Below are 57,671 nucleotides of genomic sequence, written 5' to 3' on the forward strand. Positions count from 1 at the left end.
GTCGCACGATGCAAATCACTTTGTAGCAACGAGTAAAACATTCAGAACCTTGGCTCGAATTACTGCAAACTGGTACGGAGATAATCCTAAATTCCTCGAAAAGGATTCACTGGAAAAAGCAATACCTCGTTTAGCTGAAATGACAGATAAGGGTCGTGCGGACTTACCGGGTGTTTCAACAAGCCGTGCACGTCAAATAGTTGCTGGCGCAGTTGTTGCGTTTTCAGTAATGGATTACTTAGATGTCAGCGAAGTAGAGATTTGCCCATGGGCATTGCGTGAAGGCATTGTGTTACGCCGCCTAGATTGGCTCAGCAACTAAACAGTAGGCGCAGAAATCCAGTCAATTGCAACGATTTCTCCATCTCGGTGATGGAGCACCCAGGATTCACCCGGCAACAAATCATGATCGAGTTCCTTGAAATTCTTCTTGCCGATCAGCTTCTTAACAATTTCGGGAATCACTGGATTGTGACTACATACCAATGTGCTTGAATCATTTTCCAATATTTCCTTGATCAAAGGGCTCCACGATTTCTTATCTTTGTTGTAAGCGTATTCGCTTAACGTTGGAGAGAAAATCGGATTCAGAGACAAAGACCGAGCAATTGGTTCGATACTTTCATAGCAACGAACCGCATCAGATGTGTAAATTTCAGAGATAGCGAATGGAAGTAGTTGTGAAAGAAAGCGCTTAGCTTGCATCTGGCCGATATGGGCAAGTGGGCGATCACCATCATCTGATTCCCATTCCTCGCGAGCAATAGCTTTTGCGTGCCTCAAGAGAACGAGTGGATGGGTATCAGCACCAAAGTTTTCGAAATTCTTTAGGATTTTCTTATCGCTATCTAAAGTTAATTTCTTTTTTGCATCATCTAGAGTGACCCAAATTAATTGATCTACTTCATTCTGATCCATGATATTTGATGGATTACCGATCGCTTGCGCGGACCAGTATTTAACTTTCTTTGTAACGCCTTCAACTTCATACTTAATGTCACCAAGTTCGGGGCCGAATAAAGTTTCATATCCGGTCTCTTCTAACACTTCGCGATACGCACAACTAATATCAGATTCGCCTTCTTCAGCTTTACCTTTGGGAAAAGACCAATCGTCATATCTTGGTCGATGAATCAAAGCGATTTGTAGCAGCTCATCACTTAAACGACGCCACAAAACTGCTCCTGCTGCACGAATTACTTCTTGTTCCAATTAACGATCCTTTGAGTATTTGTTAGCCAACTCTGAATGTAAATCCTTGAGATTCTTGCCGCTCTTGCCCCACTGAGTACCTTTTAAGTGCCAGCTAGAAACCTCATCGGAAAGACCTAAATCTAAGAGGTCTTGTAGGCGAATTTGATGTTCCTTTTTATCCACTCGCACTAACGCCTCGACTCGGCGATCAAGATTTCTCGCCATTAAGTCTGCGCTGCCAATCCAATACTCATTCTTACCGCCATTTACAAAATGCAAGATTCTTGAGTGTTCAAGGAATCGACCAAGTACTGATCGCACATGAATATTCTCTGATACGCCTTTAATGCCTGGTTGAACGGCGCAAATTCCTCGAATTAATAAATCAACCTGTACTCCGGCTTTTGAAGCCTCATACAGTTTTTCGACAAAGGTTTCATCCAAAATTGAATTTAGCTTAAATTGAATTCCAGAAGGTTTGCCAGCTTTGGCATTTTCAATTTCGCGATCGATGCGCTCCATGATTCCTGGACGTAAAGTCTTGGGGGCAACCAACAAGCGCGAGTATGTGCTTTGAGGGGCGAATCCAGATAATTGATTGAAGAGTTTTGTTAAATCATCCGTAAGTTCGCTATCAGCGCTCAGGATTCCAAGATCTTCATACATACGTGCAGTCTTTGGATTGTAATTTCCAGTTCCAATATGACAGTAGCTTCGAATCCCATTTGGTTCATCTCGGATAACAAGTGAAAGTTTTGCGTGAGTCTTTAGGCCCATCAAGCCATAAACAACATGGACTCCCGCTGCTTCCAACTTTCTTGCCCACCGCACATTTGCCTGCTCATCAAATCGTGCTCGAATTTCAACAACAGCCAACACTTGTTTACCAGCTTCTGCTGCCTCGATCAACGCTTCAATGATTGGTGAATCACCGGATGTGCGATACAAAGTTTGCTTAATTGCCAGAACTGACGGGTCCTGAGCAGCATTTTCAAGAAACTTTACGACAGAAGAGGTAAAGGATTCATATGGATGGTGAAGCAAAATTTCACCTTGGCGTATCGCCGAGAAAAATAGATCAGGCTCCTCAGAATCTACTTCGGCTAATGCTTTTGCGGTCCGTGATCTAAAGGCAGGGTATTTGAGCGCTGGAAAATCTAGATCAGCGATCTTATGGAAAGCTGTTAGATCTAAGGGCGATGGAACTTTAATAACTGTTTCTGAATCAATTCCTAATTCATCTGCCAGGACTTCAATCAGTTTTTCGTCCACACCTTCTTCAATTTCAAGGCGAACTGGAGGCCCAAATTTACGTCGTAATAATTCTTGCTCAAGGCTATACAGCAAATCTTCAGTTTCTTCTTCATCTAAATCAAGATCTTGATTTCTGGTTACTCGAAATGTGTAGTGGTCTTCAATAACCATGCCCGGAAATAGCTCTTGTAGGTGAATAGCAATTAAATCTTCTAACAATAGGAATCGCGTAGAGCCAAGTTTTGCTGTTGCAATAAAACGTGGAAGGTTAGAGGGAACTTTTACACGCGCGAAAAACTCATCATTGGTATTTGGGTTGCGAACAATCACAGCAAGATTTAGGGACAAACCTGAAATGTACGGAAATGGGTGAGATGGGTCTACTGCCAGCGGTGTAAGAACAGGAAAAATACGATCTTCAAATAATTTGGAGGCGTACAGACGTTCTGATTTATCTAAATCATCCCAGCTAACAAAAGTAATTCCCTCTTTGTTCAGCGCTGGCAAAATGTCATTTTGCAAAACATCTGATTGGCGCTCAACTAAGCGCTCGGTTTCATCAAAGACAAGTTTCAGCAACTCTTTTGGCGTATGACCGGCTGCGTTAACTGTTGAGATATTGTTTTCGATCTTGCTTAGTAATGATGCGACTCGCACCATGTAAAACTCATCGAGGTTAGAAGAAAAGATTGCCAGAAAACGGACTCTTTCTAAAAGAGGAAGAGTCTTGTCTTCGGCTAGTTCAAGAACTCTTTGATCAAAGGAGAGCCAACTAATCTCTCGATCGGTGATCTGTAAGGCTTTCATGCCCCTATTGTCACGAGTAAATGTGAACAACAAGTAGCCAGCAGACGACTTCCACCTGAATGGGGGTCGGTCTCAACTATGAATTGAGCGTGGTTTCCTGAGAGACTTCCCCTCGTGATTAACAACTATTGGATGAGCCCTGAGACCACCTCCATCAACCGTTTGCCGATGCTCAACATTGAGCACTTTGAGCAGATTTCATTGGATGGAACATGGCGCTTCCAGCTGTTGCATTCGCCAACTGAAAAGTTAGGCAAGCGTTGGGCTTCAATCCCTGTTCCAGGTTTGTGGACGATGCAGGAACCATCCGATGTTTTCTTTGATAAACCGATTTATACAAATACGCAGATGCCTTTTGAGCAGCAACCTCCCTTTGTTCCAGCGGAAAATCCAACAGGAATTTATGAGCGCGACTTTGAAGTTCCGAAAAGTTGGAATGGCAAGCGAATTGTTTTGCAGGTGGGCGGATATGAATCTGTTGCACTTGTGCACATCAACGGCCAAGAGGTTGGACTTACAAAGGATTCACGTCTTGCAGCTGAGTTTGATGTAACTCAATTTGTTCGTAGCGGAAACAATGTTGTGCGAATTGATGTCATCAAGTGGTCTGATGCAACCTTTATTGAGGACCAAGACCAATGGTGGCACGGTGGAATTACCCGCTCAATCAAGTTGTATGCAACTAATAAGGTCTTTATCGAACGCTTCAAAACAATTTCAGGTTTAGAAAAAGATGGAACTACTGGAACGCTTTCGATTGAAGCCGATCTTGGTTCACTTGATGATCTTTCAACTGATGGCTACACCTTACGTGCGTCCATCACAGAGCTTCCGAAGGTAAAGGCTGCAAACCTTTCTCAAACAATCAAGAATTTCACATCACCAAAGTGGACTGAGCGCGATGCAAATCTAAAGAAGCGCAGTGATGATTACTTCCACGGTAAGTATTGGCATGGAAATCTTCCAGCTGATGCGAAGGCTGCCATCATGGAAAATGAGCCTTGGCCACATGGAAAGGTCCAGCTAAACACTCGAATTCCTAAGGTGCAGCCTTGGTCTGCGGAAGAGCCAAACCTGTACACATTGCACATTGAATTAGTAGATCCAAATGGTTCTGTTATTGAGGTTTCACAGCAGCGCATTGGATTCCGTTCCATTGTTATCAAGGGTCAAGATTTCCTTGTTAATGGTCAGCCAGTAATCTTCTACGGAATTAACCGTCACGACTTCAATCGCTTTACCGGTCGCGCATTAACCCGCGATGACATGCGTCAAGATTTGCTTGAACTTAAGCGTTGGAACTTCAACGCTGTTCGAACATCTCATTATCCAAATGATGCTGCCTTCTTGGATTTATGCGATGAACTCGGTTTCTATGTAATAGGTGAAGCAAACATCGAATCACACGCATTTATTTCATCTATCTGTAATGACACTAAATACTTAACAGCATTTGTTGATCGTGTTGGTCGCATGGTTCAGCGCGATATTCACCATCCATCAGTTGTTATGTGGTCACTCGGAAATGAATCTGGTGCCGGAACAAATCATGAAGCAGCTGCTGCATATGCTCGTAACTTTGATCCAACACGTCCATTGCATTACGAGGGTGGAATCCGCGGAAACTGGATGGGAAGTCATTCATTAACAGATGTGATTGCACCGATGTATCCAACGATCAACGCCATCAAGGAGTATGCAAAGTCTGCAAAGGCTGATCGTCCATTAATCATGTGCGAGTACTCGCATGCAATGGGTAACAGCAACGGAACACTTGCCGAGTATTGGGAAGTAATTGAATCAACTCGTGGCTTGCAAGGTGGATTTATCTGGGAGATGTGGGATCACGGTCCTGTTCAAACATTGCCAGATGGTTCAAAGCGCAACGCATACGGTGGCGATTACGGCGAAACAAAGCATGATGGCAACTTCTGCTGCGATGGAATGGTCTTTCCGGATCGAACAGCTAAGCCTGCAATGCATGAATTTAAGGCACTTGCGGCCCCTGCGGTAGTGACTGGGGTTAAGCCGGCAACAGGTCAGTTCGCAATCTTTAATAAGAACTTCTTCACCGACCTAAGTCAGTATCAACTGCAATGGTCAATCACCTGCGATGGTGTGATCCAAGATGGTGGCGTTGTAAAGCTTCCTAAGGTTGCACCTCGCAAAAAGGTTAACTTCAAGGTTTCATCAAAGAAGCTAGCTAAGGGAACAGCTCGTGGTGAGCGCTTTATTACCTTCACCCTTGTTCGCGTTGCAAGTACTCCATGGGCGTTACCAATGTCAGAAATTGGTTGGAGCCAGATCGCTCTTCCTTCAACGGCGTTAACTGCGCCAAAGAAGGTTAAAGAAATTGGCGATGTCGTTGATGAGCACGGACAAATAATTTTGCCGTACGGAATCGTTGCACCATCTGTTTCATTGTGGCGCGCGCCAACTGATAATGATCGCATCGGACATATCGCTGCAAAGTGGGAGCGTTACGGAGTTCGTGAAATCTCACGCACCGATTGCGTAGTCACACAGTCTCCAACATCAATCAAGGTAGTAAATAACTGGGAGACAAGTACTGGTATTTCATTTAAGCACACGCAACTGATCACACCTGTTGCTGATGGATTTACAGTTAAGGAATCTGTAACTGTTCCAAAGGCATTTGATGATCTTGCACGAGTTGGAACTGTGTTTGAACTCGATGGATCGCTAAATGAACTTACATACTTTGGTACTGGTGCACACGAGTCATACCCTGATCGCAAGATTGGACGTATCGGTCGTTACATTTCAACTGTTGCTGCTCAGTACATTCCATATGTACGACCACAAGAAAATGGTGGACATGCAGCGGTTCGTTGGTTTGAGGTAACAAACGCTGCTGGAAGCGGTCTTCGCTTTGCGATGAGCAGGCCCGCACAGGTGTCTGTAACCCCTAACAGAGCTGGGGATTTAGCTGATGCGACCCACGATGTTGAGGTAACAGCATGTGGAAACACAGTTGTTCATATCGATACCGCACATCGCGGAGTTGGTACAGCATCGTGTGGCCCAGATACTTTAGATAAGTACATTATTAAAACTGGTGTACATACCTGGGAGTGGACAGTTACTTCCCTTTAATCTAAATGTGAGAGCGGCCAAGTAATTGCAATTGGATATTTGCAGGTACGGCCATCTCCTGAAGATTTTCCACGTGCACGTCGCCACATCCATGGCAGTGCAAATGTTGCAAACCAAACTGTTGTGATCGCTGCACGAACAAACTTAGGTGTTGGTTCGGCAGGTGCAAGTGGTCGACGCCATGATGGATCAAAGGGAAGACCAAGGGTTTCTTGCACTGCTTGAGCAACACGGTCATGGCCCATTGGATTTAAATGCAGACGATCAAAAGCTAAGAAGCGTGGATCTTTAAAGGATTTCTCTTCATTGGCATCACACAAAATTGCGCCGACTTCTTCGGCAATCGCACGAACATTGTTGTTGAAATCTGCGAAGCGAACCTTCCATGATTCGGCAAGGCGTCCTTCACTTCCGCTATCTTCCAAAACTGTAAACAACATGACAGTTGCACCGGATGCAGCGATTCTGCGAACCGCTTCGGCGTACAAAGGCAACACCAAATTTGGGTTGTACTTAGGGCGAATCACATCATTTGCACCAGCGTGAAAAGAAATCAATGTGTCTTTGCCGGTTACTTGTGCAAGTGCCGGTTCGATTTGTTCATCGATAACCTGCTTTAACAGCTTTCCACGGATTGAAAGGTTTGCATACTTAAAATCTGGATAGTTCTGCGCCATGACATCGGCAACACGATCAGCCCAACCGCGGTACTGACCGTACTTTTTCTCATCGCACATACCTTCGGTGAATGAGTCACCAAGTGCGATAAAACGGCTGAATTTCACTGCTTTTCCTTACTTGCTGCGGCGCTGCTGATCTACGTGGAAGAGTGCGATTGAGGTCGCAACGCTTGCGTTAAGTGATTCAGTTGTTGCACTGATTGGAATTGAAACAACGAGGTCACACTTTTCTTTTGTAAGACGTGCAAGTCCCTTACCTTCGGAACCAACAATGATCATCAAAGGCTCAGTTGCAACCTTCATGCTGCTGATGTCATCTTCAGACTCTCCATCAAGACCAACAACAAACATGCCAGCTTTTTTAGCTGCATCAATTGTGCGAGCAAGGTTTGTAATCTGTGCGATTGGAAGACGTGCTGCTGCACCTGCAGATGATTTCCAAGCAGATGCTGTCATTGTTGCTGCGCGACGTTCGGTCATGATCACACCTGCTGCACCAAATGCTGCTGCAGAACGAATGATTGCACCCAAGTTACGTGGATCTGTAACACCATCTAGTGCCACGATCAATGATGGGTACTTTGCACGTTCCATAATCTCTTCAAAACTTGAATACTGGAATGGCTTAATAGCAAGAATAATTCCTTGGCTATTTGGTGAGATGCCTTCTACTTCAGCACGGTGTGCTTCGCGGATTGGAAGTCCGTGGTGTAGTGCAAGCTTTAAGCTTTCGGCAACGCGATCATCAACATCGATACTGCGCGCAACTAATAACTCTGTCGATGGAACATTCTCGCGAAGTGCTTCCAAAACTGCGTTACGTCCTGCAACGATTTCGCCACGGGGACGATCGCCCTTTGGCATACGTGGAGAACGAGTCTCGCGCTTTTCTGCAGCCTTCTTACGCTTTGCAGCTGCGTGATACGGACGATCCTCAGCCTTTGGAGTTGGCCCTTTACCCTCAAGACGACGCTTGTTATTTCCACCAGTACCGGCAGATGGTCCCTTTTTTGATTGGCGAATAGCGCCTTTACGGGATGAATTGCCAGCCATTGTCAGTCTCGTTTCAGTAATTAATTAATAGACCAGCGAGGCCCTTGAGCAGTGTCCTCAATTGTAATTCCTAAAGCAGCAAGCCCATCACGGATGGCATCTGATGCAGCGAAATCCTTACGCTCACGAGCAGATGCGCGCTCTGCAAGAGCTAATTTAATGACGCCATCGAGCGCTTCCGTTAGATCTGAGCCACCAGATGAAGCAAATGCAGCATCAAATGGGTCGCAACCCAATACTTCAAGAGCTCCACGGATTTCATTAGCGTTCTTTGAAATCGCTGCCTTGTCATTATCGGTAATCGCTTGATTTCCTAAGCGAAGGTTTTCGCTAATAGTTGCAAGCGCCGCAGGCACCGCAAGATCATCATTCATTGCAACTGTAAATTCTGCGCTGATTGTTGAAGTTGGTTGTGCGCCAATAAGTTCAGTTGCACGAGTTAAGAAGTTTTCGATGCGGCGGAAGTTTGTTGCCGCTTCTTGCAACGCTTCACGTGAGTATTCCAACATCGAACGGTAATGCGCACCGCCTAAGTACCAACGCAATTCAATTCCACGGAAATCTTTTAGGATTTCCTGAACCTGCAAAGTGTTTCCAAGTGATTTGGACATTTTTTCGCCAGATTGTGTAACCCATGCATTGTGTAACCAACGCTTTGCAAATCCATAACCAGCAGCTTCGGATTGTGCGATTTCATTTTCGTGGTGAGGGAAAACTAAATCTAATCCGCCGCCATGAATATCAAATGTTTCTCCAAGGTATGCATGCGCCATCGCAGAACATTCCAAGTGCCATCCTGGACGTCCAGCACCCCAAGGTGTCGGCCATGATGGTTCTCCGGGCTTTGCAGCTTTCCATAATGCAAAGTCGCGAACATCTTTCTTGTACGTTTCATCGGCATCTGCGGCTGGTTGTAAATCATCCAAGTGCTGACGTGACAAAGTTAGGTAACGATCTAGTTTGCGAACTTCGAGGTACACATCGCCGTTGCCTGGTGCATAAGCAGCTCCCTTTTCAATCAGCAGTTCCATTAAATCAATCATCTGCGTTACGTGACCTGTTGCGCGAGGCTCGTAAGTTGGTTGCATCACATTAAGAGATGTGTACGCAGCGGCAAAAGCACGCTCGTACTTCATCGCTAGCGCCCACCACGGCATATCTTCTACAACAGCCTTTTGCAGGATTTTGTCATCAATATCAGTGACATTGCGGATCAAAGTGACCTTGTAGCCGCTCTTTAATAACCAACGCCGCAAAATATCAAAGTTAACTCCGCTGCGAACATGGCCAATGTGTGGTGCTGCTTGCACAGTTGCACCACACACATAGATAGAAACTTCACCATCAACTAGTGGCTTGAACTCGCTGATTTCGCGAGTTGCTGTGTCGTAAAGATTTAATGTCATGGGGCAACAACCAATGCATTTGCAATTACATAAATACCTTCACCGCGACCGGTAAATCCCATTTGATCAGATGTTGTTGCTGCAACTGAAACTGGCGCACCAAGTGCCGCACTCAAAACGCTTTGTGCTTCTTCGCGACGTGGTGTGATCTTTGGTTGGTTGCCGACAATTTGTAATGCAACATTGTTAATGACAAAACCTTTGCCAGTTACAAAATCACGCAGCTTTTCAATCATTGCAACGCCAGATGCGCCAGCCATTTCGGGCTTATCGACACCAAAGAAAGTTCCAACATCACCAAGTTGGCAGGCAGATAACACCGCATCGCACAACGCGTGCACTGCAGCATCGCCATCTGAATGACCAACTAAACGTGGAGCGTTATCCCATGACAAACCTGCGAGCGCACATGGTCCGCTATCGCCAAATTGATGGGCATCGACTCCAACGCCGGTGCGTAATTTAGAAATCAATGATCGTTGCTTTCTACGATCTCCTGAAGCTTCGCGATTGTTTCTTCCTCGGTATCGCCTTCAACAGTTACAACAACTTCATCGCCGCACTTGACTCCAAGAGTCATAACGCGAAGCACGCTTGCACCATCAACAGCGGCGGTTGCCTGACCATCAACGATCTTTGCTAAGCGAACTGTGCTTCCAGAGCCCTTTGCAGTTGATGCAAAAAGTGCTGCTGGACGGGCATGCAGGCCAACGGCAGATGCGACTACTGAGCGAAATTCCTTCATACCCCGTAGCGTAACGGCACTCACAGTAGTGTTTAATATGAACATCCATTCAAGCCGCTGCACAAATGTGAAAGTTGGAATATGAGCGTCAATCCCCTGCTTATGGGTCATCCATTGTCATCGACCGAGCATGCCCGTCACGCACTTCTGTATATGTGGCGCATTCGCAAATTTGAAGAGGCTGTTGAAGATCTCTTCGGTCGCGGAATGATGCACGGCACTATGCACCTGTCGATCGGACAGGAAGCATCTCCAACTGGAATGTGTATGGCGATGACATTGCAGGACCAAATCACATCTACACACCGTGGACATGGTCACTGCATTGCAAAGGGTGCGGATTTAACTCGCATGATCGCAGAATTACTTGGAAAGAAGATTGGTTACTGCGGTGGTCGCGGTGGTTCAATGCACATTGCAGATGTTGAAACTGGAAATCTTGGCGCAAATGGTGTTGTTGGTGGTGGATTGCCAATCGCAGCTGGCGCAGCACTTGCTTCAAAGATGATGAACCGCGGAACTGTTGCTGTTTCCTTCTTTGGTGATGGTGCAATGAATGAAGGTGCATTCCACGAAGCAGCAAACATGGCGGCAATCTGGAAGCTGCCAATGATCTTGTTCTGTGAAAACAATGGCTACGGAATGTCTTCATCTACTGCAAAGGCATTTGCAATTGATAACTTGGCAGATCGCGGCAAGGGATATGGAATCCCAGGAGTCAACGTTGATGGCAATGATGTTGTTGCAGTGTATGAAGTTGCTCAAGCTGCTGTAGATCGCGCAAAAGCTGGCGAAGGTCCAACGCTAATCATCGCTGAGACTTACCGCTGGAAGGGTCACTCACGTTCTGACAAGAATTTGTATCGTACAAAGGAAGAGATTGAGGAATGGCGCACTAAAGATCCAATTCCACGTTTCATTTCTCGTGCGATTGAAGCTGGCTTATTGAGTCAAGAACAATGCGATGCGATTCAAAATGAAGCGATTGAAGCCATTAAAGCCGCTGTAAATGAGGCGGTTAAGGCTGAATCTGCAGAGCCATCAGGGCTATTAGATGCTGTTTTTAAGGCGGTGTCAGCATGAGCGATCGCATGTTAACTATGGCTGAAGCTGTTCGTGAAGCAATGTCTATTGCATTTGATGAACGCCCAGAAGTTTTCTTGTTAGGTGAAGATGTTGGTATTTACGGTGGAGCATTTGGTGTTTCAGGCGATATGTACCACCGCTACGGAGCAGACCGAGTTCTAGATACACCAATTGCAGAACTTGGAATTGTTGGCGCCGCAGTTGGTGCCGCACTTTCTGGTATGCGACCAATTGTTGAAATTCAATTTTCAGATTTCACTGCACAAGCAATGGATCAGATTGCAAACCAAGCAGCAAAGATTCACTTCATGTTAGGTGGCGCTTTGCACGTACCAATGGTTTTGCGTACACCGCAAGGTTCAGGAACCGGTGCTGCTGCGCAGCATTCACAAAATCTTGAACCATGGTTTGCATCGGTTCCGGGATTGAAGGTTGTTGTTCCATCAAACCCAGCAGATGCAAAGGGTTTATTGCTTGCAGCAATTGATGATCCAAACCCAGTTATTTTCTTGGAGCACAAACTGCTGTACAAGATTCCTGGTCGCGATCCTGTTCCAGAAGGTTCAGCGCGTATTCCGCTTGGAGTATCAAAGGTTGTTCGCGAAGGTAAGGATCTAACGATCGTTGCAACCGGCATCATGGTGAATAAGTCTTACGAAGTTGCTGAAAAATTAGCAGCAGAAGGCATTTCAATTACCCTGATTGATCCACGCACAATTTCTCCGCTTGATATGGGCCCTGTATTTGAATCAGTTGAAAAAACTGGTCGACTATTGGTTGTTCAAGAAGGTCCAGCACACGCAGGCTTTATCAATGAGGTAATTGCTCAACTGGCTGGTTCCTCGTCATTTGGCTCATTAATAGCGCCAATTAAGCGCCTTGCAGGTATGAATATTCCGATCCCTTACGCACCACAGCTTGAAAAGGCTGCGGTTCCACAAATTGAGGATATTGAAGCTGCTGCTCGCGAGATTGTTAAGAACTGGCGATGAGTTTCAAATATCCAGTTGTTATGCCGAAGATGAGCATGACTATGGAAACTGGCGAGCTAATCAACTTCCATGTTGCTGTTGGCGACCAGGTTAAAAGTGGCGATGTTCTGTTTGAGGTTATGACAGACAAGATCGACATGGAGGTTGAAGCACCTGCAGATGGCGTTATTGAATCCTTAGTTGCAAACCCAGGCGATGTTGTTGAAATTGGTAAGCCTGTTTTGATCATGCTGACTGAAACAGAAGTTATGGCATTTGATTTTGGTGATGACAACGAGCCAGTTGCAGCGGTTGAAGTTGTGGCACCTACACCTCTTGTAGAAAAACCAGTAGTTGCCGCACCTGCACCAATAATTGTTAACACCAGTGTGAAGGCGGTTCCAAAGGCACGAGTAGAGGCAGCAAACCGCGGAATCGATCTGCGCACTGTGCATCCGACAGGACCTGATCGAACAATCACGATGCAAGACGTGAACGGCGCGCAATTAGATCCTGCAATCATCAAGCGCCAAGAAGCAAACAAGGCTTTGATTGCCAAGGGCATCGAGATGACCCGCGGTATTGCCCAAGCTTCATTTACTCGCAGCGTTAACGCTAACTTTGATCATGCAACATTTATCGCTGCCTGGGCGAAGGTTTTGCGTGGTCGTCCAGATTTAGCAGCACATGAACATATTGGTGTTGCTCTGATTATCGAATCGAAGTACGGCAGCGCATTGCCAGTATTTAGAGATCCAGATCAATCATCGATCGCTGATTTAGCTGCATTAGTAGCGTCAACAACAGATGCTGCAAAGAACGGAAAGGTGCCTGTAGCAATGCTTTCAGGGGCCACAACCACTGTTTTTGATCTAACTTCATATTCGATGAGCTCTGCAACACCACTGCTGTTTCCAAATCAAGTTACATCGGTGACGATTGGATATGAAAGCGCAACAACAAAGATTGTTTCCTTGACTATTGATCTTAACTTCTGCGACTTTTATGATGGTGCACTACTTCTAGACGCTCTCGTCGCTTCTTTGTAGAAGCACCTAACTAAAGGACAATCGGTGACAACACTTACTGGCATACCTGCAAGTTCAGGCGCTGCTGTTGGTCCCTTCTTTGTTCTTAATACAAATATTCCAGTTGCAACCGGTCAACCGTCAGATAAAGGTTTTGAAGCTGAAGGCCATGCCCTCAATCTTGCAATCAAAACCGTTGGCGCAGATTTAGAAGCACGCGCATCCCGAACAACGGGCGAGCTACAAGAGATTTTGTTAGCCACTGCCGAGATTGCAACAGATCCTGCAATTGCTGAAGAGGCTGCAGGTTTTATTGCAAGTGGTCACACCGCAAGTTATGCCATGGTGAAGGCAGCAGAAGTTTTCCAAGAGCTACTGGCCGCATCTGGTGGTTACTTGGCAGAGCGCGTAAGCGATGTTGCAAATATTCGTGATCGAGTGTTGTGTGAAATTGCTGGCATTGCATACCCTGAAATTCCAAAGTTTGAAGTTCCAACAGTTTTGATTGCTCAGGATCTTTCACCTGCAGATACCGCGGATTTAGAAACTGACAAGATCCTTGCAATCGTCACAGTAGGTGGTGGACCAACAAGTCACACAGCGATCATTGCTCGATCAAATGGAATTGCTGCGATCGTTGCCTGCCCAGGAGTTGTAGATGCTGCAACCGTTAATACTGGTGGCACCGTTGCAGTTGATGCAACAAAGGGTCAGGTCACTTTCAACCCAGATTTAGCATTAAAGGCCGAGATTGCCAGCACTATCGAGAAGATAAAGCAGCGTAAATCAAGGGTTATTGCACGTTCTGCCGAAGGTTATGTAACAACAGATGGCAAGGTAGTTCCGATTTATGCAAACATCGGTCGCGTAGAAGACACAGTTGCAGCAGTTGCTGCTGGTGCCGATGGCGTTGGTTTATTGCGCACAGAACTTTTGTACTTAGATCGCAACGATGCTCCAACGTTGCAAGAACAAACCGCAATCTATACCGAACTTTTCACACCGTTTAATGGCAAGAAGGTTGTAATTCGCACATTAGATGCTGGCGCAGACAAGCCAATGGCATTTATTAATTTTGATCACGAACCAAACCCAGCACTTGGCGTTCGTGGATATCGCACTATTGGTGGACATGAAGATTTATTGCGCACACAGCTGCAAGCAATCGCAAATGCTGCCAAAGCAACAACAGCTGAGGTTTGGGTTATGGCACCGATGGTGACTTTGCCGGGTGAGGCAGCAGCATTTGTTTCGATGGCACGGGAATATGGTTTAAATAAAGCTGGTGTAATGATTGAAGTTCCAGCTGCGATTTTCCATGCCGATGAAATTACAAAGGTGTGTGACTTTGTTTCAATTGGTACAAATGATCTAGGACAGTACTTACATGCCGCAGATCGTGAATCTGCGCCACTGGCAGGATTTAACGATCCTTGGCAGCCAGCGCTGTTGCGCGCAGTGCATCTGGTCGCACAAGCCGGTATCAAGAACAACTGTCCTGTAGGTGTGTGCGGTGAAGCCGCATCAGATGCAGCGTTGGGATCGGTATTAGTTGGTTTGGGAGTATCTTCACTTTCGTGCAGCGTTGCCACACTTACAGATGTTGCGCAAGCAGTAACCGCACATTCTTTACAACAATTAGTACTGGCCGGTAATGTCGCAATTGCCGCAAACACAGCGCAGGACGCTAAGAATTCGGCCCGCGCACAACTATCTGAACTGGTAAATCTCGGCCTTTAATCGTTATAAATAAATTCACAAATGTCCTTGATTTATGGGTAGTGAAAACAGCACACTTATGCAAATGTTCAACGACTGAACGGATGTGATGATTGTGAAGCAGCGCGAGACGGAGCTAATCCTTCGCGCAGCACGCCTGTATTACGAGGGCCACTATTCGCAAGATCAGGTCGCATCAAAATTAAATACATCTCGATCAAATGTTTCGCGCATGTTGTCTGATGCAAAGCGCATGGGTTATGTCGAAATTAAAATCGTTTCGCCCACGCATAAGCACGAAGCATTGTCAGCACAGCTTTCAGAGTTATTAAAGATTAAAGATGTTCAGGTAATTGCTAGCGAATCAAATGATTTAACACTTAACACCGTAGGCCGTGCAGCTGCGAGCGCATTGTTAAAGCACCTACGAGATAACCAAACTATTGCAATCTCTTGGGGCCGTGGCCTTGAAGCAACTGTTGTAAATACTCATAGCGAAACCTTGTCAGGTCTAAAGGTCACACAGGTCATGGGTTCGCTTTCATCAGTTAACACATCGGTTAGCGCCGAAGAGGTTGGCCGAAACTTAGCTAAGAACTTAAACGCTCAATTTGTTCCATTCCTATCCCCTGTTGTTGTGAGCAACGCCAAGGTTCGCGATTCATTATTGGAAGAGGACAGCATCGCTAAGACACTTCAGTTGGCACGTGGTGCCCACGTTGCCCTAGTAGGAATCGGCTCTGCCGGTTCATCCTCATCTGAGATGGTGTTCAGCGAGTTCAAGACCACCAAGGCAGAGCGCGATGAGCTGGCCAAGGATTACGCCGGAGATATCGCAGCCCGCTTCTATAAGAAGGATGGCACCCCACTATCGGCCAAGTTGGATAACAGAGTCATCGGATTGACCCTCGAAGAGATCAAAAATATCCCGCGTGTAATCGGGGTTGCCTCAGGTGCTGAGAAGGTTTTGGGCGTGGTTGGGGCCGCTAAAGCAGGCTTAATAGATACCCTAATAGTGGATTTAGCGTGTGCTAACTCCGTAGTTAAGTCACTTCAACCAACGGCGGTGAAGAGCGCATGAGCAATCTAGCGAAGCTATTTATTCTCATTGGCATTATGTGGCTCTTCCAATTGTGGTTCGCCTATAAGCAAGCAAAAATTTTCCAAGAAGATATCCGCGGCCTGCGCAAGCAAGGCACCATGGCAATTGGCATGGGTGGACGTCGATACCGCGGTGGTCGCGCTTTTGTTGCGCTGACATGCGATGACAGTGGAATCGTTAAAGATGGAATGGTCCTTAAGGGCTTCACCATCTTTGCTAAATCAAAGCCACTGAGCTCATACACAGGATTCTCCATCGAAGAGATCGCTTCGGGAAACCGAATCGCTGAAGGTGAAAAGAAGAAGGTGCAAGAGGCTGCACAAAGCAGCGCTCAGCACATCATCGAACACTTTGAGCGGATCAAAGCTGGTGGAGAGTAATGACCAAACAATCCGTACGGGTGGTCATTTAACGGTTGTACAACCAACCCAAAAACACTTAGGAGGTGTGCATTGAACCTACATTCACTGATTCTTTTGTCAGCAGATGTAACGGTTGATAAGCCAGAGGGCTTTCTCGGCTCTCTAGCAACAGCAGCAGAAGACTTTATTAAAGTCTTCAATAAGGGTGGCGAAGTTCTTCTCTCACTTATGGGCGGAATTCTTCCAACACTTATCGTTCTGCTAACCGCAGTAAACGCACTAGTTCGTTTGATTGGTGCAGAGAAGATCGAAAATCTAGGTAAGGCAGCTGCACGTCCAGGGCTACAGTGGTACCCAGTTCGTTACATCGTCCTTCCATTCGTATCTGTTTTCGTGTTAACAAACCCAATGGCATACACAATGGGACGCTTTTTACCAGAACGCTTCAAGCCAGCGTTCTATGACTCAGCGGTTTCATTTGTTCACCCAATCTTGGGAATTTTCCCTCACGCAAACCCAGGCGAGCTCTTCGTATACGTAGGTATCGCAACAGGTATCCAGCAACTCGGTTACGGTCTTGGTGACCTAGCTGTTCGTTACATGCTTGTCGGTCTAGTCGTTATCTTCATTCGCGGAATTGTTACTGAAGCAATTACTGCTCGAATGATGAAGAAGGGTGCATAACATGAGCGCAATCAATAACCTCATCGTTAAGGTCGGTCGTTCTGTTGGTGGAGTAGTAGGAACTCTCTATCAGGCAGGTCGCGATTCTGTAGATACAGTAATTCGCAACGTGATCCCATTTATGGCGTTCATCTCATTCATTATCGGTTTGATTCTTACAACTGGTATTGGTGACTGGATCGCTAAGGGACTTAAGGGATCTGCATCAACTCTTCCAGGGTTGCTACTTATCTCAGTTGTTTGTGCAATTCCACTTATCTCTCCATTGCTTGGACCAGGAGCGGTAATTGCACAGATCGTTGGAACACTTCTTGGTGTAGAGATTGGTAAGGGAAACATCCCTGCTCAATACTCACTTCCAGCGCTATTCGCTATCAACCCACAGGTTGGTTGCGACTTTATCCCTGTAGGTCTCGCACTTGGTGAAGCAGAGCCAGAGACTGTAGAAGTTGGTGTACCAGCGGTTCTATTTAGCCGTCTAGTAACCGGTCCTCTATCAGTTGTAATCGCTTACTTCGCAAGCTTCGGCCTTTACAGCAGCAAGTAGTAGTGAATTTAAACCCCAAGGTGTGGGTAACTGCACCTTGGGGTTTAATACTCTAAGTAAAAGAAGTAAATTTCAGAATTATCAAAAGGAGAAGAAAATGGGCGAATACAAGTCAGTAGTAATTGCAGCAGGCAAAGGTGGTTGGGGCGGACCTTTAACAATCACACCTACAGATGATCGCCCATACATTTACTCAGTTACTGGCGGTGGAATTCACCCGGTAGCAGCTCGCATTGCAGAGCTAACAGGCGGAACACCATTTGATGGTTTCAAGAGCAGCGTTCCCTTCGACAAGATCGCAGTTGCAGTTATCGACTGTGGTGGAACAGCGCGCGTTGGTGTGTACCCAATGAAGAAGGTATTAACAGTTGATATTCACGCAACAAGCCCAGCAGGCCCACTTGCGATGTTCATTACCCCTGAACTATTTGTTTCTGGCGTAAAAGCTGACGACATCAAGCCAAAGTAATGTCAGAAATCGTTTACTCAACAACGGTTACAGCCGTTGGTGAGCTAGTTCCTGATTTTGCCGAACAAGGAGTCCTTGTATTTTTCGGCGAGAATGCACCAGCTGAGCTGCATGAGTTTTCAATTATTCATACGCCAGATGTGCAGGTTCGAGCACCACAAGTGGGAGACACGATCACACTTGCAGATAACACTTACAACGTTTTAGCCGTTGGCTCAGTTGCCAGCGACAACCTTTTAAATCTTGGCCATCTAGATCTCAAGGCAAATGGGTTAACAGAACCTGAAATGCCTGGCGATGTAAATGTTGAAGCAGTGTCGCTTCCAGTTGTAAAAATCGGAGATCGCTTAATCGTGATCTCACAACCTTAGAAAAGAGCTCACGGTGTCTTACTCAACTCGTTTACGAGAGCACGCACAGAAGATTGGTCGCGATACCCGCATCGCACTTGTTGGCGCAGGCCAGATGGGTCGCGGATTCGGTAATCAACTAGGTCACATGGATGGCATCGCGCTATCTGTTGTGATTGATATTGATCCAGAGCGCATCAAGATTGTGTATGCGGATTTGGGTATTACCGACATCGTATTTAGCGATGATAAGGATGTACTGTCAAAGGCGATCCTTGAAGGAAAGCACACGGGAACCTCTAATTCTGAAATCGTTTCAGAGCTTCCAGTTGATGTTGTTGTAGAAGGCACTGGAATTCCAGATATTGGCGCTCGAATTACTCACTCTTCCTTGCTTGCAAAGAAGGATGTAGCTGTTTTGAACGTTGAAATGGATGTCACTATCGGGCCTCTGCTTCACAAGATCGCTCAGGACAACGGCGTTGTGTACGCGGTCTGCCACGGTGATGAGCCTGTTGAGGCCAAGGTGTTAGTTGATTACGCACGTGATTTGAACTTTGAAATCGTTGCTGCAGGTAAGGGCAAGAACAACCCATTTGAGCCTTTGAGTAACCCTGATTCAGTTCGTGAACGCGCAACAGCAAAGAAGATGAATCCAAAGATGCTGTGCTCATTTACAGATGGTTCAAAGACAATGACTGAAATGGTTGCACTTGCAAACACAACTGGATTGCAGCTTTCAAAGCGTGGAATGTACGGACCTGCATCAACCATTAAGACATTGCAGGACACCTTCGCACTGCAGGCAGATGGTGGAGTTTTGGATCGCCCAGGTGTTGTTGATTACTGCACAGGCGATGTTGCACCTGGTGTATTCGTTGTAGTTCGTCACAACGATCCTTACATCGCACACGAAATGAGCTACCTATCAATGGGGCCTGGACCGTACTTTGCTTTGTACCGTCCGTACCACTTGGCATCTGTTGAAGCGCCAATCACCGTGTACCGCGCAATCTTGGATCGTGAATCATCTTTGTTCGCACCACACCTAAACGCTGAAGTTGTATGTATGACTAAGAAGGATCTTGCAGCTGGCGATTTAATTGACGGAATCGGTGGCTACACAGTTCGTGGTTATGCAGATAATGCACTTGATGCAAAGCGCGACAACCTAGTTCCAATTGGATTAGTTGCTGGCGCAAAGATCATCAAGCCAATCGGTGTTGGTGAACTTCTTACCTATGATCACGTTGAACTAAAGGAAGATTCATTAATCGTAAAGCTTCGTCGTGAACAAGATGCGCTGGGACTTACCTACGCTTCTTGATTTTTATCCTTAGGGTTTAGCCCTAGCTCTTCCAAAAGCGCCCGCTGACGTTTTGTTAGCGGGTCTTTTGTTTTCTCCGCCCGCACCTCTTTGGGATCTGGCTTTAAGGTGGGATGCAGCCCTAATTGGCGACGCTTTTCTTCCTGCAATTCTGTGAACAATCCGCTATTGCGATCACGTTTTGCGTGGTGTTTAGCAATGATTTCAGCCGCTTTTTCAACGTGATCCTTCTTTTTGCGGCGACCCAACATGTGGGCAAGCATGACACAATTACCGCTATGAAGTCAGGAATCAAAGCGGCGCTAGTAGTGCTAGCTGCTGGTTCTGGAACTCGTTTCGGCCACACGACTAACAAGGTGTGGTTGCCTCTAAGTGGTCGTCGCATTATTTCTAGATCCCTTGCTAACGCCTCAAAGAACTTTAAGCATGGCCGCACCATCTTGGTGATTAACCCTGATGATGAAGCGCTGGCACGCGCAACCCTTGAACGCGAGGTACGCGGCTTTGATGTTGAGATTGTTTACGGTGGTGCCACACGCCATGAAAGCGAGTACAACGCGTTGCAGCACCTGGCTCCTGCCATTGCAGCGGGCGAGATCGAAGTTGTACTGATTCACGATGGTGCTCGCCCTCTTGCAACTCCTGCGCTGTTTGTTGAGATCGCAGAGGCTGCACATCGTCACGGAGGTGCAATTCCAACAATCGCCGTTGATCCACGCGAGATGGACACAGCTCGCAGCGATACAGTTGTACGAGTACAAACACCGCAAGGATTTGTTGCACAACAATTACTAGAGGCCTATAACTCGGCAGCTATCGATGGTTTTGCAGGAACAGACACCGCGGCTTGTATGGAAAAGTATTTTCCGAACATTAAAACGATGTCGATTACGGCAGATGTTTCAAATGTGAAGATTACTTATCCGCAGGACTTAGCGATTGCCGAACATGTTCTAGCGCGAAGGGGGTACAAAGATTGAGTAAAGAAGTTTTAGAAGCTGAACTTAACTGTGCTCACTGCCGTAAAGAAACTGTGCACGAGCTTGTCTATGCGGGTCGCTTACTTGTTTCGACGACCTGTTCTGTCTGCAATACCCGCGTTGAACACGAAAGCAATGACCTGTGGGATAACTACATCAAGGATCTGCCACACCGCATTGCAACTAAGCCCATTAGATTGTGGAAGCGCTTCTGGCATTCACCCACCAAATCAATGTGGGCTATTCCAAAAGCTACATTTGGCAAGCCTTTTAAGATGCTGAAAGAGTATAAAAACTTGAAGAAGGATAATTAACGGGCGATTGTTTGTTGCCAGTGAACAAACGATTCCATCAAGGCAATTTCAGCAGCGGAATTAACCCGCAGGCTTTCAGGATCAGCATCAACGACAGCGGTCTTCGCGTCGGTCTTTAATGGAACAAACCAGGTTGATCCCGCGCCACCGAAATCAATTGCGCTGTAACGAATCATTTCAGGGGTTGAGATACGAAGCATCGATGTGCGATCAATTGTCTTTTCAATCATTTCATCAGGTGTGACAGCCTTGAGCGTTTCAGTAAAGGCTGCAGCTGGACGAACCGCATCAACATCACCAATCATCGCTTCTACGGTGCGATGGAATTGATTAGTTCGAGTAAGCGGGCGCTGAGAATCATGAATAGAAACCAGATCAAAGGCCTTGGAATCCTTTAACGCTGCTGCCAACGATGCAGGTGAATTGGGTTCACAGATCAATATTTCGCAGCCAAAGTCTGCAACGCGATGAGCATCGCCTTCGGTTACGGCGATTGCTAAATGGGTATTGATTGATGTTTCCATTGAAAATGCGCGAGCAACACCAAAGGTGGTGTGAACAATGGAGTTTTTGTTAAGTAATTCGAAAGCGATTGGCGATGTAATCGCCACAACAACCTTCAGAGAAGGTGTGCTCATGAAATTAAGAAGCTAGAACCTCGTCAAGGATTACTGCAGCCTTTTCTTCATCAGTGCGCTCTGCAAGAGCTAGCTCTGACACAAGGATCTGCTTCGCCTTGGCGAGCATACGCTTTTCACCAGCTGATAGGCCACGATCTAGATCGCGACGGTAAAGATCGCGAACAACTTCGGCAACCTTAATAACATCACCTGATGCAAGCTTTTCAAGATTAGCTTTGTAGCGACGAGACCAGTTTGTTGGCTCTTCTGTGTATGGCTGACGCAATACGCTGAATACGCGATCTAGGCCAGCTGAATCAACAACATCACGAACGCCCACTAGATCAACATTGTCTGCAGGAACGCGGACAGTTAGATCTCCTTGAGCAACCTTCAACACTAGGTAGGTCTTTTCTTCACCCTTGATCACACGAGTTTCAATAGCTTCGATTAATGCAGCCCCGTGGTGAGGATAAACAACGGTTTCGCCGACCTTAAATGTCATGTGATGCCCTTCGCTAGAGGGTCAATTCTACCAGCATTATTTACTTCAGGAAACCTCGAATAAGTAGCGTCCTACACTGCTAATTTGATGTGAGACAATTACGCCTATGCGTCGCACACTTTCAGCAGTTGTAATTACAGCATTAGCCGTCTCATTAACTGGATGCGGAGCTGGTAACAACGCTTCAACGCGCCAAGTACGACAAGTAACAGATGGTGTTGAAGCGTCAATTACTAAAGATGGCAATGACATCAAGATTGTTAACCTGCTTGTAGTTGCTGCAGGTGGCGGAAACGCAGTTTTAGTCGGAACCGTTGTTAATAACGCCGATAAAGAGGATGCACTACTAGGTGTAGCGATTAATGGAACAACAGCTACCTACACAGGCAACAATGTTTTGCCAAAGAACACACCAATTATTTTTGAAGGCCCAAGCGCAAACGCTAAGGCTGTATTAGGTGGCTTTGGTGCACCTGCTGGCTCACGTGTGAAGGTTGGCTTGTTCTTCGCACATGCTGGTGCTGTAACTGTTGATGCAATTGTTCGCGATACTCGCGACGATTACGCAAACGTTACGCCCTAATTACTTCTTACCCTGATTCGCAACAGCTGCAATAGCTTCCTTTGCTGCCTCTGGATCTAGATACTCGCCACCCTTTACAACTGGCTTAAAGTTTTCATCTAGCTTGTAGTACAGCGGAATTCCTGTAGGAATGTTTAATCCTGCGATATCAGCATCACTAATTCCATCAAGGTGCTTTACCAATGCACGCAATGAGTTTCCGTGAGCTGTTACCAATACACGCTTTCCAGCTTTGAGATCAGGCACGATCGCTTCATCCCAGTAAGGAAGCATGCGGGTGATTACATCCTTCAAGCATTCAGTCTTTGGTGCTGCTGCGCCTAAATCCGCATAGCGTGGGTCTTTTGCCTGGCTAAATTCATCATTGTCATCAATTGCTGGAGGTGGCACATCAAAGCTACGGCGCCATAACTGGAACTGCTCTTCACCGTACTGAGCCAATGTTTGAGCCTTGTCCTTGCCCTGTAACGCGCCGTAATGGCGTTCATTCAGGCGCCATGAACGGTGCACAGGAATCCAGTGACGATCACATGCATCTAAAGCTAACTGCGATGTGTGTATCGCACGACGAAGCAATGAAGTGTGAACTACATCTGGAAGTAATCCGCGCTCGGCCAACATTGAACCACCACGACGGGCTTCTGCTTCTCCCTTGTCAGATAGCCGGACATCCACCCAGCCAGTGAAAAGGTTTTTAGCATTCCATTCAGATTCGCCATGGCGCAGAAGTACGAGTTCGAAGTTAGTCATGGCTGCAGTCTAAACCAAATGTTGCTGGTTACATCAAATGCTTGAAGGCATCTAAATTGGCCAAGGATTCTCCGCGTGAGACTCTCCAGGCCCATTCGCGGCGAATTGCATTTGCAAAGCCAAGTTCAAGAAGTGGGTTAAATGAGTTATCGCTGTACTGCAAGACAGATCCAATAAGACGATCCAGCTCGCGATCTGTGACAGCAAAAAGTGGCAGGCGACCAACTAAGAAAATATCCCCTAATTCATTTGTTGCAAATGCGATTCCGTACATACCGGCATTCTTTGACATGCACCAAGCGTGAACAGCTGCAGCGTTGTCATCGGGTTTGCGAATAACAAAGGCGTTGATGCTTAAAGAATGATCTCCAACAATTAGCGCACAATGTGTTTGTAACTTCTTTTCACCTGGAAGTGATACTAAAAATGTATTGTCATCATTGCGTTCATATTCAAGATCATGTGAATCTAGAAACTCTTCAATTGTGATGCGTGGGTCGATCGCAGCCATTTACGCTTCCATTGACTTGCGTACGGCACCGATCACTTGATCGTAAATATCTAGCGTTCCGCGGGCCGTTGCATCCCAACCGAAGTGCGATGCGTGTTCGATTGCTCCCATTGAAAGCAGTACGCGACGCTGTGGTTCTTGCAGCAGACGTGCAATAACAGATGACCACGCCTTTGGATCATGTCCATCAACTAATACACCTGAAATACCGTCAGCAACCGCTGTACGCAGCCCACCAACAGCAGTTGCTACAACTGGTGTTCCGCAGGCTTGTGCTTCAAGGGCCACTAAACCAAAGCTTTCGCTGTAGCTAGGCACAATAACTAAATCTGCTGCGCGATACCACTGTGGTAATTCAGCACGGGATACAGGTGGTGCAAAGCGCACAACATCATCGATGCCAAGCCAGTTTGTTAACTCTTTCAGGCGATCGACCTCTTCGGTGTTTGCACCTGATGCTCCACCAATTACGTTAACAATTAACTTGTGGCGAAGCAGCGGTGAGTGCTTTACCAATTCGCTAGTTGCACGTATTAAAACTTCTGGACCCTTATGTGGCTGAATGCGACCAACAAAGGAAACAACGATTGCATCGTGTGGCAGACCTACTTCTGCTCGTGATGCGCTGCGGCTTTCTCCTGGTGTGAAGGTGTACAGATCTACACCTGGGCTAACAACATGCACGATATCCGGACATGCGTCATACAGAGATACCAGGCTTGCACCTTCGGCATCAGTATTTGCAATCAAAGCATCTGCAGCAGCCACAACCTGAGTTTCACCTTGAACACGGATCATTGGTTCAGGTGTTTCACCTTCAGCTAAGTTCAAATTCTTAACGCGCGCCATGGTGTGCATGGTGTGCACCAAAGGTATTCCAAGCTCTTTAGCTGCTTGCATCGCAACCTTGCCTGAAATCCAGTAATGCGAATGAATAACATCGTAATTATCTGTTTTTAAAATCCGCAGAAACTCTTTTGAAAGACCAGCGATATGTGCCGGCAGTTGTTCCTTTGTCAGGCTGCCGTGACCACAATCAATATGACGAACTCGAACACCTGGAGAAATTTCAACGATGTCCGCTTGTGATGCATCGGTGCGACGGGTGAAGATGTCTACCTTCACGCCCATTGCGGCCATGCGTTGTGCTGATTCCAAAACATAAATATTCATGCCGCCAGCATCGCCAATACCTGGTTGATCCAGGGGCGAGGTATGCACCATTACAGTTGCAATGCGGCCGTTCATATTGTTAAGGGTACGCGTGATCAGAAGGTTGCGCGAATGGTGCCGATTGGCTGACCTGCACCGAGCGTTACAACAGGTACTTCATGCGCATCTACGCCAAAGTGAGCAAGGGCTGCTGCTGTGATTGCAGGCATTGCGCGTTGATTACCATCGCTGATCTTGATTGCAAGTGTGCGGCCATCAGGCAAAGAAGCAACATTTATTGCCTCTGCCCCATCCTTCATAAATAAACCAGGGATGTTTTGCATCATGCGCGTAGCAAGACGACCAGGACCAGAAACCATTTCAGGAAAGTCACGGCAAGCCTGCGCAACTGATTGATGAACAGGATCTGCGCTAATTGTTAATGCACGAACTGCGCGAGCAAGACCTAATAATGAAAATAGGAACAACGGTGCACCGCATCCATCAACACTTGTTAGCGCAACTTTTTCACCGCTCATATTTTCAACTTCAGCTTTGATTGCAAGCTGCAGAGGATGGGTTGGATCTAAGTAAGAATCTGTTGGCCAGCCATTAATTACGCAGGTTGCAAGCATTCCTGCATGCTTTCCACTGCAGTTCATCGCAAGTCGTGTTGGTTCAGATGTGCGACGAAGTTCCTCATCCAATGGACGATCAAGAATGCACTTTAAGGAATGTTCATCTAAACCAGCTTTAGCCAGAATCGCCTGTGCGCCTTGCTGATGCATCGGAGTACCTGCATGTGAAGCACAAACCAAGGCCAACAATCGTGGCTCGATCTCTAGTCCAGCTCGCACCATTGCAGCTGCCTGAATTGATTTAAGAGATGAGCGTGAATAAATATTTAAAGTCGGATCGCCCTTTTGAAAAAGGATTGATCCATCAGCGTTTAGTAGTACTAGGTGACCTGCGTGAACAGATTCAACTTCTTCGCTGCGAGTTACTTCGGCTAATACTTCACCCAACATTTATTCAGACTGACGTTCTAGTGAAGACCAGATGTGCGCCTGAAGTTCATGTCCATTTGTTGCCATGTCGTAGGCGTAGAAAAGTTCGCCTTCAACAAGTCCGTATAAACGCACACCAGCTGTAACCACCTTTGCAGATGGTGCTGAATACCCTTGATCCAAAACTAATTGGATCTTTGGACCATCAAACTGACCAACCCAGCCTTCAGAAATACCGGTGTTGTGAGAAATCAAAACTTCCAAAACATTGTTTGGCTTAATGCGCCAAAAACCAGCTTCGGATGCTGCTGGGCGAATGATTTCGCCTTCGGCATCGATGATCCAAGAACGTGAAAAGTAATTAAGGAAGTTACGACCATCATGGTTAAAGACAACTTCGCTAGCGAATTCAAATGGCTCGATGCCTGGATACTCGCCGCGACCTTTTCCACGCCATGTTCCAACGATCCACGCCAATGGATTCAAGTCTGGATGCAAACCTTCAGGGATTGTAAAAGCCATTAGCGACGCTGCCTCCAGTTAGTAATACGTCGCGCTTGTGATTGGCGACCTTTAAACGCATAAATAATTAGCGCTACACCTAAAGCTATGGCAACAAGGCCAAGGATTATCGAGGTGAACAGCTCCATGGGCTAAGAATAGCGGTTAAACGATTACCTCTTGATTTGCTGGAATTCCATCGACCTTTAAGGTCGCATCAGTTGGAGTATTGCGCTTAACAATTGCCAGCGCGATTGTTCCTAATTCATGGTGACGGGCCACTGTGCCAACAAAGCCCACAACAACGCCATCATTTTCAATCTTTGTACCCGCTACTGGAAAACCAACATCGCTGCCATCAAGGTGCAGCATTACTAAACGACGTGGTGGATTTCCTAAGTTAAAGATCTTTGCCACTGTTTCTTGGCCGCGGTAGCAACCCTTTTTCATATGTACCGCAGTGTTTAAAACACCTAATTCATTAGGGATTGATTTGTGGTCTGTTTCAAAGCCAATACGTGGGCGGCCTGCAGCAACGCGTTCTGCATCTAGCGCCCAGGTGCCAACTTGTGTTGCTACTCCACCAAAAGTTTGCTTCATCTGATCAACTTCATCGCGCGGTACCAAAGCAAATGGTCCACCGATTGAATCTGCTGCTCCTGGTGCACGAAGCACAACAAACTCGCTGCTTGCATCGCGAACATCGACGCGCAGCATGAACTTCATTTTTGTTAAATACTCAACAAGTTTTTCAACGTAGCCAGGATCTAAAACCAAATATGTGGTTGTGCCATCATCAACTAAGTTAAATTGAAATTCCACATGTCCTTGCGCATCCAAAATCAGCGAAGGCATCCATGCACCAGGTTGAAGATCGCTAACAAACTGAGTTGTTAAATCATGCAGCCATTGCAAACGATCAGCGCCAGATACGGCAACGATATTCAAGTGTGAAAGATCGGCCCACGCAGTTCCTGCTTCTAGTGCGCGTTGTTCTTTGGTTGGTTCGCCGAAATGCCACACAGCACCCTTATCGGGACCATCTTCAACTAGAACGGCGCTCATGCGCCCAATCTACTACTAGGGCTTAACGCATGCAGCGCAGGTGCCATAGATCGCAAAGTGCGTGACATCTGTTTTAAAGCCGTAATCATCAGCCAATGTATTAACAAAGTTAGCTGCAACCTCGATAGGTGCATCGCCTACTGATCCACATGTTCCGCAGACCAAGTGCAGATGAGTTAACTCTTCAGCTGCGTGATATGTCGCACCACCATGACCCAAGTGTGTGTGCTGAACTAAGCCAACATTTTCAAGGGTTTCAAGGTTGCGGTACACAGTTGAAAGGTTGATTCCAGGATGTGTTTCGCGGACCTTTTCTGCAACCTCTTCGGGTGTTGCATGTCCAAGTGCGCGCACTGCAGACAGCACTAATTCGCGCTGTGGTGTTAAGCGCAATCCCTTTTCATGTAATTCATGCTTGTTAGCCATAAGAGAACTGTACCGCCTTAGTTCTTACGAGCGCGAAGTAGAAGTAGGTAAATCTCGCATCCAAGGCAGAAGTTAAAGGCTGCGTTCAGGAACGCTGCGCCTAGCGCAAAGGCAACCGCGATTGTGAAGAGAAGATCCACGCCAGTTGTAGCTCCTGCGATTGCAACCAATGCAAAGAGCAAGCCAACACTCTGCGCGAATTGTGGTGGACGAACATCCTCTGCAGGAACTTCGCCCTTAAGACGTGGCTTCACAAAAGTTTTGTAGATGAATGCCTGAGGTGTGAACTGAGGACCTTTGAATGCACCGATCGCAAATGCAATTGCTTGCGCAACGATGAACCACACATTGTTAGTTGCAAGTGCAGCAGCTAGAACAAAGGTTGTGATGACCGCACCAAAACGTGGGCCGCGTGCATCAATGATTGTTGTGAATTTCTTTGCATCAATTACCTGAGTCATGTGAGAACTCTAAAGTTGTTACAGCAGATAAGCGAGTTGCGAGTTATTCGCACTTACTATCTGATTGCAGAGATAGCAGCTAATACTTGATCGCGCTTTGGTGCACCAACAGCACGGCCCACTTCGTTGCCAGCGGCGTTAATAAACAAAGTTGTTGGGGTGCTGCGGATATCTAACTGACGTACCAATTCCAAATGGCTTTCCGCATCTAGTTCGACATGTGCCACATCGCCCATATCTGCCGTGACATCTTCAATCAGCAAACGAGTAGCCCGGCATGGGCCGCAGAAGGCTGATGAGAACTGCAGCAGAGTGGCTCGTGAGCCCAGATCCGCCCCGATCATCGCTGGAGTAATTAATCCCTTGTCTGATTTCACGACAACCTTGCCTCGGGTGTTCTTATGCCAGAAGCCGTATCCACTGGCTAAGACCAGCACGATCACAATTGGAAGCAGAGATTTCACAGGGGTAGTCTGTACCAATGGCGAGAGTTCTTCTACTTACGAACACTCTTGGCGCTAGCGCAGAGGTGCTTCCTGCACTTGGTTTGCTGCAGCATCAAGTTCGCATCTTGCCTGCCGAAGCTAGCGTTCTAGTTGATGCTCCTGAGTTAGATCTTCTGATGATTGATGCACGTCGCGATCTACCTGCTGCGAAATCATTAACAAAACTTTTAACCTCTACAGGTGTTGGTTGCCCAATCATTGCAATCACAACTGAAGGTGGATTAACCGCAGTAAACGCCGACTGGGGAATTGATGATGTCATTCTCGATACAGCAGGTCCTGCAGAAGTTGATGCACGTATTCGCATTGCACTTGGAAAGCATGCAATTGAAATGGTTGCATCAGATCCACATGCAGGAGAAATTCGCACCGGTGAAGTTGTTATTGATGAAACCACTTACACCGCTCGCCTAAAGGGCAATGTTCTTGATTTAACTTTTAAAGAGTTTGAATTACTGAAGTATTTAGCTCAGCATCCTGGTCGCGTATTTACTCGTGCTCAACTGCTTCAAGAGATCTGGGGCTACGACTACTTCGGTGGAACTCGCACAGTAGATGTTCACATTCGTCGCCTTCGCTCAAAGCTTGGTCCTGAGTTTGAAGCGATCATCGGCACCGTCCGAAATGTTGGATACCGCTTTACCGTTGACGCTTAACAATGCGCCACATACTTAAACTGCATCGCGATTTAGATACTAATTCGCTTCCACAAGCAGACCACGATTACACAATCGAAACCTTTGATCCTGCTCTTCACAAACAACAATGGCTTGATTTAAACAATCACGTCTTTGCTCATCACCCAGATCAAGGTAATTGGGCAATGGAAGACTTAGATAACCGCATGGCAGAACCCTGGTTTGATCCAAAGGGTTTCTTTTTGGCCACAGAAAACGGCGTTATTGAAGGCTTTGTGTGGACCAAGATCCACCAGGACCTGATTCACCATGATCCAGTGGGCGAGCTATATGTTGTTGGAACCCACCCAGATCACGCTGGAAAAGGCATTGCCCGAGCCCTATCTGTGGCAGCGATCAATTACCTTGTAAATAAAGGACTTAAGCACGCGATTTTGTATGTCGATGCCGACAATGACAAGGGTTTGAAGCTGTATGACTCGTTAGGGTTTAACTAAGAAGTTTCTCTAGAAATAGCTTTCGCAATTAATTTAACGCCCTCTTCCCATGACACGCCAAAGACCTTTTCAAAGGCTTGTTTGTAGCTCAATCCGCTTGCTACAAGTTTGAATTGTTCAAGAAGAGATTCCGGTCCTGCCACGGCAACCATCATCTCAGACACAAGCATTCCGATGTCGTAGACCCTTTGCAGTGGATATGAATCCCATGAACTCCAATTTGTTCCAAGCGATGGCGCATCTAAAAACTTAATTAGATCTTCTTCCCGGAAACTCTTTTGATATTGGAGTTGCGTAAGAAGGCTTCCCTTAGCGCCAAGATACTTAGTGAAATCATTTGAATAGACAGAGGCCATTTCAACGAATGAAGCAGATCCTTCAACGAGCCAGCGAGGCATCATCGCGTTACTTCTTCCGTTACCCGTGAATTGCGCGTTCTGATAGCCATGGAAAAATTCATGCGCTTCCATAGTTCCACTATTAAAATGGCGATCTGACTTCTTGTAATCCGCAGATGTAATGAGCAGAACAGTAGTTCCTGTTACTGAATTCGTTACAGCTGATGCGCTCTCACAGAGACTTGCGCTCTGACAATGTTTCTTTACTTCTCCACTTGTGTCGTATCCAGCTGTTTCACCAATATAGGCAGAAAAATTGACTTCGGCCCACTTCACATCTTGAAAGTTGTAATAAATGATGACGAATTCTTTGGTTAATTCATAACTTGGAAACATCTTTGAGACCAAGCCGGTTGGGATTTGAGGAACTTCATAAATTGGATTTGTATTCGGTCCGACTAGAAAAGTAAATAGAAGTTTCTTCGATGGTGACTTGGAAATCGTCTCTGCGCTCTTTTTGAAGGCCCAACTAGGCACTTGGCTGTAATTTGCTAACGCCTCCGCAATGGTCTTTGGAGCGGTGGCTTTAACAACCGTCACCCCCTTGTTCCAGAGGAGCTTCTTCCCGCTCTTAATACATGTGTATTTCTTGCCATTTGCCGTTGAAGTGACTCCTACTTTCTTGCAGCTATCCCCCGCTTTGACCGCTGAATGTGCACTTGGCATTGTTATGAGTGAAGCAAGAATTACTGATGCAGCCAACTTGGACAAAAAGTGTCTCAGCATAGTCATTTTCCGAAGGTAAAGATCTTCGACACCGACTTAGCCAAAATTGGCGCTGCTTCTGCCCATGTAATTCCATAAACCTTTGCAAATGCTTCTTCGAAAGTAGCACCGTTAGAGACCTGCACGATTACCTCCATAGGTGAATCGATGCCCTTTAGTGCGACAAGGCTCTCGATTGTGTAATAACCAATTGTGTACACATAACCGAACATTTCAGCGTTGTACTTACCTGGCATTAATGATGCATAGAAACGCTCGATGTTTTCAGGTTCAAAGCTCTTAATTTCAGAGTTTGGATAGGTAATTAACCAATCTTTACGATTCTTTTGGTACTCCTCAAGTGTCTTTGCAGAACCTGTAATTCCTGCAATGTGTGCATGGCCTTCAATAAACCAATTTGGAAGGTAGCCAAAGTTACGATCATCTTTTTGCTTTCCAATGAACTGCATCGCTTGCGCAATATGTGTGTACTCGTGAATTTCGAGACCGCCACCTGTGTGATAGGTATCTGTTTGCGCTCCGGGCTCAGTAACTCCATATTGTGAAAATCCAACTGTATTAGAAGCTTTTCCTGCGCTAGCTCCGTTGCAACGGGCTAGAGATGTGCATGAGCCATCAATTTCTTGAACACGATTAGGTTGATTTAGCTCGACAAGTTTTGCTTTAGCCCAATCTTTATCTTGGAATCGGTAATAGACACCGAAGAAACTTTGAGGCTGGTTGAAACCAGCAAAAAGTCGCGTTGCATTCTCGAAAATTTCTTTGACATTTGGATTTGGCACTGTCGTGTTCGGACCCGTATATATGTCTTGTCGCACGGGAACGGCAGCCGACTTCTTAATTTTTTCATTAGCCGAATTCCATGCCGCAATGCCTACCCCTTCGAAATTTCCATACAACTCTGCAAATGAGGTAGGTAATACAACCGGGACGGGAGTTGGCGTTGGAGTGGGGGCCACTGTCGGGGTTGGCGTAGGGGTTGGCGTAGGAGTTGCCTCCGGTGTTGGATAAGGAGTTGGTGTAATTGTTGGAACAGGTTTTGCGATTGCGACACCCTTGTTCCATACCAACTTCTTGCCACTCTTAATACATGTGTACTTCTTGCCTGAATAAGTTGAAGTTGCGCCAAGTTTTGTACAGGTAGCTCCCGCTTTAACAACAGCGAACGCATTAAATGGAAACAGGAAAAGAGCGATAACTAGCAGAACCCCGAAAGCTCTCTTCATACAATGATTTTAAGACAGATACATGACATACATCAAGATATACATGGTCATAATCAGGTGAGGTTCCAGTTAACTCTATTTTCCAAGTGCCTCAATAAACCACAGCAAAACCTCTTTTTCGTCATCAAATTCATCAGCGCCTTCAAAGTCATAGTGTGCGACGCGATTTCTGATTTTATGGATTATAAATATTCGCTCCTGAACCGCTTCAAAACTACTGCGCGAAATTGCATCATCGAGTCCGGAAAAAACCTCATGAGCCACAGGGGTCCAGAGACGTGTGTAATTGCGGCTCACAAATAGATTTCGCCAGAATAAGAATGGAAGATAAATCTCAAGTCCATCGATTTTTCCATTATTTTGATTGATGGCACGCATGAGAAAGTTATTGAATTGACGCTCCTCAGGTATTACTGCAAACCACTCTCCGCGATTTTTTCGTTTTGCGATATTACGGAGAGTCATAATCATCTTTCGCCGTAATCTAACTTCGATCACGCCTACTAAATAGTAAAGAACACCATAGTCATTTAACCGAACAAGAAACTCTTTGTCATTTTTCTTCATGACCCCATCTTCAAATTTGGGTCTGACAAAAGAAAAATGTTATTCACATGTCAGTACGTTGTTGTATGCTTTTCTCGTAGGCCCAAGAGAGATCACTGGCGAAAGCTAAATCGCTTGGGCCGTTATCTTTTATGCAGGATTAATGAGCTCCGCGCACATCTTATGAAACGCCTTGGTATGAGCATCGACATCGGCCGCGGTTGTATCCGGGCACATCAACGCCATGTTGTGAAACGGCGTGATCAAGAAGCCATCATTCAACATACGCAAATGGATGTACTGCTCTAATTCAAAGTCCCCGGCGTTGTTGGCATCGGCACCCGTTACTGGCGCGACCTTGCCGAACATATATTCACCACGTGCACCTAAACGATTTACCGTCCATGGCAGATCAAACTCATCAATCGCAGCATCTACACCATCTGACCAACGGGTTCCTAAATCAATCATGCGATCAAAGTTTGCTTGAGTTAGTACCTGCGTCAATGTCGCACGCATCGCAGCTAATGACAACGCATTTCCTGCCAGCGTTCCACCGACTCCACCGGTATCGATGATTTCTAATTCAACCATCGATTTGATCTTGTCTGCGATCGCTTGAGTCATTCCAAATGTTCCCGTTGGAATTCCGCCACCGATTGCTTTACCGATTGTTAGGAAATCTGGCTTCAATCCGCGATCCGCTGTCATTCCACCAGGACCTACTGAAATAGTGTGGGTCTCATCGATAATCAAAATCGTGCCGTACTTCTTTGCTAATTCAGCAACCGCTTCAAGGTAACCAGCTTGTGGCAACACAATTCCAACGTTGGTCATTGCAGGCTCCATCAAGATCGCTGCAACATCTCCGTGTGCCAACGCCTTTTCCATGCCAGCAATATCGTTGAACTCAACAACTCGTGTGGTCTGATCCAACGCAACAGGTGCACCGATATTTCCTTCGCGGGCTACTGTATTTCCAGCAGAATCCAGCGTTGCAAAGGTTTCATCTACAGAACCGTGGTAGCAACGATCAATCACAACAATCTTTGAGCGCCCTGTAATCATTCGGCTATAGCGAATAACGTGACGGTTGGCGTCAGTTGCTGACACTGTAAATTGCCACAGCGGCAAACCAAAGCGGGCCGCTAATTCGGCCGACACAATTGCAGCATCTGCAGTTGGAAGCATCGCGGTAATTCCCTTACCTGCCTGCTCGCGAATAGCAGCCACAGTTGCATCTGGCGAATGGCCTGTCATCGACCCTGTGTCACCTAAACAAAAATCGATGTAGGTATTTCCATCAACATCGGTAAAGCGCGCACCTTTAGCCTCTTGTACAAAAACCGGATACGCACCAGGCCACTTAGCCATCCATGACATTGGAACTCCGCCAGGCATATTTGCTTGGCCCGCTTTAAACATCTCACCACTCTTTGGGTGCAGCTTTAAAAAGCGTTCATCTTCGATTTTACGTAATGCAGCTAAACGGTCGCGATTAATCATGCAACCATCTTATCTTTGAAACCCTCGTATTTACTCGAGCGATTCGAAAACAAACAACGCTTCGATGTAGTTCTCGCCACTAATTCCTAAGTTCTGCGCATCAGGTGGCGCAGTCTGTGGCTCTAAACAAACTCCATCGGAATCCTCGCTATAAACAACCCACCACGGCGCATCACATTCAATTGAAACGCGGGCAACATCTTCCCAAACAACAGCCGGGGTGCCTTTAATGCCGGTAAATGCATCATCCCAAGGCGGCTGCGTTGGAGCGCTTCGTTTTCCTGTTGGAATTCCATCGCTGCCACGGATCAACATCTCCGTTGCATCAAACTCAATTTCCGCGCTGCCACCACGTTCTAGATCGCGGGCAAACCAAGGATGGAAACCTAACCATGCAGGTAGATCGCAACCATTTGGTTCGTATTCCAAAGACCAGCGAATCGCATCATCTAAAACTTCAATTGTTTGTTCAACAGTTGCATCACCGTATGGAGATGGCAGGTGTAACAAAGAACGTCCGGGACCGATTTCTTGCCATGAAGAGATCAAACCAAAACCATGCAACGCATGTGGTGGATCAATAGTTGCAGGAAGCTGAATCTGTTGCCCCGCGCTATTTGTAATTAAACCCTCTTTGATTCGCCCAGCCCACGGTGCCATCGAGTACCAACCCGATGTGTGAACCTGTCCGCGGAATGGAACTGCGAACTCCATCTCGCGCCATTTCAGCGAAGTGATTCGCGCACCATTGTCATCATCGATTGCGATTTGAAATTCAGCATCATCAATAAATTGCATTAGGCATCCAACGCTTCTACTAGTTCGTGCAGTCGTGGAGGTTGAGCACCAGCACGTGAAACGGTAATGCCTGCTGCAATTGCCGCGCGATGTAACACCGCGTTTAGAACCTGTCCCTGCAAACCATTTACAGAGTGCTTAATAATTCCTTCAACCAAAATCGCACCCACTGTGTCACCTGCACCAACAGTGTCTACGACAACAACCTTTGCGCCGTCAACCTCTTCAAAACCATGTTCGGTGTAACCGATGATTCCATGTGCTCCGCGAGTAACAGCAACTAGTGAAACACCGTTTGCAATCCAACGCTTTGCGACCTCATCCATTGAGTCATCTGGATATAACCAGGAAATATCATCATCGGAAAGCTTTACTACGCTTGAAATTCCGACCCATTTTTCAACCGCTGCTCGGTAAGCATCGCGATCGCCCACAACTGATGAACGCACATTGGGATCAAAGACAACAGGTGCGAATTCGGTGCACTTAACAGCCCAGTCATACAAAGTTGTTGATGCAGGTTCGACGATTGTTACCAGCGTTCCGATGTGTAAAACACTTGGTTTTAAACGCTCTGGATCCGGTAACCATGATGGTGAAAACTCAAAGGTCGCAGTTCCATCAATTAAAAATTCATACGACGCAGAACCATTCGCATCCAACGTAACTGTTGCGGTGCATGTTGGCTTGTCGCTACTTAGCGCCAATGACAATCCAACGCCATCGCGCTCTAACTCTTTGCGCGCGCTAACACCATATGCATCAGTTGAAATTCCATCAATGAAATCAACCTCGTATCCCAAACGCGCTAACGCCTTTGCAGTATTTGCAGGACCGCCACCAACAACAGGACCGGTTGGCAAAATATCAATCAGAACTTCACCGCACACCCAGATGCTCAAATTAACTCACCCTTTCGCGCCAAGAATTCAGTCAACACTTCAACACCCAACAAATGATCTTGCACTTGTGGCAAACCACTAATTAATAAAATTCCGACACAACCCATGCCCTTAACATTTAATGGCAATCCGCCACCATGAATCGCATGTGTCTCTTCAGGCAAACCTTTAACCGCATACCAATCGATGCCTTGTTCTTCAGCTAAAACTCTTTCATACATCGTTGAATTGCCAGTTGCTAAAACAACGCGAGCTTTGCGCGCAATCCACGAATCATTGTCGGGCGTTGATCCCGGCAACGATGCATGAAAAACAGTCCACTCCTTTAAGCGAACCTCCACTGCAATTGGCACTCCGCGATCAAAACCCAGATCCAACGCGATCTCACCGATTTCAATCGCCTCTTTTTGCGACAGCGATTCCAATTCAAGTGTCTTGGCCTCAAGCGCCAAGCCTTCACTTGAAAATCCACCCGTTGTAGTCGCCATGTGCGTAATTGTGCCTTAATCTGCGTTCATGATCACTATCCCAGAATCCGACCTCGTCGTTCACGAACTGTGCCTTGGCACCAACATCTTCGGCGGCAACGCCACTGAGGCTGAAAGCCACCTAGTAATGGATGCTTATCGCAGCCATGGCGGCAACTTCATCGACACCGCAGATATGTACAACCAGTGGGTTGAAGGCCATGTGGGCGGAGAGTCCGAGGCAATCATCGGTTCTTGGATGAAAGCTCGCGGAAATCGCAGCGAAATGGTGATCGCAACCAAGGTTTCAAAGATGGATCGTCGCCCAGGATTGTCTGCGAAGAATATTTTCGCCGCCTGCGAAGAATCTCTTGATCGTTTGCAAACCGATTACATCGATCTGTATTACAGCCACGAAGACGATCAAACAGTTTCTTTGGAAGAAACACTTGGCGCATACGCCCATTTAGTTGCAGAAGGAAAGGTGCGTTACATCGCAGCCTCTAACTTCACACCTGCGCGCCTTCGTGAAGCAATTAAGTTCAGCGAAGATAATAACTTGCCTTCATACATCGCAGTTCAAGATCTTTATAACTTGGTAGATCGCAAAGGATATGAAACCGAGATGGCAGCAACTGTTGCCGATCTAGGTATTTCAAACATTCCTTTTTATGGAATCGCTCGCGGCTTCTTAACTGGAAAGTATCGCCCAGGAGTCACCGAAGTAGATTCAAAGCGCGCGGCTGGTGCTCGCGAGTATGCAACAGATAAGAATTACGCAGTTCTTTCTGCGATGGATGAAATCGCAAAGGCTCACAACGCGCCACTTGGTGCGATTGCACTTGGTTGGCTACGTGCTCAACCAACAGTTAGTGCGCCAATTGCATCTGCGAGAACAGTTGCTCAGCTTGAAGAGATCATTCAGGTTGTTGAACTTAGTGGTGCAGAAGTGGAAAAACTAAGCGCCCTGTCTGCTTAATTGAAAATGAATTTTTGGGGTTAAGAGAAAAATGACTACTCAAGACCTTAAAATTTTCTAACTTCCTATTACCCTTTTGGAATGGGAATTCGGAGCAGCCTTATAAAGGGCTTGTTGATTGCACTTGCTGTTGTGCTTATTCCAGTGAGTGCTGTTTCTGCCCAAAAAATAACCCCTGGATCTACCTGCAAAGTTTTAAATCAAAAAGCTACTTATTTAAACAAGGCCTACACCTGCGTTAAATCGGGCAAGAAGTTACTTTGGAATAAGGGCGTTGCGATAGTTAAACCGACACCCATTGCAACACCAACGTCTACTCCAACGCCTGAACCCACTCCAACTCCAACACCGACTCCTACTGTCTCGGCCACACCAACACCGACTCCAACTTTGCCGCCCGCTCCGATAATCCTTACGTGGGACAACATTGTGGCCAACTTTGATCAGATTTCTACAGATGTCTACAACAAAAGCCAGAGCCACGTAGATATTAATTTTCAATCGAAAATCAAGTTAACTGTTTTGGTGGGGCCAAATACAAAACCAAGCGTCATCAAACCCACTGCCGCCTTTAGCCTGGCATCAAATATGTTGAGAAACTTTAAACAGCCCGATGAAGTTTGGGCGATTTATTACAACTACATTGATAAGGATTGGGCTAAGAAATTTTTCCAAGAAAAAGATGGAGCGCCATATTTTAATTCCAAGATTGATTATTCATGTCCCAGTGAAAATGATTGTGAAGTCGCAGGCGGAGGTAATTTACGAAATTGGCAAGGTTATGTTGAGACCGCGGTACCGAATAATCCTTGGTGGACTGATCGAAGTCAATATGCGGGGCAAGACATTCACGAATACACACACGTTGTTCAGTCTTATCAACAAAAACCATCGACGGGCGATTGGTTAAGCAAAATCCCTGTGTGGCTTTCTGAAGGACAGGCAACACTATTTCAAGTATTAGGCAGCAATAAGACTTTGTATTCATATAATTTTGCTCAGGCAAATCAAATTAAGAAGTTTGCACCCGATGCGACATTGAAGGATTTCTCTAGCGATTCAATTTTACGATTCTATGAACTTCTTACACCAGGAAAAAATCCGGATATATACCTAACGAATCCTTCCTTTTATAGGTATGTATTTTCATTGGGTTATGCAACTGTTGAGGCACTTACTGCAATTGGCGGAATCGATTCCACAATGACCCTGGTTAATCAATCTGTGAATGGCACTCCATTTAATCAAGCCTTTAAAAACATATATGGCATTGAGTGGGCTGCAGCAGCTCCAATCCTTGCCGAAATTATTTCAAAACAGACAAAGTAGTACCTACCGCAAAACAATCAATGATCGTTTGGTTATGACTTCGCTTGAAGGCGCTGGCTCATTGTCACGGCGACTTTGAGCCACTTAGCAACCTGAGCATCACTGAAGCCTTCAGCGTTCATGACGTATAGACCTGTGAAGGTATCGCCATTGAATTGGTAGAAGCCAAGCAAGGTACGCGCACGAACTCCGCTATCAATAACTGCGTGAACAAATACGCGATTGCCTTCGGAAACAACGCCAGCGGGGATGTTCTTTAGCGTCTTAAAGTCGTAAGGAACTAAGGCTCCCGTTGCATCTTTGTATCCCTTATCTGCTTGGCACTGAGCCAAAACCTTTACAAGCTCCTTCTGCGCAGCACTTGCTGCTGCAGCAGATGAGTACTTAACAACCTCAGTTGATAAGAATGAGAATGTTGAGCCAACCTTTGTTGCAGTTACTTGGCGGCGTTCAACACGATCCTTTTCAGATGCGAAAGTTCCGTTACACAAATCAAGGGATGGATCATCAAGCTTTGTTCCGCCACCCATAGGTAAAACAGTCCATTCCTGGCTGAAATCTTCAGCGCGGAATCCGAGCTTTGCAAGCTTTACCTGCTTGTCATCAGTCAAGGATGGATCACTAATTGCAGGTGCGCGATCGACTTCCTTCAGGGATCCAAGTGTTGTTGTAACTGAAGTTAAACCAATTAAAACAAAGTTTGATCCACTTACACGAACAACCTTCTTGGTTGTTCCAACATCAACAGTTGCACCAATGCGAAGCTTTGCAGCCTTGCTATCAGCAATGGTTGCAACGGTCTTATTTCCAACCGCAACAGTTGCAGCACCTGCACCAACTAAAACATCATTCTTGCCAGCAACAGTTAGCGATGCTGTGCACTTACCCACACATTTAATTGCTCCTGCTCCATATGCGCTGCCTGCTGGGCTCCATTTTCCGGTCTTTGAACTCTTATCAGCGGTTACAAATGTATTTGCAATGCTGATATCGCCAGTTAATCCGTTACCAACGCAGTCAAAGACCTGCGCGGTACCAACGACTGATGTTCCACTAGCTACCTTAAATGCAGGCGCATTCTTTATATTGCTAGATTGCAAAACCCAACCATCCTCATCGACAACATTTGCTTGGCAGATTCCTGCACCTGCATCTGTTGCGCCCTTCCATTGCAGTGACAGTTCGTTGCCACTAACACCGGTTAAAACAAAATCATTTGTCACAACTGGATGTGCGCGATCAATTACAACCTTTACCGGCGCAGACCAATCGCTCTTGTTGCCAACTACATCAACGGATCGCATTGCAAAGGTGTAGCTACCTTCAGGCAGATCACGCAGATACATAGTCTTTGGCGCCACAAATGGGCTTAGGTACGTCGGCATCCAGCCATCGATATCTGAAGCCTTAAGTGTCTGCACAACCCCGTCTATTTGGCCTTCAAAGCCGGTAATCGCGGTATCTGCATCCTCTGATCCCTCTTTGAGGATCACCATATTCGGCGAATTCCACTGTGCCACCGGTACCAAAACCGGAGTCGGAGGAGGCGTCGTATCAGCCTTCTTCTTAATGGTGACAACTGCACTAGTTTCAGAGGCGACAGCGCTAAAGGAAACATTCCCTGAATAGGTTGTTGCTGTCAGCGCTGTCATTGATCCGCCAACAGATCTTGAATCACGGTATTGATAGGTGTCTAAATTCAACATCCACACATCAGTTCCTAAAACAGAACCAAATTCCGATGCAGCTGCATCTTCAGGATTAGGTGAAACAACAGATGAAATCGGTGGAGGATCTAAACGATAAATCGCAAGCCCTGGCTTGTATCCAGCACCATCGCTCTTGCGACGGTATTCAATCCAGTACGCAGCTTTTCCATCGCGAACAAAGATCGCCTTAACGCCATTTGCAAAATCACTTGGCGCCAAAGTTACTGATTCTGATTGCCACACCTGTTTGATTTGTGAATCATCTAAATACCCCATGCGCCACTGGTGGTAGGTACTTAACGGAGATGTTGTATCAACATTTCCCATTACATCGATCGTTCCGCCGTATTCAACAGCCTTGCAGGTATCTGACCAGGCGCCATCATTTGCCGCGTTATCGCAACGCAAAAAGTTTGAGTGACCTAAACCAAAGGTGTGACCTAATTCGTGTGAGATTACAAAACTTGAAGCGCTGTCATGCAATATCAATGTGCCGCTAACACTCTTTGGTCCACCCATTTGAGCACGGCCCGACCACACACAGCCAGCCTTTGGTGCAATAACAACTAAGTAGCGCTTTGAATAATCTGTAATTCCTAAACGCTTATACGCCTCGGGGCGAATTTGATTCATGAAATCTGAAGCAGCAATACCTTGGCACGCCATCTTTGAAAGCAGATCAATGTTTTCCTTTAAAACCTTGCCTGATTTAAATGAAACTCCGCGATCTTTTGTGTCGCCATACATCGCGGTGAACTTCAGCCAATCAGCATTTACTTCGGAATCAATTACCGCGGCAACCTTGTTTACATCACCAGCTGGTGCAACCGCACCCGGCCAGGTAACTGCAACAACATCGATCACTCGCTCATCAACTGCGTAAGCAGGAGCAAGCCCCAATGAACCGATCGCAAAAACAAAAGCGATTAATATCGAAACCCGTCTGCGCATGGTGAGCATCCTAAATCTCCCACGCTGTTTGTTCATGTCGATTGACCGCAAATACCTGATAACCCATCAACTCTTCCTGTCCAAACCAAGCAACTGAGTCTGTTCCGCCAACCATGACCGCAGTTGCCATGGCATCACACAGCCAACCCTGTGGCCCAACAACGGTTGCCGACTTCGCCCCAATTGCGATCATCCCGCTGTGCGGATCGCTGATGTGTGCCCCGCGTTCATATGTCCCCGATGTTGCAATCGCACCATCCATAATTTCGTATACCTTTACAGCTTCCATTTTATTATCGGGATTTACAACACCAATCGGCCACGGCTTAACAACACCATCGCTATCTACAAACCCACCACGCAACGTTAAATCCCCAGCTGCATTTACCTGCACATGCGCAGCACCTGCTGCAACCAACATATCGGCACACTTATCGGCGGCCCAACCTTTTACTAACCCTGATGGATCAAATCCTCCATCAACCGCCCACGGATCAAAAGCCCCATCACTTAACCACTTTGCCTGTGCACATAAATCCCAGACTTCAATCACATCATCTGGACATTCCTCAATCGCAACTTCTCCGCGACGCAACCGCGACACCCACGACCGATTTTTATACGTTGAAAAATCGCGATCAACATCCTCGCAAAAAGAAATCACTGAATTCATAGCGCGATCTAAATCCGCCGCACTGACATTCGCCCCAGAACAATCCACATCCACAATCGTTCCCCACACAGGAAACTGTCGACGCAGTTGATTCATTCAGCAACCCTACACAAACACCTTACAAACCAGCGTCTGCGAGCGCTCCCTGCAATGACTTAAACCAGCCATAGCTTGTGTACGAAGCACCAGATGCGCCCTTGATATTGGCACTCTGCGCAGCCAATGTCTGTTGCTTCAAAATCGGCACAGCCATATTTGTGTATCGATCATTACGTCCACTTGGTGCCTGCACTGCAACGGCATCAATAATCTTTCCGTTTTGCACAGTAATTTTTACTTGAACAGTTCCGTAGTTAACAAAAACCGCAGGCCCTGTAAATGTTCCACTTTTTGCAGCCGGAGTCGCCACCGCAGTTGTTGCAGCAGCAGTTGGCGTTGCACTCTTCGTAGCCGCCGCTGTCGCACTCGCAGCAGGCGTTGCCTTCTTCGTCGCAACCGGCTTAGCAGTCTTCGTCGCATTGGCAGTTGCAACAGCCTTTGTAGAAGTTGATGATGAAGCAGACGCTGATGAACTAGTTCCAGTGGAACCAATCGCAGAGCCTCCAGCGATATTTATTGAACCGCTAGAACCCAGCTGAGGTGGCGTAATCGCCAAGACAGCACCAAGACCCCCCACAGTGCCTCCTGCAATCAGCAGCGCCCGCTTCATCTCATACCCTCACTTCTTGCATATTTTGTGTAGATCCCCTCGAATGGATCAACACCTGTATAAAAGCCTACTAACCTGAATGATTTCTGAGAACGCCCGCAAAGCCCCCGCAGAGTCTTTACCCTTTAAAAGCTTTACTCCTTATGGAACGCAAACGCCTCGTCGTGGAAACGATTCTTCGGCACACCTAGATCCTCAGCTGCCTTACGCACCTGCGTCACCAATGGCTCTGGCCCACAGATGTAAATATCGCTATCTGCAACCTGCGGCACAAGCGCCTTCAATGACTTCGCATCCATCGGATGGTTCTTGCGCGGTCCCACTAGGTAATGAACCCGAATCGATCCACCGCTATTGAAAGCCAAGTAATCCATTTCTTTCTTAAGAACTAGATCCTCTTCCTTTGATGCACGGAACAACACATCCATCTGCACGCCACCAGAAAGCTCATCCATAAGCGCTCTAATAGGCGTAATACCTACGCCTCCGCCCACCAACACCACATGCGGCTGAGTCGAACGCCCTGCTGTAAATGCACCATAAGGACCTTCAACAAATACTCGCGTGCCCGGCTTTAAGAAAGCCAATGAACGTGAGTGATCACCTAAATCTTTCACTGTGATTCGCAAATGCTTTTCAGTTGGAGCTGCAGATAAAGAATATGGATGTGACATCAAGAAATGACCCTTGGCTAAAAAGCGCCATCCAAAGAACTGTCCGCCTTGCGCATTCAAAGTATCTAAGTGATACCCCTTCATGATTACTGAAACAACTCCAGGTCCTTCAACGACAACCTTTTCAACCTTTAAGTTAACTCGCATGGAACGATAGAAAGGAACCCAGAAGCGCCAGTAAATAATCGCACCAGCCATCGCAACATATAACGCAGTCCAATAAGCACGGTTTAATGGATGCCCAATAAACATCTGCCCATTAATTACCTGGTGCATAAATGATGCAGCAACCGCTGCATAGGTCAGAATGTGAACCAACCACCAGGTTTCATAACTCATCTTTGCTCGTGCCTTCTTATAAGAAGTAACACCAGCCATCACCATCAAAATAAATCCCGCTAGTGCAAACCACATCCAGTCATAGGTAGTTAAGAACTGCCACATTTCCTTATACAAAGGAATTGAATCTTGACCAGCAAATCCCAAAACGATCATGAACACATGCAGACCGATTGCATACAAAGACCATGGACCTAACTTGCGATGCCATGTCACCAATCGATCATGACCAACTCCGCGTTCCACCCATGGAATACGTGCAATTAAAAACATTCCGACAACTGCAAAATAGGTTCCGACCAATGCCAACAAGCGACTGAGTGAAACAACAACCGAATAGAAAGTATTGAAATCGCTAAGCCGCACCGTAGTCAGCTGCAACGCCAACGTCAGCCCCAACCCCGCACCAAGCAGCAGCGCTGCCCAATCGGTACCTGCGGCTGAGTGCTTATAAATGCGGGTTGGCTGAGTCATGGCTCAATTACACCTCAGAACCCTGAGAACTGGGTGAGCAGCAACGCTGAGCCGCCTATGAAGCCCGATACCCTTAACCCATCATGAAGTACGCCCAACTGATTCGCTTGCTAGTTAATCGCGAGCTAACCCTTCGCTACAAGCGCAGTGTTATCGGTATCGGCTGGACCTTGTTGAACCCAATTCTTACAAGCGCGGTTCTTTGGTACGTCTTCTCTTTTGTATTCGCATCACGCCTGCCCAGCGGTCAGCAATTCGCGCCATATCTAATGGCCGGAATCTTGATGAACACATTCTTTAATCAAGGTCTGATGCAGGCCGCAGATTCAATCGCAAGTAATGGCGGAGTCCTTACCAAGATTTATGTTCCGCCTCAGATCTTCGCGATCTCTTCAGCATTAGCCGGCCTTGCAAACTTCTTTATCGGAATGATTCCACTGGCGCTTGTCTGCTTCATTTCAGGACAATCTCTGGCACTAACCCTGCCATTGGTTTTCTTTGTTGGAATCGCTCTCGCACTCCTAACAGCAGGTCTAGGTCTTGCACTTTCGATCATGTTCATCCGCTTCGACGATACTCGCAACATCGTTAACGTCCTACTGATGATCTTGATGTACCTAACACCAATCTTCTACCCAGTAACGGTAATGAATGAAAAGATGCAGCGCATCATCCATTGGAACCCACTAACTAGTTACTTAGATATTTTCCGATGGGCATTTTCAAACAACGCAACCCCAACTCTTTTCAGCTGGATCTACATGACTATCTGGTCAACCTTTGCGATTCTGCTTGGTACTTATGTCTTTAAAAAGTACTGGCCAAGAACGGTGGCGATGCTCTAATGGCCGTTATCGAAGTTAAAAACGTAAACGTGACCTATCGCGTACTGATGAATAAATCAGGATCGCTGAAAGAACTCTTCCGCGATGCCATTAAGGGCAAAGCCCGCGTAGTTGATTACGTTGCACTTCAAGATGTTTCCTTCACCGTAGATAAGGGTGAAGTTGTTGCGATCCTTGGTCGCAACGGCGCAGGTAAATCAACACTGCTTAAAGTTTTAGCTGGTGTGCTGCCTCCAACAAAGGGAACTTCACAGGTCAACGGAAAGATCGCACCGATGATCGAACTTGGCGCAGGCTTTCATCCCGAGATGACGGGTGCTGAAAACGTGCTGTTTTACTCAGCGCTGATGGGCCGCGAGGTTAAGCACGTTAAAGAACGCACCCCTGCAATCGGCGAATGGGCTGGCGTTTCAGACCATATGGATTTTCCCCTTCGCACATTCTCTTCAGGAATGGTTGCCCGTTTAGCTTTTGCAACCGCAACAGATGAGCAAGCAGAAGTGCTTCTAGTAGATGAAGTTCTTTCCGTTGGTGATGCTGATTTCCAAGCAAAATCAAAGGCTCGCATGCACGAACTGATCAACAGCGGTGCTGCGGTTGTTCTGGTCTCACATGACATGTCAGCGGTTCGCGAATTAGCAACCCGCGCAGTGTGGCTAGAAAACGGCCATGTAAAAATGATTGGCAACCCAGAAGAGGTTGTTGCCGCTTACGAAGCAAACTAACAATGCGCGTTCTGCATGTAATCGCTCGTCTAAATGTTGGTGGCACTGCCCGTTACATCACCCAGCTTGCAAACGAACTACCTAAGCACGGGATCGAAACCTTTGTTGCAACTGGATTTGTTCAAGGTGCTGAAGTTGAAGATGAATCCGCGCAATCAATTGACATCATCAGAATCCCTTCGATGGGACGTACGATCAATCCAATCAAGGATCACTTTGCACGCAAGCAGTTAGAAAAGATTATTGCCGAAGTAAAGCCGGACATCATTCATACCCATACATTTAAAGCTGGGTACGTCACCCGCATGAAAAAGCAAACTATTCCTGTTGTTCACACTTTTCATGGCCACTTGCTGGATGACCCAGAGTTTTCAGGTTTTAAATCAAAGGTGATCATCGAAGTCGAGCGCATGCTTGCAAAGAAATCACGCAAACTTGTGACAGTTGGTCGTCGAGTTTCTGAAGAACTACTTGAACAACACATCGGTACAAAAGAGCAGTATGTAAATATTCCTCCCGGGGTTGTTGCACTTAACATCACTCCGCGAGAAGAGGCGATTAAGAACTTGGGGCTCACCGACAACGGGCAACCAATTGTTGGATGGATCGCTCGCGTTACCGGTGTTAAAAACCCAATGCTTGCCCTTCAGGTCGCTGATGCAATGCCAGATACCCACTTTGTGATGGCAGGCGGTGGCGATCTACTCGATCAAGTCAAAGCCAAGGCGCCCTCCAATGTCAGCGTTATTGGCTGGGCAAAGGCAGAAGATCTATTTGGTGCATCCGACATCATCCTGTCCACCAGCGAAAATGAAGGCATGCCCGTTGCTTTAATCGAAGCACAATTGGCTGGCAAACCAGTTGTTGCAACCGATGTTGGCTCAGTCTCTGAAGTACTGCTCAATCACGAGACCGGCATCGTGACCAACAAGAATGCTGGATCAATCGCAGCCGCAATTGAATCTCTATTGCTGGATAAGCAGAAGCGCACAAAGATGGGCACCTTAGCCACCGCCCGCGCACACGCTCTTTTCTCTGTTGACCGCATGATCAACGCTCACATTGACCTGTATAAATCGATTGTGAAATAAGGTTTACCCATGCGCGTATTCATTACTGGTGGAGCCGGATTCATCGGATCCCACTTAGCCGACCATTACGTAGCAGCAGGGCACGAAGTAACAGTTCTTGATAACTTCTCAACTGGATCAAAAAACAACATCGCGCACCTTGATGGAAAGATCACCACAGTTGATTGCGATATTCGCAACATCGAATTAATCGAAACCCTGACCAAAGATACCGACTTAGTTCTTCACATGGCAGCAGCCCTTGGCGTAAACACAATTCTTGAATCTCCACTTGAATCAATGAGCACCAACATCACTGGTAGCGAAGTTGTTTTAAACTCAGCAGCTAAGTTCAATAAGCGAATTATCATCGCAAGCACATCTGAAATTTACGGCAAGAACCCTAAGCAACCATTAAATGAAACTGATGATCGTGTAGTCGGTGCTCCACAAAAGATCCGCTGGACATACAGCGATGCCAAAGCTATTGAAGAGGCAATGGCTTTTGCACTTCACCAAGAAAAGAAATTACCTGTGACAACTGTTCGCTTATTCAACACAGTTGGTCGTCGTCAAACAGGGCGCTACGGAATGGTTGTTCCCCGCTTTGTTCAAGCAGCGCTAAAGAATGAACCAATCACAATCTACGGCGATGGAACCCAATCACGAGTCTTTTGCCATGTGTCAGATGCAGTTCAAGCAATTGCAATTATTGCCGCAACTGAATCAACAATCGGAGATGTCTATAACGTAGGCGGAACCGGCGAAGTAACCATCAAGCAGCTGGCAGAACAGGTTCTAGCAACAACTGGTTCAACATCCGAAATTACCTACACACCATATTCAGATGCATACCCAGCAGGGTTTGAAGATATCCAGCGCCGAGTCCCTGATATCTCAAAGATTAAATCAGCTATTAACTGGGCGCCTACCAAGGATTTGATGCAAATAATCAGCGATATAGCTGCGCTTTAAATGCCGTCTACGCCGGATACTGTGCCGGTGCAATCAAATACATACCCAGAAGCCTTAATTGCTGCATCGCTAACACCATCATGCTTAGTAACAACAACGGCGATCTCATGAGCAGCTAACGGCGAAGATTTTTCACCGCGCCATGAACCTACTAATTCATCATGCCAAACAACTGTTGCACCTTGCTCGCGCAGTACATCAATAACCGCTGCCGCTGGCGTCTCACGAGTATCAGCAACGTTGGCCTTATAAGAAACTCCAACTACAACAACTGATTTACCAGCGATCGATCCACCGAACCCTTCGATCACTCGCTTCACCACATAAGCAGGCATTGCAAGGTTTACCTCGTTTGCACGCTTAATAAATGTGGCAGGGATACCAAGCTCGTTTGCAACATGCGCCAAGTAACTTGGATCCACTGGAATGCAATGGCCACCTACTCCTGGACCAGGATTAAATGCCATAAAACCGTAAGGCTTTGTACCAGCTGCTTCAATCACTTCACGACTTGAAATTCCCAATGCATCTGAAATCTGTGCGAACTCATTTACTAATGCAATGTTTACCTGGCGGAAGGTATTTTCAAAGATCTTTGCTGCTTCTGCTACCTCGGGTGATGAAACTTCAATGATGGTGTCACAGAAACTGCCATAAAATTCACGGGCTTTTGCAACCCCAGCTGGCGTTAATCCACCAATTAAACGTGGAGTGTTCTTTGTTCCCCATTGAGCATTACCTGGATCCACTCGCTCTGGTGAAGAGGCGTACATATGAGCCACACCAGTAATCCGGGCTGCGATTTCCTTGCGCAAAGTACCGGGGTAAGAGGTTGATTCATTCACGATCAGTGCTGGGGTCTTCACATTGTGTGCAATCAAATCTGCTGCAGCATGAACAAATGAAAGATCTGGATTTCGCTTTTCATCAAGTGGTGTTGGCACGGCGATAACAATGACATCACTGCCATCTAGAACTGCTGCATCTGTACTTGCTTTATATGCTCCGCTGCCAACAAAGTCGCCTAAAGCTTTATCTGTAATGCCTTCGATATGAGATGTGCCAGCATTTAGTGCGGCAACTAATCCATTATTAACATCAAAGCCCACCACTGAATGCCCTGCACCTGCTGCGCTGACAGCAATAGTCAGGCCGACATAGCCCTGACCGATGATTGCAACGCGCATAGGATTAGATTACCGAGTTATTTCAGATTCGGATTCAAAGGATCAAGGCGCTTCATTTCCTTCTGCGCCAGAGCCTTTTGCTCAGCCGAAGCATTCTTCATTGAATCCAACGTTGCCCACACTAAGTAGTTGTCTGGAAACCTCTTCGTTGCATCCAAAGCAACCTCAAGTCCTTGTGCCCCTAGTTTGTTATCGTTCAAGGTGCTTGCAACTTGAATCATCCTTGAGTAATCAACTGGCCAAATATATGCGGCTTCTTGAATAACCTGTGGGTTACTTGTTTCAAGTGCACTCTTATATTTTGCAGAAGCAAGATATGGCGGCATTCCAACGAGTATGCCTAATACAAAGGCAATAAATACAGCGACCACTGAACCTGCCGATGTTTGCATAGGCTTACCAGTTACTCGGCTTTTCTTAACGGTCGGCGCTTCGACAGAAGTATTTCTGGTATTAATCTCATAACCGATAATCAAACCAGAGAAAACCCAACCCCAGATCGCAAGACCAATCTGGTTGATACTAATTATTGATTGCGCCTGGAAAGCAACCCATCCAGCAAAGATTCCGACAAATACAGGGTTAAATTTTGTGCTGCGATTAAAGACTCTTACCCCAGAAATAACGACTAAAGCCATTAACGTCACATAAATAATCAGCAGTGGGAAGCCGCCATAAGAAGAGATATCCAAGAAAACATTGTGTGCGGCGTTACTAGTTGTATCAGGCCCACGTCTTAAAGTTGCGGTCAACGTGCGACTGCGTCGATACCAATCTCCGTAGCTGTCCATACCAACACCAAATATTGGATGGCTGATGGTCATATTCCAGCCAGCACGCCAATAATCACCACGATAAGTAACTGAGTCCTTATATAAAACTGATCCTAGTGGACCTTTGTTCAAGGTTCCAAAGAGAACGACAAAGAAACCAAGGATAGAAAGTATCCCGTAACCAACTCCCAAGTTGCGATTCAATTTCAATACAAATAGTCCAAGAACGATCGCAATACCTAAAGCTAAAACTAAAAAACCCTGCTGTGAAGCAGTTTCTTTAATTACATACAAACTAATCAATAAATACAGTCCGATTAATGCCTTAAATTGGATCTTCAAGCCTTTCGCAAAGAATTGTGCAAAAACGACTGACCCCAATACGCCAACCAAAGACGATTGAAAGTTTGGATTACCTAGGAACCCGAATACTGGTGAATATGGGTTCACCCACTTAAAGGGATCGCCATCATTTGCTTGAACCACCCCGTATGCAATTGATGCAGTACCAACGATAATAATAATTCTGCCGAGGTTTTTAATTGCGGCAGGGCTGGAGGCAATCATCGATCCAGCAAAAATTAATGAAAAGGCAAAATAAATTATGAATCCGGTATTCCTACCGTTTGTGCCAAATAACTGTTGGTAGATCTCACCACCGCTCAAGAGAACGACTAATAACTGCCAAATCACAAACCCTGCTATTAAACCGAAGGGAACTCTGTATTTATTCCAGATAACACTTCTTCGATTTGCCAGAATTAATCCCAGACACATAAATCCCACTGGAACAGCAATCAGCATCTTGATCGGATTTATCGGATCTAAAGCCCACAAAGGGGTAACCAGCAGCGTCGTGGCAATCAAGCCCCAACCCAAAATGCGAACGAGTGAGCTCTCTAGTTTCTCTTGCACTCCCTAAGGGTACTAACGGAGACCCCAAATGACCCTGATCTTTCGAAAAGTGCCCTCTCATGACATATGAGAAGGCACTTATTACCCAAAGCCGACCGGGGGAAATTCCCTCGATCGACTAATCGAAAGGAAACAAATGTCTACAAAGACAACTTTCAAGCGCGTAGCGCTTGTAGCAGTTGCAGCTTTGGGTCTAGGGGTTCTCTCTTCTGTTGCGCCAGCTAGTGCGCGCTCGACAGGTATGACAATTTCCCTAGGAACAGCTACAGCTAACGCTGCAATTGTTGGTCAAGTATCAACAATTACAGTTCCAACAACTGTTTCTGTAACAGGTAGCGCTTCAGATACCTATGTGGTTTCTGCAGTGGTTAGTGCTTATGCTTCTGCATCAGCACCAACAATTACAGCTGTCGCAGGAGCTGCAGTAACTGCAGGTACAGGTTACACAGCAGCAGGTTCATGGGCAGCGGCAGACAACAAAGCAACATTCACATTCTCAGCTGCTGTTCCATCAACTACTTACCCACTATCAACAGCAAATACATTCACATTCACACCAACAGCAGCCGGTTCATACACAATCGCTTACTTCCTTGATGGTGGTTCCGATGTGGCTGCAACTGGTGCTCTAAAGGGCTCAGATACAGTTAAGTACATCACTGTAACTGCTGTTACTTCAGCAGCAGCAACAGTTGCGATGAAGCAGCAACTAGCTGGAACAGGTTCATCAACTGGTACTAACGGTCTTTGGGTACGTGTAAACGCTGCAGACTCTGCAGGCGCACTAACACGCCTAAACGCATCACAGATGGCACAGTTCACAATTCCAACAGGTCTAACTCTTGTTGGTGTTAGCAACGGTTCAACTACAACAACCGTCTCTCAGACTGCAACAACTTACGCATTGGGTGCAGCGAACTTCAATGCATCAGGTTATGCATGGCTGAACTTCACAGGTACTGCAGGAACTAAGGCATTAACTGCCAAGATTTCTGATGGTGCAACTTCATCTTCACTATCATTGGTTTATGCAGCTTCTGCTGGAACTCCTGTTGTTGGTGTAGTTGGAACTGCCGGTAACTCAGATGGTACTGATATCCCTGCAGGTGCAAATGGTGTTGCGGTTACAGGTATTACAGGATCTACAACTGCAAACAGCGTCTCAACAACATCAACTTCAGACACATTCGAGATTTTTGACAATGTTGCTGATGCTGTTACATATGTTTCTATCACTGACACCGATTTCACTATCTTCGGTGCTTTGACAGCATTCACACAGGACATCACAGTAACATTTGGTGCTGTTGATACAGCAGCTGCAGCAGGAGATCCAGCTGCTGGACTTGCTTCAGCTACATTTGATGTTGCTCACGCAGCCCTAGGAAGTAAGGCAAATACAACAGTAAAGAAGTCATTTACTTACACACCTTCAGGTCTATCTGCTGTAACCGTAACTGGTGTAACTGGTGCTGTTGGTTCCGGCCAAATCACAATCAAGCCAGCTGCAGCTGTACAGGTTGTTAATGGTGGATCAATCACTGTAACAGCTACATTCGTAGATCAGTACGGCGTAGCAGCCGTTGGCAAGGCAATCACTGCATCAGTTTCTGGACGTAACACTTCAGCTGCTGCAACTAACCTTGTAACAGATGCAACAGGAACTGTTTCATACACAGTAACTGATGCTCTTCCAACATCTGCAACACTCACAGATACAGTGACTTTCTCAGGTGGCGCTGCAAGCGGAAACACAGTAACAATTACTTATGTTTCAGCTCTTACAGCATCAACAATGACAACTTCACCATCTGCAACTACGACAACTGCTTCAGCACCTAAGGATCTTGGTGCAGTTGATTCATCTGGAACAGCTTCAGCTGGTGCAGATGCAGTAACAGCAACTGTTAAGGATGCAAATGGAGTTGCGATTGCTGGTCTTCCAGTAACAATCACACTTCCAGCAGGCGTTTCATTGAAGTCAACTTCAACAGCAACTGCTTACACAAATGCGTCAGGTGTTGCAACATGGTCTGTTTACACAACTAAGGCTGGAACATATGCACTCTCATTCGCAGGTGGCGGTCTAACAAAGACTGGCTATGTGAAGTGGACTGCAGGAACAGCTCGCGTTGTTTCAGTAACAGCAGGAACTGCTGATTCAGGAACAGTACCTGTAACAATTTCTGTAACAGACGCAAATGGCAATGGAGTATCTGCTGCATCAGTTTCACTAGTTGCAACAGGTGGATACTTCCAGGGTCTACCAATGACATCTACACAGACAACATCAGCAGATGGAACACTTGTTGTTGCATTCGTTGGTTCAGGTTCTGTTAAGGCAACAATCTCAGGTGGTCAGTCACTTGATCTTGCTGGCTACGTTGGTACAACGGCAGCAGCTGGATACCCAGCTGGTGTAGCAACTGTAACTGTTGCTGTAGACGGCGGAACATCTGCTGCACAGACAGCTTCAGATGCAGCAGCAGAAGCAACTGATGCAGCAAACGCAGCAACTGATGCAGCTAACGCTGCAGCAGAGGCAGCAGATGCAGCAACAGCTGCAGCACAAGATGCTGCAGATGCAGTAGCTGCTCTATCTACTCAGGTTACAGAGATGGTTTCTGCTCTAAAGAAGCAGATCACAGCTCTAACTAACCTAGTAATCAAGATCCAGAAGAAAGTAAAGGCTTAATTAGCCCGAGCTTCTAAAGGATTTAACTCTTAGGAGTTAGCTCTAGTCCGGAACCCGGTTCTCTCGAAAGAGGGGGCCGGGTTTCGGCATTGCTAAAGAAGAATCAAAAATAAGAACTAAAAGCCAGCTACTTTACTCAGCAATAAACCAACATCATCAATTTCATTATCAAGGACTTGGGTATAAACATTCATCGTTACTCGAGGATCAGAATGCCCAAGTAGGCGCTGAGCAGTAGTTACATGGACACCTTGTTGCTTTAGTAAGTATGCGTATGTATGGCGTAGAGAATGAATATCTACACCGTAGGGTTTTAGGACCTTACGAAGCGTTTTAGGGCTTTTTGGAAATACTTTAAAAGGACTTACCAAAGGAACTGATCTAATGCCCGCCTTGCTCTTAGTCTCCCCGTGAATCGATTTATTGATCCAAACGCGATCATCATGAATATCTTCAAGAGTTAATGCGACTGCCTCTGACCAACGCAAACCATGTAGTGCGAGGAATCTTATGTGCGCGGTGTACTGACCAAAATCCCCAGAAGCAACTTCGTCCCATGTTAAGAATTCACGCGGCTTAACCATAATCTTTGGACCTGAAACTCCATGAGCAGGAGATGCATCGATAATCTCTTGAGCCAAAGCCTCTCTAAAGACAGTTTTAATCACCGCCAATGACATTGCGCTGGTGTGTGGCGGCAACCCTTGAATAGTTCCTTGAATGTCTAATCTCTTAATGCTTCGAATATCACGATGTGCCAGAGTAGGAAAAACGTGCAAACGCAACATTGAATGGTAGGTAGCAAATGTTTTTTGACGAATTGGTAAATGTTTTATAGTTTGTAATGCAAAACTTTCAAACAACACGATTGCTCCTTTCCATTTCATAGTTCGAAATCAAAAGGAGTTAGCTCTGCAAGAATTGTGAACTAACATCCTTTGCAATATCGCGGACATATTCATTCATAACGAGGCAAACAATTTCTTTAACTGGTTAAATCAAATTATGGACAAGACTGGTCATTCATCTGCCATTAAAAACCGGTTAGCTCCCGAAAGAACTAACCGGCTTTTAAATCTTTGTGTGTACCGGGATCCGATTCAATTAAGAACCGGATCCCGGCTTAACACTGTAGATCAGAGAAGCTCGGGCTAATTAAGCCTTTACCTTCTTCTGGATCTTGATTACTAGGTTTGTTAGAGCTGTGATCTGCTTCTTTAGAGCAGAAACCATCTCTGTAACCTGAGTAGATAGAGCAGCTACTGCATCTGCAGCATCTTGTGCTGCAGCTGTTGCTGCATCTGCTGCCTCTGCTGCAGCGTTAGCTGCATCAGTTGCTGCATTTGCTGCATCAGTTGCTTCTGCTGCTGCATCTGCTGCTGCCTGTGCAACATCTGCTCCTGCAGCAACTGCAACAGTTACTGAGTTGATACCAGCATCAGCAAATGAAGCACCGACGCCAACCTCAGCTAATGTTGTTGTTCCAGCAACGTATGCAGTGAACGCAGTCTGAGTTGTTGCTGTAGAACAAACAGCAATTCCAGCCTTTGCGCCTGTCTGGCCGTAGCAAGCATTAGTTGGTGCAGTGCTTGCACCATCTCCGCCTGCCTGAATTGTTACAACAGAATCAGCTGAACCAGCGTTGAAAATGAACTCAGCCTTACCGTTTGCATCAGTGATCTTTCCAGCGGCATTGTTTCCTCCACCGAATAGACCATTACCTGTGCGAGTTGCCCATAGAGGCACACCCTGAACAACGTTGCCGAAACGATCCTTTGCAGTCACTGTGATGGTGTTTCCATCAAGTACTGCTGCGATTGATCGTACTTCACCGTTTCCAGAAGTTGAACCTGTCGCTCCGCCTTGACGGAATGCAACTGTTCCAGTTCCAGTCTTGGTTCCTGCTGTTGCAGTGAATGTCTTTACTCCAGCTGTCCAACCATAGACATATGAAGTTGCTGTTCCATCAGTTCCTGTGTAAACAGTCACGTATGTTGAAGCTACTGCAGCACCTGCATCGGTAGTTTTGAATACAACTGGCACACCAACTAGTAGTGCTCCATTTGCATCTGTAACAGTTGCTGTTACGGCAGTCCAAGTACGTGCAGTAGATGAACCTGTAGCACCTGAAGATTCAGCGTTGATATCAGTGTATGTAATACCTGATGCCGCTGTGTCATCTGTGGTTGGTGTCTCTAGTTCAACAGTTGAGATTCCAAGTGTTGAATCTGTGTAGTTAATTGTTACAGTCGCTGCTGTTCCAGTTGTTGGTGTAAATGTAACAACGTCCTGCTTGTTTGTTGTTGCAGATGTACCAGCATCTGTACGTGTGTAAGTTACGCGACCGTTTGCATCTGTAGCAAGTGTTGTACCTGTTACTGATGCATTTCGACCTGTAGTTGTAACTGTTACAACATGGTTTGCAACAGCTGCTCCAAATTGATCCTTCACAACTGCTGAAAGAACAGAAGATGCACCAAATGCAGCCTTAACAACTGAGTTTGGCTCTACTGTTACAGCAATACCTGAAGATGAAGCTGTGCGTGACGTTACAACGATTGCTGATGATGTACCAGCTACAACGCTCGCTGTGAATGAGTAGCCGTTAAGCATGGCTGCTGTAGTCACAGAAAGTGTTGCTGTGCCTGCACCTGTAGCTGCAGTTGAAAGTGCTGGTGCAACATAGGTTGAGTATGTGGCTCCAACTAGACCAGTGATTTGACCTGAAGTATCAGTCATATCAACAGTTACATACTTCGCCGCTGCGTTAGCAGTTGTGAATGTAAGTAGGTATGAATGTGAAGTTGTAGAAGTTGAGACATCTTCAGTGTATGAAGCGCCTGAGCCAGCTACACCCTTGTGACCGCTACCTGGACGAACTGAAAGTAGAGGGTCGGCAATTGTGAGTGATGTAAATTCAAAGTGCTTTACAGTTGAGAAGGTAGCTGTTGTTGAAACAGTTGAGCTCAACATTCCACTTCCAGTTGCAGTTAGGATCGCATCAACAGCTGCATCGGTTGCATCCTTTACCTGGATGTATCCAACTCCGTTTGAGAAGTTTGAGCTATCGAGTCCAGCTGTTACACCAGCGCCATTGTAAGTCGGTGTACATGCGGAAGCACAAGCTGCAGCGATTTCACCAACATTTGTTGTAGTCGCACTTGAAGTGATGTTGATTGTTTCACCAGCTGCTAATTGTGCTACAGCTCCTGAAGCATCCTTCAAAGTTACCTTGTAGATCTGGCCCTCTGAAGTAGTACCACCAGTTGTTGCACCAGTTACAGCAGCGAGTGCTACTGTTGAAACTGCTCCACCTGTGGTGATTGTGTAAGTTGCAGAAGCATCTCCTGCAGCATATGAGTTAGTCAGAGTTGAACCTGCACGAGTTGAAACAAGTACTGTGTAAGTACCAGCAACATCAGGAGTGATTGAGATTTTGAACCCTGCTGAAGTTTGTGTTGTCCAACCTGTTGAAGTGAACAAAGCTGCAACTGTTAACTTATCTGTTGCATTCTGTGTTGCAGATCCAGTTGTACCCCATGTAGATGTGTTATCTAGGATATCAATCTGAGCAGGAACAGTTGAAGCACCGTATACACCAGTGACAAATGAAGCACCGGCTGTGCCGTCTGCTGCCTTGCCTGCAGTTGTAATTGACTTAAA

59 protein-coding genes and 1 pseudogene (2 of these 60 only partly in view) are annotated in these 57,671 nt (G+C 46.3%); 25 read left to right on the forward strand and 35 right to left on the reverse strand.

All coding sequences use genetic code 11. The annotated features are described in order from the left end of the window. Positions 1-322, forward strand: partial view of a Ppx/GppA family phosphatase gene (locus tag AC8GFU_RS06520; RefSeq protein WP_506626334.1) — the 3' portion only. Its footprint begins 596 nt before the window's first position; the window shows 322 of its 918 coding nt (coding positions 597-918); the start codon falls outside the window, past its left edge; the stop codon is at positions 320-322. On the opposite strand, the gene AC8GFU_RS06525 is transcribed toward AC8GFU_RS06520, so the two are convergent. Both AC8GFU_RS06525 and AC8GFU_RS06530 read right to left on the reverse strand, forming a co-directional pair. Continuing rightward, entirely contained in the window at positions 319-1,212 is an 894-nt protein-coding gene (locus AC8GFU_RS06525) for an NUDIX hydrolase (RefSeq protein WP_506626335.1), read from the reverse strand. The two genes, AC8GFU_RS06520 and AC8GFU_RS06525, sit on opposite strands and share 4 nt — an antisense overlap. After that, entirely contained in the window at positions 1,213-3,255 is a 2,043-nt protein-coding gene (locus tag AC8GFU_RS06530; protein WP_506626336.1) for an RNA degradosome polyphosphate kinase, read from the reverse strand. A 132-nt stretch (positions 3,256-3,387) separates the two neighbouring features. Here AC8GFU_RS06530 and AC8GFU_RS06535 point away from each other — a divergent pair, with 132 nt between their 5' ends. Beyond that, a complete protein-coding gene (locus AC8GFU_RS06535) occupies positions 3,388-6,372 on the forward strand; it encodes a glycoside hydrolase family 2 TIM barrel-domain containing protein (protein ID WP_506626337.1) in 2,985 nt (994 codons plus the stop codon). Here AC8GFU_RS06535 and AC8GFU_RS06540 read toward each other — a convergent pair. From AC8GFU_RS06540 to AC8GFU_RS06560, 5 genes are read right to left on the reverse strand one after another with little or no spacing between them, the layout of a single operon-like run. Next, positions 6,369-7,157 (reverse strand): SGNH/GDSL hydrolase family protein, encoded by a 789-nt coding sequence (locus AC8GFU_RS06540; RefSeq protein WP_506626338.1) that lies wholly within the window; start codon positions 7,155-7,157, stop codon positions 6,369-6,371. The two genes, AC8GFU_RS06535 and AC8GFU_RS06540, sit on opposite strands and share 4 nt — an antisense overlap. A 9-nt stretch (positions 7,158-7,166) precedes the next feature. After that, positions 7,167-8,105 carry a 23S rRNA (guanosine(2251)-2'-O)-methyltransferase RlmB gene (gene rlmB, locus AC8GFU_RS06545; protein ID WP_506626339.1) on the reverse strand — a complete coding sequence of 313 codons (939 nt, stop codon included), beginning with the start codon at positions 8,103-8,105 and terminating at the stop codon, positions 7,167-7,169. A 20-nt stretch (positions 8,106-8,125) separates the two neighbouring features. Next, the gene (cysS, locus tag AC8GFU_RS06550; protein ID WP_506626340.1) at positions 8,126-9,511 is read right to left on the reverse strand and encodes a cysteine--tRNA ligase; all 1,386 of its coding nucleotides are present in this window, start codon (positions 9,509-9,511) and stop codon (positions 8,126-8,128) included. After that, positions 9,508-9,981 carry a 2-C-methyl-D-erythritol 2,4-cyclodiphosphate synthase gene (ispF, locus tag AC8GFU_RS06555; protein ID WP_506627177.1) on the reverse strand — a complete coding sequence of 158 codons (474 nt, stop codon included), beginning with the start codon at positions 9,979-9,981 and terminating at the stop codon, positions 9,508-9,510. Before ispF ends, cysS begins: the two co-directional genes overlap by 4 nt. Beyond that, positions 9,981-10,256: an HPr family phosphocarrier protein gene (locus AC8GFU_RS06560; protein ID WP_506626341.1), complete on the reverse strand. Its 276-nt coding sequence runs from the start codon at positions 10,254-10,256 to the stop codon at positions 9,981-9,983. Before AC8GFU_RS06560 ends, ispF begins: the two co-directional genes overlap by 1 nt. An 81-nt stretch (positions 10,257-10,337) precedes the next feature. On the opposite strand from AC8GFU_RS06560, the gene AC8GFU_RS06565 reads away from it, so the two are divergent. From AC8GFU_RS06565 to AC8GFU_RS06615, 11 genes and pseudogenes are all read left to right on the forward strand, one after another. Beyond that, positions 10,338-11,339 (forward strand): thiamine pyrophosphate-dependent dehydrogenase E1 component subunit alpha, encoded by a 1,002-nt coding sequence (locus AC8GFU_RS06565; protein ID WP_506626342.1) that lies wholly within the window; start codon positions 10,338-10,340, stop codon positions 11,337-11,339. Further along, complete coding sequence (locus AC8GFU_RS06570) at positions 11,336-12,334, forward strand: alpha-ketoacid dehydrogenase subunit beta (RefSeq protein ID WP_506626343.1); 999 nt, start codon at positions 11,336-11,338, stop codon at positions 12,332-12,334. The genes AC8GFU_RS06565 and AC8GFU_RS06570 overlap by 4 nt, the downstream gene beginning before the upstream one ends. Then, positions 12,331-13,362 (forward strand): biotin/lipoyl-containing protein, encoded by a 1,032-nt coding sequence (locus tag AC8GFU_RS06575; protein WP_506626344.1) that lies wholly within the window; start codon positions 12,331-12,333, stop codon positions 13,360-13,362. Before AC8GFU_RS06570 ends, AC8GFU_RS06575 begins: the two co-directional genes overlap by 4 nt. Positions 13,363-13,386: 24 nt before the next feature. Then, positions 13,387-15,081 carry a phosphoenolpyruvate--protein phosphotransferase gene (gene ptsP, locus AC8GFU_RS06580; protein WP_506626345.1) on the forward strand — a complete coding sequence of 565 codons (1,695 nt, stop codon included), beginning with the start codon at positions 13,387-13,389 and terminating at the stop codon, positions 15,079-15,081. A 94-nt stretch (positions 15,082-15,175) separates the two neighbouring features. After that, positions 15,176-16,141, forward strand: a complete 966-nt coding sequence (locus AC8GFU_RS06585) for a sugar-binding transcriptional regulator (protein ID WP_506626346.1) — start codon at positions 15,176-15,178, stop codon at positions 16,139-16,141. After that, the gene (locus AC8GFU_RS06590) at positions 16,138-16,542 is read left to right on the forward strand and encodes a transcriptional regulator GutM (RefSeq protein ID WP_506626347.1); all 405 of its coding nucleotides are present in this window, start codon (positions 16,138-16,140) and stop codon (positions 16,540-16,542) included. Before AC8GFU_RS06585 ends, AC8GFU_RS06590 begins: the two co-directional genes overlap by 4 nt. A 96-nt stretch (positions 16,543-16,638) precedes the next feature. Beyond that, positions 16,639-17,208: a PTS glucitol/sorbitol transporter subunit IIC gene (gene srlA / locus AC8GFU_RS06595; RefSeq protein ID WP_506627178.1), complete on the forward strand. Its 570-nt coding sequence runs from the start codon at positions 16,639-16,641 to the stop codon at positions 17,206-17,208. Between the two features lie 16 nt (positions 17,209-17,224). After that, positions 17,225-17,755 (forward strand): annotated as a pseudogene (locus AC8GFU_RS06600) (PTS glucitol/sorbitol transporter subunit IIB); the annotation flags it as partial. Positions 17,756-17,852: 97 nt separating this feature from the next. Next, positions 17,853-18,224 (forward strand): PTS glucitol/sorbitol transporter subunit IIB, encoded by a 372-nt coding sequence (locus tag AC8GFU_RS06605; RefSeq protein ID WP_506626348.1) that lies wholly within the window; start codon positions 17,853-17,855, stop codon positions 18,222-18,224. Next, the gene (locus tag AC8GFU_RS06610) at positions 18,224-18,595 is read left to right on the forward strand and encodes a PTS glucitol/sorbitol transporter subunit IIA (RefSeq protein WP_506626349.1); all 372 of its coding nucleotides are present in this window, start codon (positions 18,224-18,226) and stop codon (positions 18,593-18,595) included. The genes AC8GFU_RS06605 and AC8GFU_RS06610 overlap by 1 nt, the downstream gene beginning before the upstream one ends. Before the next feature lie 13 nt (positions 18,596-18,608). Beyond that, positions 18,609-19,901, forward strand: coding sequence for an NAD(P)H-dependent oxidoreductase (locus AC8GFU_RS06615; protein ID WP_506626350.1), 1,293 nt, complete (start codon positions 18,609-18,611; stop codon positions 19,899-19,901). Here AC8GFU_RS06615 and AC8GFU_RS06620 read toward each other — a convergent pair. Continuing rightward, positions 19,889-20,152, reverse strand: coding sequence for a hypothetical protein (locus AC8GFU_RS06620; RefSeq protein ID WP_506626351.1), 264 nt, complete (start codon positions 20,150-20,152; stop codon positions 19,889-19,891). The two genes, AC8GFU_RS06615 and AC8GFU_RS06620, sit on opposite strands and share 13 nt — an antisense overlap. On the opposite strand from AC8GFU_RS06620, the gene AC8GFU_RS06625 reads away from it, so the two are divergent. Together AC8GFU_RS06625 and AC8GFU_RS06630 are read left to right on the forward strand one after the other, a co-directional pair. Next, positions 20,153-20,881: an IspD/TarI family cytidylyltransferase gene (locus AC8GFU_RS06625; protein WP_506626352.1), complete on the forward strand. Its 729-nt coding sequence runs from the start codon at positions 20,153-20,155 to the stop codon at positions 20,879-20,881. Beyond that, on the forward strand, positions 20,878-21,195 hold the full coding sequence (locus AC8GFU_RS06630) for a hypothetical protein (protein WP_506626353.1): 318 nt from the start codon (positions 20,878-20,880) through the stop codon (positions 21,193-21,195). Before AC8GFU_RS06625 ends, AC8GFU_RS06630 begins: the two co-directional genes overlap by 4 nt. Here AC8GFU_RS06630 and AC8GFU_RS06635 read toward each other — a convergent pair. Continuing rightward, positions 21,192-21,833 (reverse strand): 2-C-methyl-D-erythritol 4-phosphate cytidylyltransferase, encoded by a 642-nt coding sequence (locus AC8GFU_RS06635; RefSeq protein ID WP_506626354.1) that lies wholly within the window; start codon positions 21,831-21,833, stop codon positions 21,192-21,194. The two genes, AC8GFU_RS06630 and AC8GFU_RS06635, sit on opposite strands and share 4 nt — an antisense overlap. A gap of 4 nt (positions 21,834-21,837) precedes the next feature. Then, positions 21,838-22,320, reverse strand: coding sequence for a CarD family transcriptional regulator (locus AC8GFU_RS06640; protein ID WP_445821849.1), 483 nt, complete (start codon positions 22,318-22,320; stop codon positions 21,838-21,840). Positions 22,321-22,426: 106 nt separating this feature from the next. Here AC8GFU_RS06640 and AC8GFU_RS06645 point away from each other — a divergent pair, with 106 nt between their 5' ends. Beyond that, the gene (locus tag AC8GFU_RS06645; protein WP_506626355.1) at positions 22,427-22,903 is read left to right on the forward strand and encodes a hypothetical protein; all 477 of its coding nucleotides are present in this window, start codon (positions 22,427-22,429) and stop codon (positions 22,901-22,903) included. On the opposite strand, the gene AC8GFU_RS06650 is transcribed toward AC8GFU_RS06645, so the two are convergent. The 10 genes from AC8GFU_RS06650 to AC8GFU_RS06695 are packed head-to-tail and all read right to left on the reverse strand — an operon-like array spanning position 22,904 to position 29,240. After that, positions 22,904-23,653, reverse strand: a complete 750-nt coding sequence (locus AC8GFU_RS06650; RefSeq protein ID WP_506626356.1) for a phosphoglyceromutase — start codon at positions 23,651-23,653, stop codon at positions 22,904-22,906. A gap of 28 nt (positions 23,654-23,681) precedes the next feature. Then, the gene (locus AC8GFU_RS06655; protein WP_506626357.1) at positions 23,682-24,164 is read right to left on the reverse strand and encodes a type III secretion system chaperone family protein; all 483 of its coding nucleotides are present in this window, start codon (positions 24,162-24,164) and stop codon (positions 23,682-23,684) included. After that, positions 24,165-25,412 carry a D-inositol-3-phosphate glycosyltransferase gene (gene mshA, locus AC8GFU_RS06660; protein ID WP_506626358.1) on the reverse strand — a complete coding sequence of 416 codons (1,248 nt, stop codon included), beginning with the start codon at positions 25,410-25,412 and terminating at the stop codon, positions 24,165-24,167. Positions 25,413-25,432: 20 nt separating this feature from the next. Continuing rightward, the gene (locus AC8GFU_RS06665) at positions 25,433-26,344 is read right to left on the reverse strand and encodes an asparaginase (protein WP_506626359.1); all 912 of its coding nucleotides are present in this window, start codon (positions 26,342-26,344) and stop codon (positions 25,433-25,435) included. Continuing rightward, complete coding sequence (locus tag AC8GFU_RS06670) at positions 26,345-26,845, reverse strand: heme-binding beta-barrel domain-containing protein (protein WP_506626360.1); 501 nt, start codon at positions 26,843-26,845, stop codon at positions 26,345-26,347. Beyond that, entirely contained in the window at positions 26,845-26,973 is a 129-nt protein-coding gene (locus AC8GFU_RS06675; protein ID WP_506626361.1) for a hypothetical protein, read from the reverse strand. The genes AC8GFU_RS06670 and AC8GFU_RS06675 overlap by 1 nt, the downstream gene beginning before the upstream one ends. 16 nt (positions 26,974-26,989) lie before the next feature. Then, positions 26,990-27,889: a CAF17-like 4Fe-4S cluster assembly/insertion protein YgfZ gene (ygfZ, locus tag AC8GFU_RS06680; RefSeq protein WP_506626362.1), complete on the reverse strand. Its 900-nt coding sequence runs from the start codon at positions 27,887-27,889 to the stop codon at positions 26,990-26,992. Positions 27,890-27,904: 15 nt separating this feature from the next. Further along, positions 27,905-28,315 (reverse strand): Fur family transcriptional regulator, encoded by a 411-nt coding sequence (locus tag AC8GFU_RS06685; RefSeq protein WP_506626363.1) that lies wholly within the window; start codon positions 28,313-28,315, stop codon positions 27,905-27,907. Positions 28,316-28,332: 17 nt separating this feature from the next. Continuing rightward, entirely contained in the window at positions 28,333-28,776 is a 444-nt protein-coding gene (locus AC8GFU_RS06690) for a DUF4395 domain-containing protein (protein ID WP_506626364.1), read from the reverse strand. 56 nt (positions 28,777-28,832) lie between these two features. Next, positions 28,833-29,240: a thioredoxin family protein gene (locus tag AC8GFU_RS06695; RefSeq protein ID WP_506626365.1), complete on the reverse strand. Its 408-nt coding sequence runs from the start codon at positions 29,238-29,240 to the stop codon at positions 28,833-28,835. Between the two features lie 17 nt (positions 29,241-29,257). On the opposite strand from AC8GFU_RS06695, the gene AC8GFU_RS06700 reads away from it, so the two are divergent. Further along, entirely contained in the window at positions 29,258-29,938 is a 681-nt protein-coding gene (locus tag AC8GFU_RS06700) for a winged helix-turn-helix transcriptional regulator (RefSeq protein ID WP_506626366.1), read from the forward strand. A 2-nt stretch (positions 29,939-29,940) separates the two neighbouring features. After that, positions 29,941-30,417, forward strand: a complete 477-nt coding sequence (locus tag AC8GFU_RS06705; protein ID WP_506626367.1) for a GNAT family N-acetyltransferase — start codon at positions 29,941-29,943, stop codon at positions 30,415-30,417. Here AC8GFU_RS06705 and AC8GFU_RS06710 read toward each other — a convergent pair. The 7 genes from AC8GFU_RS06710 to AC8GFU_RS06740 form a co-directional block, all read right to left on the reverse strand. Then, positions 30,414-31,547, reverse strand: coding sequence for a hypothetical protein (locus AC8GFU_RS06710; RefSeq protein WP_506626368.1), 1,134 nt, complete (start codon positions 31,545-31,547; stop codon positions 30,414-30,416). The two genes, AC8GFU_RS06705 and AC8GFU_RS06710, sit on opposite strands and share 4 nt — an antisense overlap. Beyond that, complete coding sequence (locus tag AC8GFU_RS06715) at positions 31,544-32,767, reverse strand: hypothetical protein (RefSeq protein WP_506626369.1); 1,224 nt, start codon at positions 32,765-32,767, stop codon at positions 31,544-31,546. Before AC8GFU_RS06715 ends, AC8GFU_RS06710 begins: the two co-directional genes overlap by 4 nt. 75 nt (positions 32,768-32,842) lie before the next feature. Next, positions 32,843-33,334, reverse strand: coding sequence for a hypothetical protein (locus tag AC8GFU_RS06720; protein WP_506626370.1), 492 nt, complete (start codon positions 33,332-33,334; stop codon positions 32,843-32,845). A 129-nt stretch (positions 33,335-33,463) separates the two neighbouring features. After that, positions 33,464-34,819, reverse strand: coding sequence for a transaminase (locus tag AC8GFU_RS06725; RefSeq protein ID WP_506626371.1), 1,356 nt, complete (start codon positions 34,817-34,819; stop codon positions 33,464-33,466). A 30-nt stretch (positions 34,820-34,849) separates the two neighbouring features. Then, positions 34,850-35,617: an aldose 1-epimerase gene (locus AC8GFU_RS06730; protein WP_506626372.1), complete on the reverse strand. Its 768-nt coding sequence runs from the start codon at positions 35,615-35,617 to the stop codon at positions 34,850-34,852. After that, a complete protein-coding gene (locus AC8GFU_RS06735) occupies positions 35,617-36,519 on the reverse strand; it encodes a carbohydrate kinase family protein (protein WP_506626373.1) in 903 nt (300 codons plus the stop codon). The genes AC8GFU_RS06730 and AC8GFU_RS06735 overlap by 1 nt, the downstream gene beginning before the upstream one ends. Beyond that, positions 36,516-37,007 carry a heme-degrading domain-containing protein gene (locus tag AC8GFU_RS06740; protein ID WP_506626374.1) on the reverse strand — a complete coding sequence of 164 codons (492 nt, stop codon included), beginning with the start codon at positions 37,005-37,007 and terminating at the stop codon, positions 36,516-36,518. Before AC8GFU_RS06740 ends, AC8GFU_RS06735 begins: the two co-directional genes overlap by 4 nt. Before the next feature lie 28 nt (positions 37,008-37,035). Between AC8GFU_RS06740 and AC8GFU_RS06745 the strand changes: the two genes are divergently transcribed. Beyond that, complete coding sequence (locus tag AC8GFU_RS06745; RefSeq protein ID WP_506626375.1) at positions 37,036-37,965, forward strand: aldo/keto reductase; 930 nt, start codon at positions 37,036-37,038, stop codon at positions 37,963-37,965. 81 nt (positions 37,966-38,046) lie between these two features. After that, positions 38,047-39,294, forward strand: coding sequence for a hypothetical protein (locus AC8GFU_RS06750; RefSeq protein WP_506626376.1), 1,248 nt, complete (start codon positions 38,047-38,049; stop codon positions 39,292-39,294). Between the two features lie 32 nt (positions 39,295-39,326). Here AC8GFU_RS06750 and AC8GFU_RS06755 read toward each other — a convergent pair whose 3' ends face one another. The 4 genes from AC8GFU_RS06755 to AC8GFU_RS06770 all read right to left on the reverse strand — a co-directional run bounded on the left by AC8GFU_RS06755 (position 39,327) and on the right by AC8GFU_RS06770 (position 44,823). Further along, positions 39,327-41,954, reverse strand: coding sequence for a metallopeptidase domain-containing protein (locus AC8GFU_RS06755; RefSeq protein ID WP_506626377.1), 2,628 nt, complete (start codon positions 41,952-41,954; stop codon positions 39,327-39,329). 10 nt (positions 41,955-41,964) lie between these two features. Continuing rightward, complete coding sequence (locus AC8GFU_RS06760; protein WP_506626378.1) at positions 41,965-42,723, reverse strand: FAD:protein FMN transferase; 759 nt, start codon at positions 42,721-42,723, stop codon at positions 41,965-41,967. A 22-nt stretch (positions 42,724-42,745) separates the two neighbouring features. Further along, positions 42,746-43,336, reverse strand: a complete 591-nt coding sequence (locus tag AC8GFU_RS06765; protein WP_506626379.1) for an FMN-binding protein — start codon at positions 43,334-43,336, stop codon at positions 42,746-42,748. Positions 43,337-43,470: 134 nt separating this feature from the next. After that, a complete protein-coding gene (locus AC8GFU_RS06770) occupies positions 43,471-44,823 on the reverse strand; it encodes a ferredoxin reductase family protein (protein ID WP_506626380.1) in 1,353 nt (450 codons plus the stop codon). An 83-nt stretch (positions 44,824-44,906) separates the two neighbouring features. Here AC8GFU_RS06770 and AC8GFU_RS06775 point away from each other — a divergent pair, with 83 nt between their 5' ends. From AC8GFU_RS06775 to AC8GFU_RS06790, 4 genes are read left to right on the forward strand one after another with little or no spacing between them, the layout of a single operon-like run. After that, positions 44,907-45,668 (forward strand): ABC transporter permease, encoded by a 762-nt coding sequence (locus AC8GFU_RS06775; RefSeq protein WP_506626381.1) that lies wholly within the window; start codon positions 44,907-44,909, stop codon positions 45,666-45,668. Then, on the forward strand, positions 45,668-46,393 hold the full coding sequence (locus tag AC8GFU_RS06780) for an ABC transporter ATP-binding protein (protein WP_506626382.1): 726 nt from the start codon (positions 45,668-45,670) through the stop codon (positions 46,391-46,393). The genes AC8GFU_RS06775 and AC8GFU_RS06780 overlap by 1 nt, the downstream gene beginning before the upstream one ends. A 2-nt stretch (positions 46,394-46,395) precedes the next feature. Further along, positions 46,396-47,484 carry a glycosyltransferase gene (locus tag AC8GFU_RS06785; RefSeq protein WP_506626383.1) on the forward strand — a complete coding sequence of 363 codons (1,089 nt, stop codon included), beginning with the start codon at positions 46,396-46,398 and terminating at the stop codon, positions 47,482-47,484. Positions 47,485-47,493: 9 nt separating this feature from the next. Continuing rightward, positions 47,494-48,438 (forward strand): NAD-dependent epimerase/dehydratase family protein, encoded by a 945-nt coding sequence (locus AC8GFU_RS06790; RefSeq protein ID WP_506626384.1) that lies wholly within the window; start codon positions 47,494-47,496, stop codon positions 48,436-48,438. Here AC8GFU_RS06790 and AC8GFU_RS06795 read toward each other — a convergent pair. Together AC8GFU_RS06795 and AC8GFU_RS06800 are read right to left on the reverse strand one after the other, a co-directional pair. Continuing rightward, entirely contained in the window at positions 48,435-49,625 is a 1,191-nt protein-coding gene (locus AC8GFU_RS06795) for a nucleotide sugar dehydrogenase (protein WP_506626385.1), read from the reverse strand. The two genes, AC8GFU_RS06790 and AC8GFU_RS06795, sit on opposite strands and share 4 nt — an antisense overlap. 17 nt (positions 49,626-49,642) lie before the next feature. Further along, the gene (locus AC8GFU_RS06800; protein WP_506626386.1) at positions 49,643-51,313 is read right to left on the reverse strand and encodes an O-antigen ligase family protein; all 1,671 of its coding nucleotides are present in this window, start codon (positions 51,311-51,313) and stop codon (positions 49,643-49,645) included. A gap of 136 nt (positions 51,314-51,449) precedes the next feature. Here AC8GFU_RS06800 and AC8GFU_RS06805 point away from each other — a divergent pair, with 136 nt between their 5' ends. After that, positions 51,450-54,008, forward strand: a complete 2,559-nt coding sequence (locus AC8GFU_RS06805; RefSeq protein ID WP_506626387.1) for a beta strand repeat-containing protein — start codon at positions 51,450-51,452, stop codon at positions 54,006-54,008. 116 nt (positions 54,009-54,124) lie between these two features. Here AC8GFU_RS06805 and AC8GFU_RS06810 read toward each other — a convergent pair whose 3' ends face one another. Both AC8GFU_RS06810 and AC8GFU_RS06815 read right to left on the reverse strand, forming a co-directional pair. Beyond that, positions 54,125-54,874, reverse strand: a complete 750-nt coding sequence (locus AC8GFU_RS06810; protein ID WP_506626388.1) for a tyrosine-type recombinase/integrase — start codon at positions 54,872-54,874, stop codon at positions 54,125-54,127. Positions 54,875-55,163: 289 nt separating this feature from the next. Next, positions 55,164-57,671, reverse strand: partial view of a beta strand repeat-containing protein gene (locus tag AC8GFU_RS06815; RefSeq protein WP_506626389.1) — the 3' portion only. It continues 255 nt past the right edge of the window; 2,508 of the gene's 2,763 nt are visible here — the last part of the coding sequence; the start codon falls outside the window, past its right edge; its stop codon occupies positions 55,164-55,166.

The sequence above is a fragment of the Planktophila warneckei (SeqCode) genome, from assembly GCF_965234675.1.
Classification (GTDB): Bacteria; Actinomycetota; Actinomycetes; order Nanopelagicales; family Nanopelagicaceae; genus Planktophila; species Planktophila warneckei.

Bases quoted from the DNA above. Each gene is read 5' to 3' on its own strand.
- AC8GFU_RS06530 (WP_506626336.1), bottom strand. From the start codon at position 3,255: ATGAAAGCCTTACAGATCACCGATCGAGAGATTAGTTGGCTCTCCTTT.
- AC8GFU_RS06535 (WP_506626337.1), top strand. From the start codon at position 3,388: ATGAGCCCTGAGACCACCTCCATCAACCGTTTGCCGATGCTCAACATT.
- rlmB (WP_506626339.1), bottom strand. From the start codon at position 8,105: ATGGCTGGCAATTCATCCCGTAAAGGCGCTATTCGCCAATCAAAAAAG.
- cysS (WP_506626340.1), bottom strand. From the start codon at position 9,511: ATGACATTAAATCTTTACGACACAGCAACTCGCGAAATCAGCGAGTTC.
- AC8GFU_RS06560 (WP_506626341.1), bottom strand. From the start codon at position 10,256: ATGAAGGAATTTCGCTCAGTAGTCGCATCTGCCGTTGGCCTGCATGCC.
- AC8GFU_RS06565 (WP_506626342.1), top strand. From the start codon at position 10,338: ATGAGCGTCAATCCCCTGCTTATGGGTCATCCATTGTCATCGACCGAG.
- AC8GFU_RS06570 (WP_506626343.1), top strand. From the start codon at position 11,336: ATGAGCGATCGCATGTTAACTATGGCTGAAGCTGTTCGTGAAGCAATG.
- AC8GFU_RS06575 (WP_506626344.1), top strand. From the start codon at position 12,331: ATGAGTTTCAAATATCCAGTTGTTATGCCGAAGATGAGCATGACTATG.
- AC8GFU_RS06590 (WP_506626347.1), top strand. From the start codon at position 16,138: ATGAGCAATCTAGCGAAGCTATTTATTCTCATTGGCATTATGTGGCTC.
- AC8GFU_RS06605 (WP_506626348.1), top strand. From the start codon at position 17,853: ATGGGCGAATACAAGTCAGTAGTAATTGCAGCAGGCAAAGGTGGTTGG.
- AC8GFU_RS06610 (WP_506626349.1), top strand. From the start codon at position 18,224: ATGTCAGAAATCGTTTACTCAACAACGGTTACAGCCGTTGGTGAGCTA.
- AC8GFU_RS06620 (WP_506626351.1), bottom strand. From the start codon at position 20,152: ATGTTGGGTCGCCGCAAAAAGAAGGATCACGTTGAAAAAGCGGCTGAA.
- AC8GFU_RS06635 (WP_506626354.1), bottom strand. From the start codon at position 21,833: ATGAGCACACCTTCTCTGAAGGTTGTTGTGGCGATTACATCGCCAATC.
- AC8GFU_RS06640 (WP_445821849.1), bottom strand. From the start codon at position 22,320: ATGACATTTAAGGTCGGCGAAACCGTTGTTTATCCTCACCACGGGGCT.
- AC8GFU_RS06645 (WP_506626355.1), top strand. From the start codon at position 22,427: ATGCGTCGCACACTTTCAGCAGTTGTAATTACAGCATTAGCCGTCTCA.
- AC8GFU_RS06650 (WP_506626356.1), bottom strand. From the start codon at position 23,653: ATGACTAACTTCGAACTCGTACTTCTGCGCCATGGCGAATCTGAATGG.
- AC8GFU_RS06655 (WP_506626357.1), bottom strand. From the start codon at position 24,164: ATGGCTGCGATCGACCCACGCATCACAATTGAAGAGTTTCTAGATTCA.
- mshA (WP_506626358.1), bottom strand. From the start codon at position 25,412: ATGAACGGCCGCATTGCAACTGTAATGGTGCATACCTCGCCCCTGGAT.
- AC8GFU_RS06665 (WP_506626359.1), bottom strand. From the start codon at position 26,344: ATGTTGGGTGAAGTATTAGCCGAAGTAACTCGCAGCGAAGAAGTTGAA.
- AC8GFU_RS06670 (WP_506626360.1), bottom strand. From the start codon at position 26,845: ATGGCTTTTACAATCCCTGAAGGTTTGCATCCAGACTTGAATCCATTG.
- AC8GFU_RS06675 (WP_506626361.1), bottom strand. From the start codon at position 26,973: ATGGAGCTGTTCACCTCGATAATCCTTGGCCTTGTTGCCATAGCTTTA.
- ygfZ (WP_506626362.1), bottom strand. From the start codon at position 27,889: ATGAGCGCCGTTCTAGTTGAAGATGGTCCCGATAAGGGTGCTGTGTGG.
- AC8GFU_RS06685 (WP_506626363.1), bottom strand. From the start codon at position 28,315: ATGGCTAACAAGCATGAATTACATGAAAAGGGATTGCGCTTAACACCA.
- AC8GFU_RS06690 (WP_506626364.1), bottom strand. From the start codon at position 28,776: ATGACTCAGGTAATTGATGCAAAGAAATTCACAACAATCATTGATGCA.
- AC8GFU_RS06700 (WP_506626366.1), top strand. From the start codon at position 29,258: ATGGCGAGAGTTCTTCTACTTACGAACACTCTTGGCGCTAGCGCAGAG.
- AC8GFU_RS06705 (WP_506626367.1), top strand. From the start codon at position 29,941: ATGCGCCACATACTTAAACTGCATCGCGATTTAGATACTAATTCGCTT.
- AC8GFU_RS06710 (WP_506626368.1), bottom strand. From the start codon at position 31,547: ATGACTATGCTGAGACACTTTTTGTCCAAGTTGGCTGCATCAGTAATT.
- AC8GFU_RS06715 (WP_506626369.1), bottom strand. From the start codon at position 32,767: ATGAAGAGAGCTTTCGGGGTTCTGCTAGTTATCGCTCTTTTCCTGTTT.
- AC8GFU_RS06720 (WP_506626370.1), bottom strand. From the start codon at position 33,334: ATGAAGAAAAATGACAAAGAGTTTCTTGTTCGGTTAAATGACTATGGT.
- AC8GFU_RS06725 (WP_506626371.1), bottom strand. From the start codon at position 34,819: ATGATTAATCGCGACCGTTTAGCTGCATTACGTAAAATCGAAGATGAA.
- AC8GFU_RS06730 (WP_506626372.1), bottom strand. From the start codon at position 35,617: ATGCAATTTATTGATGATGCTGAATTTCAAATCGCAATCGATGATGAC.
- AC8GFU_RS06740 (WP_506626374.1), bottom strand. From the start codon at position 37,007: ATGGCGACTACAACGGGTGGATTTTCAAGTGAAGGCTTGGCGCTTGAG.
- AC8GFU_RS06745 (WP_506626375.1), top strand. From the start codon at position 37,036: ATGATCACTATCCCAGAATCCGACCTCGTCGTTCACGAACTGTGCCTT.
- AC8GFU_RS06750 (WP_506626376.1), top strand. From the start codon at position 38,047: ATGGGAATTCGGAGCAGCCTTATAAAGGGCTTGTTGATTGCACTTGCT.
- AC8GFU_RS06755 (WP_506626377.1), bottom strand. From the start codon at position 41,954: ATGCGCAGACGGGTTTCGATATTAATCGCTTTTGTTTTTGCGATCGGT.
- AC8GFU_RS06760 (WP_506626378.1), bottom strand. From the start codon at position 42,723: ATGAATCAACTGCGTCGACAGTTTCCTGTGTGGGGAACGATTGTGGAT.
- AC8GFU_RS06765 (WP_506626379.1), bottom strand. From the start codon at position 43,336: ATGAAGCGGGCGCTGCTGATTGCAGGAGGCACTGTGGGGGGTCTTGGT.
- AC8GFU_RS06770 (WP_506626380.1), bottom strand. From the start codon at position 44,823: ATGACTCAGCCAACCCGCATTTATAAGCACTCAGCCGCAGGTACCGAT.
- AC8GFU_RS06775 (WP_506626381.1), top strand. From the start codon at position 44,907: ATGAAGTACGCCCAACTGATTCGCTTGCTAGTTAATCGCGAGCTAACC.
- AC8GFU_RS06780 (WP_506626382.1), top strand. From the start codon at position 45,668: ATGGCCGTTATCGAAGTTAAAAACGTAAACGTGACCTATCGCGTACTG.
- AC8GFU_RS06785 (WP_506626383.1), top strand. From the start codon at position 46,396: ATGCGCGTTCTGCATGTAATCGCTCGTCTAAATGTTGGTGGCACTGCC.
- AC8GFU_RS06790 (WP_506626384.1), top strand. From the start codon at position 47,494: ATGCGCGTATTCATTACTGGTGGAGCCGGATTCATCGGATCCCACTTA.
- AC8GFU_RS06795 (WP_506626385.1), bottom strand. From the start codon at position 49,625: ATGCGCGTTGCAATCATCGGTCAGGGCTATGTCGGCCTGACTATTGCT.
- AC8GFU_RS06805 (WP_506626387.1), top strand. From the start codon at position 51,450: ATGTCTACAAAGACAACTTTCAAGCGCGTAGCGCTTGTAGCAGTTGCA.